The sequence below is a fragment of the Moraxella sp. I5G genome, from assembly GCF_055193055.1.
The window spans coordinates 1-57,671 of record NZ_JBUXLH010000007.1 but is presented as its reverse complement, the minus strand read 5'-3'; the positions used below and the strand labels follow the sequence as shown (position 1 = coordinate 57,671).

The following is a 57,671-nucleotide window of genomic DNA, read 5'->3' as shown; positions in this document are numbered from 1 at the left end:
TTACCAAAAAATTAATTTAACTTATAATAAATTATTTTATTTATTTTTATTTATTTTTTTATTATGACTCATACAACTGTTATTTTAATTATTACTATTTTAGTAAGTTTAATGGCTTGGCAAATGCCAAATTTATTAAGACGGTTGGTTTTTAATGCTACGCTTGTTCAAAAAGGTGAAATTGACCGTTTTATTACTTATGGTTTTGTTCATAAAGACGGTTGGCATTTATTGTTTAATATGTTTAATTTTTTCTTTTTTGGACAAGCAATAGAAAAACTATATATTTATAAATTTGGATTTTTAGGTTTTTTATTATTTTATATTAGCGCGATTGCTGTCTCAGCCATTCCTGATTTTATAAAATATAAAAATAACCCTAATTACATTACACTGGGCGCATCAGGAGGCGTAACGGCTGTTATATTTGCTTTTGTATTATTATATCCTTGGAATTTAATTTATTTTTTTGGAATTCTTCCAATTCCAGCTATTTTATTTGCTATTATTTATATGGCTTATAGCATTTACGCTAATAAACAAAATAATAGCCATGTTAATCATTTAGCTCATTTAACAGGGGCATTATTTGGCACTGTTGCCACAATCATCATTGAACCCAAAGTACTCATTCATTTTTTGTATGCCCTTTTACATCCAAAATTTTGATAAATAAAAAAAAGAGCTTAAATAAATTAAGCTCTTTTTTAGATAATAATTTAGCAATGATAAATTCATCAGCCACGCACTGACGCTAACGCCTGTATCACTGATTTTTCAAAACGACTCACCATTTCTTCACAGTCTTTCTGGCTGATATTGACCGCACACAGTACGCGTACAACGTTACCGCCACGTCCACCGCGTTCTAGCAGTAATTTATTGTTAAAACATGCTTTTTGGATTGCCGCAGCAAGCTCGCCATCTTCTGGGTATGAGCCGATTTGATTGGCAGATTGACGCTCATCAACAATCTCAATTCCCATCATCAAGCCTTTACCACGCACATGACCGATACAAGGATACTTTTTGGACAGTTCTTGCAAAGCGGTCATCAAATATTCACCGCGCTCTTTAGCATTTTGAGCAAGGTTTTCTTCACGCATGATTTTAAGAGCGGTAAAGCCTGCCGCCATTGACAGCTGACTGCCACGAAACGTGCCTGTGTGCCCAGCAGGCTGCCAAGCATCAAATTGTTTTTTGATGGCAAGTACCGCAAGAGGTAGACTGCCACCAATTGCCTTACTCATCACCACGATGTCAGGTAAAATGCCAGCGTGTTCAAAGGCAAACATTTTGCCGCTACGACAAAATCCAGCTTGCACTTCATCAACAATCATTAAAATACCATGTTTTTGCGTAACTTCACGGATTTTTTGTAAAAATTCAATTGGTGCTGGTACAACACCGCCCTCCCCTTGAATCGCTTCTAAAATTACCGCTGCAGGCTTAACCACGCCACTTTCTACATCTTCAATAAAATTTTCAAAGTAATACGTTAAAGCTTTTGCGCCTTGTTCACCGCCAATTCCTAAAGGGCAACGATATTCGTGTGGGTATGGTAAAAATTGCACACCCGCCATTAAGTTTTGCACGTTATTTTTGGCATTTAGGTTGCCCGTCAAGGACAATGCTCCATGCGTCATGCCATGAAAACCACCAGAAAAAGCGATTACATTGCCGCGTCCTGTATAGGTTTTGGCAAGTTTAATTGCTGCTTCATTAGCATCAGCTCCCGATGGACCTGTAAACTGCAATACATACTCATCTTTTGGAAAAAACGACAACAATTCAGCACTGAACGCATCTTTCATCGGAGTTGTCAAATCCAATGTATGTAATGGCAAGCCACTATCCAGCACTTCTTTTATTGCTGAAATAATTTGGGGATGGTTGTGCCCTAAAGCTAGGGTGCCAGCGCCCGCTAAAAAGTCAAGGTACTCGTTGCCTTCAACATCGGTTACCCAAGAACCTTTAGCCTTAGCAATGGCTAGGGGAAGCTTACGGGGATAACTACGAACATTAGATTCCATTTTATTTTGACGGTCTAAATAATATTTGTTGGTGGCATGGGAAATTGGATTTACAGGTGTAACGCTCATATCAGATTACCATCTCAGATAGGGGTTAAAAGAAAAAACCCATAAAACTTAAATCATTCAGTTTTAAGGTTCAGTGATATTGGTAAAATACCAATCTAGATTTAACAAGAGCAAATATCAAACCTGCCATCTATATATTGGCAAATTTTGATGATTCAACCGCTTGTACGGCAATATTTTAATTGTGCTTTTAAAACCAATGATTTTAAAAAAGCGGTAAATTATACCACATTCATTTTTGTTGTCCATTCTACTTTACAAAAAAATAAAAAAAAATACCACCATCATAAGACAGTGGTATTTTTTTATTTGGGTGTGATTAGGTCAATTGAGCTACGTTGATTTTATATGACTTTTCAGTGTAATCAGTCATTTTATCAAAGTTTAAATAATTATAAACTTCGGCTTCCATAGATTGCAGCTTACCAGCATAGTTCATGTATTCATCCACTGTTGGCAATTTACCAAGTACAGACGCCACAGAAGCTAATTCTGCTGATGCTAGATACACATTCGCCCCTTGACCTAAACGGTTCGGGAAGTTACGAGTAGACGTCGAAACCGCTGTGCTATTAGGAGCAATACGAGCTTGGTTACCCATACATAGTGAACAGCCAGGCATTTCAGTACGGGCGCCAGCTTGAGCATACGTATTGTAATAACCCTCATCCATCAATTGACGTTCGTCCATTTTAGTTGGTGGAGCAATCCATAAACGAGTGGTTAGGCTGCCTGCTGGTACGCCAGAAAGCAATTTACCTGCTGCGCGGAAATGACCAATGTTGGTCATACAAGAACCAATAAACACTTCATCGATCTTATCACCAGCTACTTCTGATAATAATTTAGCATCATCAGGGTCGTTTGGACAGCATAGGATTGGTTCTTTAATTTCAGATAAATCAATCTCATACACTTTTGCGTATTCAGCATCTGCATCAGCTTTTAATAGACTTGGATTATCCAACCATTTTTGCATGTTTTCAGCACGGCGCGCCAAAGTACGAGCATCACCATAACCTTCAGCAATCATCCATTTTAACATGACAATATTTGAACGAAGATATTCGGCAACTTTATCTTCTGACACCGTAATCGCACAGCCTGCGGCAGAACGTTCAGCCGATGCATCTGACAACTCAAACGCTTGTTCAACGGTTAAGTCATTTTCCATTTCAGTTAGGTCAATTTCTAAAATACGACCTGAGAAAATGTTTTTCTTACCTTTTTTCTCAACCGTCAAATCGCCAGCTTGGATTGCATAATAAGGGATGGCATGCACCAAATCACGCAGCGTAATACCAGGCTGCATTTTTCCTTTGAATTTTACCAACACTGATTCTGGCATATCAAGCGGCATCACGCCTGTTGCTGCTGCGAACGCCACCAATCCAGAACCTGCCGGGAAAGAAATACCAATTGGGAAACGAGTATGACTGTCGCCACCTGTGCCTACGGTATCTGGTAGTAGCATACGGTTTAACCATGAATGAATTACACCATCACCTGGGCGAAGTGAAACGCCGCCACGATTCATAATAAAATCAGGTAGCGTATGATGTGTAACTACATCAATGGGTTTTGGATAGGCTGCGGTATGACAGAATGATTGCATCACCAAATCCGCTGAAAAACCAAGGCACGCCAAATCTTTTAATTCATCGCGTGTCATTGGACCTGTTGTGTCTTGCGAACCAACAGTGGTCATTTTTGGCTCACAATAAGTGCCTGGACGGATGCCCTTGCCTTCTGGTAAGCCGCAAGCACGTCCAACCATTTTTTGGGCAAGCGTATATCCTTTGCCAGTATCAACTGGTTGTTCTGGGGCACGGAATAAGGTTGAAGGCTCAAGCCCTAAAGCTTCGCGAGCTTTAGCAGTTAAACTGCGCCCAATGATTAAATTGATACGGCCACCTGCGCGAACTTCATCAAGCAATACAGGTGTTTTTAGGGTAGATTGAGCAATTTGCTCACCATTTTTAAAGGCAGAAACGGTTGCATTTGCATGGTCAATTTTTAGAGTAACTTCATCACCCATGTTCATGCTGGTAACATCAATTTCGATCGGCAGTGCGCCTGCATCTTCCATAGTGTTAAAAAAGATAGGCGCAATTTTACCGCCCAAACAAACACCGCCATCTTTTTTATTTGGAATGTGAGGCAATTCGTTACCAAAGAACCAAAGTACTGAGTTGGTTGCTGATTTACGGCTTGAACCTGTACCAACAACATCACCCACATAAGCCACTTGATTACCTTTGGCAATCAGTTCTTTAATTTGACTTAAAGGACCAACCTCACCTGGTTTTTCAGGATTGATGCCGTCTCGGGTATTTTTAAGCATGGCATTGGCATGTAGTGGAATATCGGGACGACTCCACGCATCTTGAGCAGGCGATAAATCATCAGTGTTGGTTTCACCAGTTACTTTAAATACAGTAATCTTAATCTCTTGTGGTACGTCAGGACGACTGGTAAACCATTCAGCATTTGCCCAAGATTCAAGCACTGCTTTAGCGTGAGCATTACCCGCCTTGGCTTTTTCTTCTACGTCATGAAACGCATCAAATACTAGCAAAGTCTTTTTTAAAGCATCTGCTGCCAAGCCGCCAAGTTCAGCGTTATCCAAAAGCTCAATCAATGGTGCAACATTGTAACCGCCCAACATTGTTCCCAATAAATACACTGCATGTTCTTTACTAACTAAAGGTGAAACAGTTTCACCTTTGGCAACAGCATTTAAAAAAGCAGCTTTAACATAAGCAGCTTGGTCAACACCTGCTGGCACACGGTTTTCTAATAAATCCACCAAATAAGCTTCTTCACCCGCTGGTGGGTTTTTTAATAAAGCAACCAAATCAGCGGTTTGTGCATCGGTTAAAGGTTGTGGCGGAACGCCTAAAGCTGCACGTTCTTCCACGTGTTTTCTGTATTCAGCAAGCATTGACATAGATGGTTCCTTTTCAAGTTTTTGAGTGCTTGATTTTAAAAATCAAGTGCCTAGTCAAAATTATGGGAAAGCCCATAAATTTTCTTGTTATCATACCCCAAAACGTTGATAAATTCAAAAAATCGCTAATTAATACCCAACATTTTTTTAAAAAATAATGGGTATATTGCATCAGTATTTGATTTCAATTAACTCAATCCAGTAACCATCAGGGTCTTTAATAAATGCAATGTCTTTCATGCCGCCTTCTTCAGGGCGTTTTTGAAAGATGACTTCATTTTTATCAAACCATGCTACAGCTTCTTCTAAACTAGGAACACTAAAACAAATATGCCCAAAACCACGTGGTTCGCTATTACCATTATGGTAAGAAAAATCGGCATCGTTTTCACTGCCATAGTTATGAGTTAATTCCAAAATTGCTCGCTGACGTGAAACATAAGCGGCTAAATCCACAACCTCTGGTAAATTTTCTCGCTCTTCTTGGGTTAATTTTGCCAAAAAATACAAATCAAATTTTGCATCAGGATACTGACTGTGGCGCAATAGCGTCATACCCAAAATTCCTGTATAAAATTCAAGCGATTTGACTGGGTCTTTTACTCGCAACATGGTGTGATTATAAACAAAACCTTCCGATACTAAAGGAATGTTTTGCACTCCTTTAATCTGTAAAGAATTTTTAGGTTGAGAAATGGTTTTCATAGTTTACTCTCAATTATTTTGATTGATTTTTATTCAATAAAATTAACTTTGCCTGTGGTTACATCGTATTCAGCGCCAACAATCATCAATTGTCCACTGTTTACTAAATCTTCCAAAATCCGTGAGCCATGTTTTAACTGACTCACCGACATACGCACATTAGCGCGTACCGCACGACTCATAAACTCTGCCATATCTGCGGTTTTGTCGCCTGCAGTCATAATTTCGTGTAAATTATAAACACTGGGGCGAATTCTATCGACAATGGATTGCAGATTTGGAGAATAATACTGTTCTGGATTAATCAAAGTGTCCACACAAGCACTGACTGCCCCACAGTTACTATGCCCTAAAACCACCACCAAATGCGTACCAAATTTTTCAGCAGCAAATTCAATAGAGCCAATTTGACTAGGAGCAACAATATTTCCTGCCACCCGAATCACGAACAAATCACCCAAACTTTGGTCAAAAATCAGTTCAACAGGTACACGTGCATCCGAACAACCCAAAATAATGGCTTTAGGCTTTTGCTTATCAACCAATTCTGGAGGTGGAATTTTTAACATGTCAGTACTGGCAAGATTGGCAATATAACGCTCATTACCCGCCTTTAAATCTGCCAAAACAGTTTTTGCATCTACATTTTCTATCATGATTTATCCATTAATCTGAACCGGGCGTGCTTGGCGTATTAGTCATTGGCACGGCAACGGGTTCCTTTGGTTTATGCTCAGGTTTTGGTCTGTTTTCAGTACGCGATTCTGTTTTATTATCCGTTCGAGTTTCAGCTCTATGCTCAGGTCTGGATTTGTGTTCAACTTTTTGACTGTGTTCTTTTTTAGTGGTATATTCAACTTTACCATGAGCTTTATATTCTACAGTATCATCAGCTTGATTTTCGCGCACCGTTTCTCTTTGCGGTTTTGGTTTTGGTTTTTGCTGGACAGGTGCATTGTTATTTTGACGGTTTTCATTCACGCGATTACTACGCTGTTCAGTGTTGGCATTTGAGCGAGAGCCTGTATTGCCATAAGACACCTCACCTTGTTCGGTAGATTTTGCTCCAGATGTTGTATTTTGTGGTTTCATATGCTGAGCAGGCGGTGGAGTGCTTGGCTTACTGACTTCTTTAGGTGTGGCAGGTGGCACTTGAGATTTAGTTGCTTGCAGGCGAATTTTTCTTGGTGCGTTGGGCGCTAAATCAACAATATCATCATTGCGCTCATAAGTATCAATCATACTTAAATAACGTTCCATTTTTTCTGGTACAGCAGCCACTGTTGACGGCAAACCCAAATCAGTAGCTTTGGCTAAATTGGTTGCATCTTGGCTGGATTTTGCCAAACCATAAGTTAAAATATAACGCGACTCACCTGCTTTGTTTTTATAACGAAAATAGGCGAACTTATCACGGTCATTTCTCCCTTTTAGATAACCAGTGATGATGTCATGCTCGGCAACATCCATTACCTGCATAGTCCAACTACGTTTGTGTTTTTCAAAATATTTTTTATCCTTAAATTCGGCAGGATAATTACGTAAATCACGAATCAAGGTAGATGATACATCTAGGACAGGAACCTCTTTAGAAAATTGGGTGAAATTTTCTATTTTTTTTGGCAAAGGCAAATCCTGGCTGGTGATATCTGCTGTTTTGCTTGTTTGAGTTGCTTTAGGCGGTGTTGCTGTCATCCATGTTCCAAGCCAAATAACACAAAATACCCCAGCAGTTATCAGCCAACCGATAAAACTTGAATTTTTATTTGCAACTGCCATCTTATTCTCCCACAACCATATATTCATCAATGCTGTGCAGCACTTTAGTTAATTTAGCCATATCAAAATCCGCTGTTACAAAGGCTTTGCCTAATTTTTGCAGTAAAATCAAACGCAGTTTGCCTTTTTGCACTTTTTTGTCATGTCCCATCAAATCAAGTGCCGTTGCCACATCAATCACTGGTGGTTTGACTGGTAAATTAAACGTTTGTAATAAGTTTACCACACGCAAAACGTCGGGTTTGTGCAAAAGACCCATTTGGCACGATAACGCCAGCGCCTGAACCATGCCTGCTGACACCGCCTCGCCATGAAGCCATTGACCATACCCTTCATGCGTTTCAATCACATGACCAAAAGTATGACCAAAATTGAGTAAAGCGCGATTGCCTGATTCACGCTCATCGGCTGCCACAATTTTGGCTTTATAATCACAGCATTGATACACCATCTGACTTAAAGTTTCGCCATCTTGAGCTAAAATTTTTTGACTGTTTTGTTCCAACCAATCCAAAAAAGATTCATCAAAAATCAGTGCGTATTTCACCACTTCAGCAAGTCCTGCACAAAATTCTCGTTTTGGCAAGGTTTTAAAAGTTGCCATATCCGCCAAGACGCAAACGGGTTGCCAAAACGCACCAATCATATTTTTACCAAGAGGATGATTAATGCCTGTTTTTCCGCCAACTGATGAATCAACTTGGGCTAGTAGCGTTGTTGGTACTTGGATAAAATTCACTCCACGCATATAACTAGCGGCAGCAAATCCAGTCATATCGCCAATAACCCCACCACCCAAAGCAATCAAGGTGCAATCTCTAGCAAAGTGATGAGTCATCAGTGCGTCATAAATAGCATTGATGCTTTGCTGGTTTTTATGATGCTCACCATCGGGCAAAATACAGCTTTGTACGTCAAAACCTGCTTTTTGTAATTGTGTTTGTAAATTTTCCAAATACAGTGGGGCAACTACATCGTTGCTAACAATCATCACCTGCTTACCAAAAATAAATGGCAGGATTGGTGTTGCCAAATCAAGATATTGAGAACTTGCCTTGATAAAAATGGGATACTGGTGGCTTTGGGCATGTACAGTTAATGTATGAGCTGTTGTAGTCATTATGTTGGTCTTTTATTCTAATTAAGGTTTTAAATCGGACAAGGTTTGATTGTATAAACTTTGACTGTATCGAGTCAAAACATCAAGTAAATCCAGCACCATTTGTTTAGGAAAAAGTCTGCCTGTTGGCATAACAATGGTAGCAACTTCTTGATATAATGGATTGCGTCTTTTATATAATGCCTCTAAAACCGCTTTGGGATTATCATTTTGTAAGAGCGGTCTGCCTTTGTCTTTTTTTGTGCGAATTAGCTGGGTTTCTACACTGGCATCCAAATAAATTACCAGACCTTGTTTTAGTAGTTCACGATTTTCGGCACGCTCTACCGCCCCGCCACCTGTTGCCATAACGATATTGGGCAAATGGACCAGTTCTTTGAGAGCTTGAGTTTCTCGTTTGCGAAAACCTGCCTCCCCTTCTTTTTCAAAAATCCATACAATATCTGCGCCCGTTTGGTCTGCAATATACCAATCACAATCGATAAACTCTCGCCCTAAATGCTTGGCGAGCAGTTTTCCGATGGTGGTTTTTCCAGCACCCATTGGTCCTACTAGAAAAATTGCAGGTAATTGATTGGATAAGGCAACTTTAGGTTTTTCTATCACCACATCTTCAATAATTGCCGAATCTTCTTCGTGCATAATTTATCACTATCGTTTTATAACATAACTAAAAAGTGGTTTATGATACAAGGTTTGTCAATATCTTTCTAGTGTATTTTTGCAATTTATTCATCACAAAAAAGACAGACTAAAGCCTGTCTTTTTTTATTTTGTTTAAAAACCATTAATTAATGCGGCTAATGCCATCATTAACCAAACGTGGCGTGATAAAAATCAGCAGTTCTTGCTTTTCATTCAGTTTATTATCGTATTTAAACAAACGTCCAACCCCAGGAATACTTCCTAAAAATGGTACTTTATTTTGACCATTTGAAATGGAATTACGGAACACACCACCAAGCACCACAGTTTGACCATCTTCTAAAACAACGTTGGTATCAATACTGTCTTGTCGAATTACTGGAACACCAGCAACGTATTCACTGGTTGTATCGCCATTTTTAATACTTAATTGCAACGAAATTTTGCCATCTGGAGTGATGTTAGGTGTTGCTTCTAATGTAAGTGATGCTTCTTTAAAGCTGACTGAAGTTGCGCCACTGGCTGAAGCTTCTTGATAAGGAATCTGCTTACCAGATGAGATTTTGGCTTTTTGTTTATCAGCAGTTAAAATTTTTGGTGCAGAGATCACTTCGCCACGACGTTCGGTTTGCATGGCTGACAAAGTCAAATCCAACAGCATATCACTAATACTTAGCAAGCCAATTTGAAATGCTGCGGATGTACCAGCTGCCGAACCTAAATTTACCGCCAAATTGGTTGGACTGCTTGTTTTGGTAGAGAATGGATTGGTAGATGAACCTTTAGTTGAACCCCATTTCACACCAATTTCTTTAGAAAAATTTTCGTTAGCATTAACAATGCGCGCCTCAATCATCACCTGTTTAACAGGAATGTCAATCTTGTCTATCAAAGCACGGATATTTTGAATACCCTCAGAACTGTCCTTAATAATGATGGTATTGGTACGCGGATCGGAGGTTACCACACCATCTGGATGGTCAAGTAGTGCCGTTTTGCTTATTCCTTCACCGCGATTACCTCTATTTGCATCATCAATCAACTTCATCACTTCAGCGGCTTTAGCGTAGTTTAAACGCACGTATTCTGCGCGCAGTGGCAAGAATTTTTTACGCTCTGCTTGTTTTTTGAGAACATCGTCTTCAGCTTTTTCCAATTCATCAATTGGAGCAACCAAAATCACATTACCATTTTGGCGTTTGCCCAAATTTTTACTTTTTAAAATAATGTCTAAAGCTTGATCCCAAGGTACATTAATTAAACGTAAAGTAATATTACCAGTTACGTTATCAGCAGCAACAATATTATTATTGGTGAATTGACCAAGAACGTCCAGCACAGTACGCACCGAAACATCTTGGAATTCCATGGATAAAGGCTCGCCAGTATAGGTTTTTTCTTCTATGGTTGGCTCACGCATAGGTTTTGGTGGTAAAACAGAGATATGTAAACTTGCGCCAGATTGATAAGCTTGGTATTCATAATCACTTGACATGCTAATGGTGATAACACCACTTTGACCCTGATTGACTGCATCAATACTAGACACCAAACCACCAGCATTAATACGGCGCAGCAAATGACGTGGGATGGTAGTGCCTTGAGTGCGAATAACAATTTTATTGCCTTGGCGTTGTACATCCACCGGAATAGCTTCGTTGGCAAGTGCAACAGTGATGTTGCCGCCCTTGCCCTTACCTGAATAATTAATGGATGAAATGCCATTGTAATTATTAGATAAAGAGCTTGAACTTGGCGCTAGCAGTGGGTTCACCGAAACACCAATTTGACCCTGCTGCACAGCTGGCTGTACTGGACGTGATGAGGTTGGCTGAGCAACAGGACTATTCATCATTGGAGCAGCTACTGAAGAAGCAGCGTTGCTCATTACGTTAATCAAAAGCTGATTGCCTTCAACCGCACTGGTATAACTTGCTGCGCCATTTAATCCCACCATCAAACGTGTTAAAGAACCACTATTTAAAGCAGTAACAGTATTCACCACACCACGGTTAATCGGCATAGTGCGTGGTAAACCGCTGCTGGTAGTTTGGTTAAAATCAAGCATCAACTGATTTGAGCCAGCTTGCTGATGGGCAACAGGAGTAACAGGCTGTCCGTCAAAACTAATGCGAAGCTGGGTAGTATTGTTAGAAATTTGGTTTGCTGAAAGTCCTGAAATGGCGGCAGCATGAGCTTCAACCATCATACTAACGGCTAAAGCTGTATAAGCAAAAATGGATTTTTTGGCTAGATTTTTCATTTTTTTATCCTCAAATTATTCGGGTAATGTCAGTTTGGTGAAACCAAATTGGCAGATTTTTCTACATAACCAAGTCGGGTATCTTCTACAATCTCAATCAAATTGATTTGTGTGGAAGTAATCTCAACGATACGTCCATAGTTTTTACCCATATAATCACCCACTTGCACATCGCGTACCAACCCATCAGGTGTTTGCACCAAACCATACTGTTGACCATTGGGGGCAATGACTTTGCCACGATACACAAGTTCAGTCAATTCATATGCCTCAAGTGGCTGTTTAGGACGATTGGTATCTGGTTTAACGCTTGGCATATTAGCAACACGTGCCTGCAGTTCAAGCAAACTTTGTGGGATAAACGGATTTCTTACATTGCTAGCTGCGTACTGAAAATCCTCAATTTTTTGTGGCTGTGGTGGCGGCTGAATTGGCTGCGCAGGTTGGGAGCGAATTTTTTGCATTTCTGCTTCCACAAGACTAACACGATCGCCACAACCAACCAATAATGTACTCAATGCCACCGCTAAAAAAGCCAATTTTGCAGGGTATTTTTTATGATGCAACATTATTTACTTCCTCCTGCATTTGCTTGATTTGCTTGAGCACCGTTTTGAGTATTAGCATTAGCTGGTGCGGATAAATCCACCTGTTTAGCACGATAGGTTTTGGTTTGTAGTACAAGTTGCAGCTCTGGCATTCTATCTAAACTTGGCTGAGGGTTTTTAACCTCAAAATCATGCATGGTAATGATACGTGGCAATGCCGCAATACCGCTCACAAATGAACCAAACTGATGGTAGTTACCCAATGCAATAATTTGGATAGGCTGCTCAATAAAGAATTCTTGCTCAACTTCAGGCTCAACAGAAATATCCTGAAACTTAACACCACTACCACTGCCAACCATGTTAATTCCATCCACAAGTTCAGGAACACGGGTGTCTTTAGGCAATTGGTTAAGTAGTTCAGTAAAATCAGTACGCATTTGGGCAACTTGCTGCTCATAAGCTTCTAAATGGCGTGCCTTAGATTCTTGTTGTTTGTATTGCTCAAGCAAAGCGGTTTGTTGAGATTCAGCAGCTTTGATTTCATCTAACTTTTTAGAAATAAGCAAAAACCACGCCAATACCAAAATCAGTATAAACAACATTGTCAACACAAATACTTTTACTGCAATGGGTGCACTGCCGTAATTTTGAGCATTTAATGAATTGACTTCCGCCATAAACTTTTTAAAGTTAAAGGCTTCTTTTTTCTTTGCCGATAAATTCTTTTTGCTTTTTGCTTTGCTAAGTTTGCCAGCTTTTGATTTGGAAGTCTTTGCAAACAAACCAGATAAAGGATTGCCAGCTTTTGGTTTTGATTGACTAGCGTCTTGGGCTTCTGATGCTTGAGTTACTTCACTGTTTTTTGGTTTTTTTAGACTAAATTTCATTACTGTCCTCCCGCTGGTGCTGTCGTGCCTTGAACTGGTGGCGGGTTATTTGCTGCTGGTGCTGGACTTGGCGCAGGTTGAGCTGGCTGTGCAGGCTGAGCGGCTGCATTAGGGTCAGCTGGTGCGTTTGTCGCTGGAGCAGCGCCATTAACTGCTGGAGCATTATCCACACCAATTGGTGCAGCAAGTGACGGGTCAAATCCTGATGGCGATGATGGGTCGGCTGGTGTTGTACCAGGCATCATAACTGCTTGTTCGCCTGTAGCATCATTTTGTTGTTCTTGTGGGTTTTGCACTTGGGTTGTTACCACAAATTCCACATAATTATCTTCAGGATACATTGGACGCGATGGTTCACCATTGGGATTTTGAGAGTTGGCTTGAGTATTTTGAGCAGTTTGTGGTTCTTGATAAGCCTGTAATTTGCTTTTAATACTTACCACGGCTGAGCCATCCAGCCATTGACTGCTATTTAGATTACGAACCAAGGCAGCAACCACGTTGGCATTATCTGCTTGTCCTGTGATGGTGATTAAATCATTTTCACGTTTAATTGATGTCAAATACATTGCACTAGGTACAGCACGCGCCATATCATCCCATACACGCACAGGAATGGAGCGTCGGCCTTGCAAATCTTGAATTACTTTCATTTGTGAAAGCATTTGTTCTCTTTGAGCTTCCAATTCTTTGATGGTGTTTAGCTTTGCCTCTAATTGTGCGTTTGCATCTTCTACACGTTTATTAGCATCTCTTTGATTGTTTAACGTATTATTTAAAACTGAGTAACCAATAAAAGTACAAATCGCCGCTAGCACAATCGTACCAACAATCAAAATATTAAATTCATTATTTCTTTTTTCGCGTTGCTCTTGACGCCATGGTAATAAGTTAATACGAGCCATCAGTCAAAACTCCTTAAAGCCAATCCACACGCCGCCAAAAGACTTGGGGCATCTTTTTGTAAAGCTGTGGTATCAATGCGATTACTGATAGACACTCCTTCAAAAGGATTAGCAATAGATACCAGTCCCCCCATGCGCTCTTGAACCATTTCCACAAGACCAGGTAAATTTGCTGTACCACCACATAGAACGATATGGTCAACGCTGTTGTATTCGCTGGATGAAAAATAAAACTGCAATGAACGGCTGATTTGTTGCACCACATTTTCAATAAATGGCATTAACACATTTTCACGATAATCAGGAGCCAATGTGTACTCATGTTTGCCAATGGTTGCATCATGGTAAGGCATGCCATAATGATTTTGGATGGCCTCAGTTAATTGTTCACCACCAAAACTTTGCTCACGGTTATAAATAAATTCACCATCTTTGGCAATGTATAACGTGGTTTGTTTATGACCAATATCAATCAGTGCAACTACTTTTGGGTTGTGTGGTAAATTATCCAACATCATCAAAGAAAACGTACGTTCAATGGCATAAGACTCAATATCCATTACTTTTGTCGTCAAACCACCAATTGCTAACGTCTCAACGCGTTGGTCCACATTTTCAGAACGAGAAGCCGCCAGTAGCACACGTACCAGACCATTTTGGGTTGATGGTCCTAATACTTCAAAATCCATATTAACTTCAGATAATGGATAAGGAATGTACTGTTCAGCGTCTAGACGAATTTGAGCTTCACGGTCAGCTTCGGATAAATCCGCTTCCATATCAATTACTTTGGTGATGACTGCCGAACCTGAAACCGCCGTTGCCGCTTCTTTACTACCGGCACCGCTTCTACGCACAACACGGGCAATCGCTTCACCAACTTCTTCAACATTGATGATATTTTTATCAACCACCCAACCTGGCTCAAGTGGTTCAACCCCATAAGACTTTAAATGAAGTCTGCCTTGCTGTCTTTGTAGTTCAACAAGTTTAACGGAAGTGGTGCTGACATCTAAACCGATAAGATGTCGCCCACCTTTGGTAGAAAATAGTCTCACAGACCTTATTCCTTATATTTTTAAATTACAGATATGATTACAATATGTAATAATTTAGTTAAAATAACTTTTATAAAAACACTTCGCGTTACAGTTATGATATATTTACAGCAAATTTTCGCTTCTATTTGCATAAATCTACATTTTTTGTAACGCAATCTTTACACAAAGAGTATAATACAACATTTAATAAGATTTTTAACTACCCCCAATTGCTATGTCTCAAACAAATTATGCCGTTCGTCTGATTTCTTGTCTTTTAAAGATAATTTTTGGAATTATTGCTTTATTTTTAATCATTACTATGGTGCTTCCAGTAGGTTTTTACGGTTTAGCAATGTATCTTGAACCAAGTTTACCGAATGTAAAAGAATTAAAAACCATGCAGTTACAAATGCCCTTACAAATTTATACAGCTGATAACAAATTAATTGGGCAATATGGCAATAAGTACTCTTTACCCATTACTCGCGAGGAATTACCCAAAAAACAAGTTCAAGCGTTTTTAGCCGCCGAAGATGATACGTTTTATGAACATACTGGCGTCAGCGTCAAAGGGTTAGGACGCGCCATTACTGAAGTCATTACTGATGATGAATCACAAACAGGTGGCTCAACCATCACCATGCAGGTCGCCAAAAACTATTTTTTAAGTTCTGAACGTACCCTGGAACGAAAAATCACCGAAATTTTTATTGCACGTAAAATTGAAAACAATTTAACCAAAGATGAAATTTTGACCTTATATGTCAATAAAATCTATCTTGGTGAAGGCGCTTACGGCATTCGGGCAGCAGCAAAACGGTATTTTAGTAAATCCCTTGAACATTTGACCTTGGCTGAGATGGCAATGCTAGCAGGACTGCCTAAAGCGCCATCAGCATTCAACCCCGTCAATAACCCCAAACGCGCCAAAGAAAGGCGAGACTGGATTATTGGGCGTATGTTAGATAAAGGCTACATCACTCAAGCTGAATATGACGTTGCAATAAACGCACCAATTGGATTGCATTTATACCGTGAAAAATTAGATTTAAACATGCCACATTTGGCAGAAATGGCAAGAAATTCACTGGTGGAAAAATACGGCGAACAGGTGATGGACAGCGGCTGGCGCGTACAATTAACTGTAGACAGTAAAGACCAAATTAACGCTGAAACCGCAGTAATTGCTGGCTTAAAAGGCTATGACCATGGTGGATATCGGGGCGTAGAAGCGCTATCTGGGGATTTAAAAAACTTTAAACCTTTTGATAATATGTTACCTGCTAAAATCACTCGAGTGCTTAGTGGCGGTATGTATGAGGCAGAACTGCAATCAGGCGAAAAAGTGCGAGTTTCGGGTCCAGGTACAGGTTGGGCGAAAAAGCATTTTGGTTATAACCGAGTTGATGGCAAAAAAGAAGAAACACCACGTTCAATTTCCGTAGGCAACATCGTTCGCGTAATTGAAAACAATGGTAGCTGGCGCATTACACAACCCACTCGTATACAAGGAGCGTTGGTTTCACTCAATCCTTCTAATGGTGCATTGATTGCAGCGGTGGGTGGTTTTAACTTTTACCACAGTAAATTTAACCGCGCCACGCAAGGTTATCGTCAGCCAGGTTCTATCATCAAACCTTTGATTTATGCTGCCGCTTTAGAAACTAAAAAATACACGCCAGACAGCATGATTTCAAACGCACCTTTACGAATTGGCAGCTGGCGACCTAAAAACGCAGGTGGTGGGTTTGGTGGTGTAGTGTCAATGCGTAATGCGTTGGCATTTTCTAGAAACTTGCCTTCCATTCGTATCATGCAAGGCGTAGGTATTGAAAAAACGCATAATATGCTGTCGCAATTTGGCTTAGAAAAAAACCGTCTACCGCCAACATATGCTTTAGCACTGGGTGCAACCGAAGCCACACCGTTACAAATGGCAACCGCTTACACCGCCTTTGTTAATGGTGGTCATAGAGTACAGCCATACTTCATCGAACGCATTTATGATTTTAACAATGAGACCATTTATCAAGCCAACCCTGAACGTGCGTGTGCGTTGTGTTTTAACAAAGAATTGGATAAGCTAAACGCCAAAATGGAAGAGGATTTTGGTAAAACACCAGAAGAACTTGCCAAAGAAGCCAGCGAAAAAGCTGCAGCTGAAGAAAAAGCTGATAAAAAATCAGCCAAAAAAGACAGTAAAAAAACCAAAGGGTCAGAAAAATCCGAAGAAAAAATCGACGAAAAGGATAAAAAAGGCGACGAAAAAGCAAAAACAGAAGAAACTGTTCCTGAGCTTGATGCAGCACCAATATTTGACCGCCTAAAACCAAAACAGCCCATTCACTACGCCAAAGCCGAACAGGCGCCACGCATCTTAGAACCAAAAACCGCCTATCAAATGGCAGGCATGTTAAGAAGTGTTGTGCTTGGCGGTACCGCTAAAAAAGCTCAAGCCTTAGGTCGTTCGGATATTGGTGGTAAAACAGGTACAACCAACCAAGCAAAAGATGTTTGGTTTGCAGGGGTCAATCCACGCAACGTTGCTGTGGTGTGGATGGGTTATGATGATCCTGCACCTTTGGGGGCTCATGCCTTTGGTGGTACGCTTGCCTTGCCAATTTGGGTGCGATTCATGAAAACGCAGCTTTCAGGCACGCCTGTACAGTGGGTCGTTGAAGAAAATATCGCCAAATCCAAAAAAGCTGACCAAAAAGTCATTGACATTACCGATGATGGCGCTGTTACCAATGAAGAAGAAGCCAAAGCCAAAGAAGCTGAAACCTCCAAAAAACAAAAAGAAGTTGACAGCATCAAAAGCGATACTGTACACGATGCTGGTGGCGTTATCGCAGAAGGCGATGGTGAAGATATTCCCGAAGAATAATCATAAAACGGCTTGCTTGCAAGTCGTTTTTTCAATTGTTTTGATGGATTTTCATAGATTATTAAACTGGTTGATTAAAAAATGATGACACAAAAATATCCACTACCTGATATTATTTATCCGATTCAAGGCATTAAAATTGGCATCGCACAAGCCAAAGTGCGTTATGAAAATCGCGATGATTTAACTATTTTTGAATTAAACTCAAACGCAAATACTGCCTTGGTCACCACTCAAAGCACCTTTGCTGCAGCTCCTGTGCAACTTGCCAAAGATTATATAACAAAAAATAATCCTCGTTATTTACTGATTAACACAGGCAACGCCAATGCGGCTACTGGCATTGATGGTATTGAGCGCGCCAAAAATACCTGTCAAAGTTTAGCTAATCTAACAAAAGTCAGCGTTGAGCAAGTTTTGCCTTTTTCTACAGGAGTAATTGGCGAAACTTTACCTGATAACAACATCATCAAAGCCCTACCAAATGCTCTTAATAATTTGAATGAGAATCATTGGGAGAAAGCATCTAGCGCCATCATGACCACTGATACTACTAAAAAAATTGCCAGCCAAGCTATAAAATTGGAGTATCATGGTCAAAAAATCCACTACCACGCCACAGGTATTGCCAAGGGTGCAGGTATGATTCGCCCTAACATGGCAACCATGCTCGCCTTTGTAGCAACTGATGCCCATATCGAACAAGCGCTACTACAAGCGATGTTAAAAAAACTGACTGACAAATCATTTAACCGCATCACCATTGATGGTGATACCTCAACCAATGATTGTTGCATTTTAATTGCTACAGGAAAATCCGACAACGCGCCATTAATTTCCGATGAACAACACCCACATTATTTACCTTTATATCAAATGCTTGAACAAATTTTTGTCAATTTAGCACAAATGATTGTCAAAGATGGTGAAGGTGCGACAAAATTTATCACTGTTACTGTTAAAGGTGGTAAAACCAGTGAAGATTGCGCAAAAGTTGCTTATAGTGTTGCTCATTCCCCACTGGTCAAAACCGCATTTTTTGCATCTGACCCAAATTGGGGTAGAATTTTAGCTGCTGTAGGTAAAGCTGGCGTAACGTTGTCAAAAGACAAAGTCAATGTATATCTAGATGAAGTGATGATTTGTCAGCGTGGTGGATTAGCTGATGGTTACACAGAAGATAAGGGACAAGCTATCATGAAGCGCCCACAAATTACCATCACCATTGATTTAGGGCAAGGCAAGGCATCCGACACGGTTTACACCTGCGATTTATCTTACGATTACGTTAAAATCAACGCTGATTATCGCAGTTAATTGTAACTCAGAATTTTAGTGAAAATAACAAAAATAAACTTCGCTAAAAACGAAGTTTATTTTCTAGGTGATAAAAATTAATCATCTTTGTCATCATCATCCCATTTAGCGTAGCTTGCTGCAGGGTCAATACCGCGTGATTTCATATAAGCGACCTGCTCTTCTAAAGTGCGCTTTTTTTCAGCACTGTGCATTTTTTCAGTTAATTCATTAAGTTCTTGTTTTAAATCCGTAGTATTTTGATTGCTCATAACAGTTCCTGCTCAGATTGATTAATAATAGCTCTGGCGCTTGGGGTTAATTCCCAAAATACATTGCTGCCTTGGGTGTGTACAGGTGTGATATGTCCTGCTAAATGCAGCTCATCTTGTATCCAAAAAACATCCGTCTTCACTACTTGATAGCGGCTTACCGCATGAACGTTGGGGCATTTGGCTTTGATAAAAGCATTGACTTTTTGTTTGTCAATTTGCTCGTTAAGACAGCGCGCAAAAGCTTGATTGGAAAATGGGCTTGCTACATTCATAAGTGCAGTAATAATTTGCCGCCAAGTCATTTCAAATGAAAAGGTAACATCGTTTAACGCCCCACCCTCAAAAGCATGAGCGGTACAATCCACGAAAAACTCACTATCCATCGCTAAAGCTGGTTTTAAGCTGCCACCTACTTCATCACGATGAGCAAATTTATGTGTGCGAATTTCATTCAAATGTTCGGTTTTTGTGTGGGCAGTAATGGTTGGTTTGTCTGATAATGTTGCAGATTGCGTTATTTGTACTTGATTATCTACCACAAAACGTTCATTGTCTTTTTGTTCAATAAATTTTCCAACCGTCGCCTCCAAAATAAAAAATATATTTTTGCTTTCGTCAAAATAATGTATATTCTCACTTGCTTGAGATTCAAGCATCCGCATAAAATCCAGCAAATGACGGTCTTGGCTTTCTTTAACGTCATAATGCGCTAAAATCACCAGTGGTTTTTTGGTAGCTCGAGCATTACTATAGCTTAGATGCAGCTGGCTTACCCCTGCTGGGTTGGGCTGACCATAAGAGCTACCAATCAATAAAATTACAACATCACAAGCGCTGATACACCGCCAACTGTAATTAGCAGAACGGCTGCATGCTATCCGCAAATCGGTCGTTAATGCCAAACGATTTTCGGCAAAGATGGCAATATCATCTTGGATTGCCTGCAACAAAGGGTCGCTAGCGATACACGCTAGATGTGCATGATAACGAAGTTGGGACACGGTTTTCTTGTTTCTCTGTTAAATTCAAATAGGTTAAAACTAAACCACAGATTACCTAAATAAAGATACTATTCATCATAATCATCACTTAAAACAATGACTTGATATTAAATAATTAAGATGGTACTTTAGTTAATTTTAAATTAACTTTTTTTGATAACTATGATTATTGTATGCTGATTATTATAATAATACAAGATTTCATACACAAAAAATCAGACGGTATTATAATTATTTTTTTAAAAAAATAAAGTATGATTTGGTAAATTTTTAAAAGAACAATAAATGAAAATTTTTAACAAAATCAATTATAAGCTTAAAATGTTTTCATCTTGGCTGAAAATAGGAATGATGGTTTGCTGATTGGTTAATGTTTTAACAATCATTAAAAGCTCATCGGTTAATTGGGTAGCATAAAGTTGTAACGGTGGATTTTGCGTTAAATTAGGTATTTCTTGACTGGCAATGTTAAAAATTTTTAATAACGATTGTACTCTTTGAGCAATTGCAAAACCTGAATCCACTAAAGTGATGGCAAGATTTTTTTTATTAATTTCATCTTGTAAAAAAGATTTAAAAAATGGATAATGCGTACATCCAAGCACGACTACATCTACGCCTGCTTTTGCCCATAAATGCGTCTGGTAAATCAATAAATTAGCAACCTGACTATCAATTGGCATACCCTGCTCAACCCAAGGCACAAGGCTGGGTTCAAAATGCTTAAATACTGTAACACCATTTGGTATCGCCACCTCGTTAATCACCTCATTAAGCAAATAGCCATTTAGTGTCGCTTTGGTGGCAAGTACAGCAATCTTTTTGGTTTGGGTGAGTTTACAAGCAGGTTTAACAGCTGGTACAAGTCCCACCACAGGTACACTGCATCTTTGTCTAATCGCTGTTAAGGCATAAGCAGATGCGCTGTTGCAGGCAATCACAATCAGTTTGCAGCCACGTTTACAAAGTCTTGCCACTGCTTGCAAAGTTAATAATAAAATCTCATCACCTGATTTATCACCATAAGGAACATTTTTGGTATCTGCATAATAAATAAACCGTTCATTGGGTAATAATTGACGTAAATGCTGATATACCGACAGTCCTCCAACGCCAGAATCAAATACTCCAATTGGAGCTTCATTTGGATTATTTATAAAATCTGGGTGCTGATTAATCATAAAACTGCCTTAATTTTCATCAACAATCTTAATTTATGCCACAATTACTATTTAGTTACATATATTGTTATTGTCAATTCAATCATCTGAATTTAACTATTAATACAATTTAGCAATTTTGCCCAAAATTAACCAAAAAAGCAAACGGATTATTTCTATTATCTTTTTTAATAGTATAAATATACTGAAATTAACTTGCCTAATTGTTTTATCCATTGGTAAAATATAAGTTTATTTCTCTTTTAGCCAATATTGGTGGATAATCATGCAAATTACACGTGAGTCTATGGAATTTGATGTGGTGGTAGTTGGTGGTGGTGTCGCTGGCTTATCAGCAGCCATTCGTCTAAAACAACTTGCCATAGATGCAGGGCTTGATGAATTTATGGTATGTGTCCTGGAAAAAGGCTCAGAATTTGGCGCTCATATCCTATCAGGTGCAATTATGGAAACTCGTGCGCTTGACGAACTAATTCCAGACTGGCAACAAAAAGGAGCACCCATCACCGTCAAAGCCAAAGAAGACCGCGTCTATATGTTACCCAATGAAAAAAGAGCTGTTAAATTTCCAAGCTCTGTTGTGCCAAGCAGCATGCACAACGAAGGTAATTATATTGTCTCTTTAGGCAATGTGGTTCGGTGGCTTGCAAAACAAGCTGAAGAAATGGACATTATGATGTTTGCAGGTTTTGCTGCCAGTGAAATTTTATACAATGATGATGGTTCGGTAGCGGGCGTACGTACCGGCGATATGGGGCTAGATGCTAATGGCAATCCCAAGGCAGGTTTTGAACCGGGCTATGATTTATTTGCTAAATATACCATTTTTGCTGAAGGCTGTCGTGGTCATTTAGGTAAGCGTCTTATCAGTCGTTTTAATCTAGATAAAGACAAAGACCCTCAACACTATGGAATTGGCTTAAAAGAACTTTGGGAAATTGACCCAGATAAACATGAAGAAGGCGTCATCATGCACGGCACCGGTTATCCACTTAATGACACGGGGGCAACAGGTGGATGGTTTTTATACTTTGCCGAAAACAATCAAGTTAGTTTTGGGTTGATTATAGATTTGGCATATGAAAACCCTTATTTATCAACGTTTGATGAACTTCAGCGTCTTAAATTACACCCTCTAATTCGTTCAATTTTAGAAGGCGGCAAACGCCTATCCTATGGAGCGCGTGCGTTAGTCAAAGGCGGTTTAAACAGTCTACCTAAACTAAGTTTTGCAGGGGGTGTTTTAGTTGGTGATGATGCAGGATTTTTAAACGCTGCTAAAATTAAAGGAACACATACCGCCATGAAATCTGGCATGCTGGCCGCCGAAAGTGTCTTTTTGGCAATTAAAGACGGTCGCAGCCATGATGACGTTAGTGAATATCAAAGTGCCTTTGAAAATTCATGGTTGTTTGATGATATGCATCAAGCACGCAATTTTACATCATCAATACACCGTTTGGGGACTTGGCTTGGTGGTTCATTTACCTTTGTAGAACAAAATCTATTGGGCGGAAAAATGCCTTTAACCATTCATGATAATACGCCCGATTTTTGTCATATGGACAAGGCAGCGCATGCCTACAAACCTGATTATCCCAAAGCAGATGGTAAGCTGATTTTTGACAAACTCTCAAGTGTGTTTATCTCCAACACCAACCATGCTGAAAATCAGCCTAGCCACATTCACCTAACCGATGATAGCGTCCCGGTTACTCGCAACTTACCTCTATACGATGAACCTGCACAGCGCTACTGTCCCGCAGGCGTCTATGAGATTGTTATGGATAAAGACGCTCCACATGGTGCAATATCCGTCATTAACGCCCAAAACTGCATTCACTGCAAAACTTGTGACATTAAAGACCCTAGCCAAAATATTACTTGGGTTGCCCCTGAAGGTGGTGGCGGACCCAATTACCCAAATATGTAATAATGGCTCTGATACAAACCAGTCTTTGGGCTGGTTTTTTATTGTTTTTTTAATAAGTTTACAAAAAAAACAAAGATTGTTTAGCTGTTGTTTACATTGTCCTTTGATATGGTATAGACTAAACTTTTATTTGAATGTTTTATCATTGATACAAGGAGAAAGGAAATGATAAAATCAGTATTGGCAGTGGCTTTGATTGTCATTAGTATGCCAGTAATGGCAAAGAGTGTGGACTGGACGCCTTATTTAAAGGGAATGCAAAATGAGTGTGATTTGAAAAGTATTAATGCAAACAGTGTAATAGGACTTTCAAAAGTTGATATCAGACAGTTTAAAAAATCAAATATGCCCAAAGCTCTCCAGCCTAGTGTTGCTAGCTATAAAGTAGTTGGGGAAGGGGTTGATATTCGTCTAAAAAATGCAGTGGCATTTGGTCAGCCCATTTATCGAATTGCTGAACGGGATGAGGGCTGGTCAAACGAATTTGTTGTTTATTTTAGTAATGCTAATTTTACAAAAATCAAACCTCAGTTTACCATGACAATTAACAATCAGAAATATCCAGTAGGCACTGAAAAATCCTGGTTTTTTACCATAAAATACAATGACGATACTGAAGAATTAACCTATGTTTATCGAAATACAAACATGACATCCGCCCAAACTCAAAAAGTTCTTAAAAAAATAAACAATGACGAAACTGGTGATTATGATGATGGGCTTGCACTGGTTAATAAAGACGGCTGGTCTTATAACAGTCCGTTGGGCGGTAGCGGACTAAGATTTGACACAAAAACTAAAAGTATTTCCTGCTAGTCTTGATCAGAGTAATACCTTAAACACAAAAAACGGCTATATAGCCGTTTTTATCAATGATTTTCTTGTTCAAACGCTTTTTTATGCTCGTCATTACAAAAAAAATATTCACTTTCCCCTTGTTTTTCTAGAATGCCCCGATAAGTTGCCAATGTATGTCCGCAATAACTGCATTTTCTAATGCTGGTATCATCACCCTCTTTGGGTAAAAAATTAGCGGGTGGTTTTGGATACATATATTTAAATAAAACTTTCATTACCAGTAAAATAATAATAATATTTAATAAAAAAGCTGCCATAAATACACCGAAAAATCCATAAATTTAACCACATACTATATCACAAAGCCCATCAATATTGTGATATACTGTCCGATTGGCGCTGCCATACTAATTGTTTTAGGATGACAATTAGCAATGATGTAATACTTTGAAATTTTTATCTTTTTTATATTTAGGATAACTAAAATGTCAAAAACCAAAACCAGTACAGTTTTTAATGAAATTCCTACAAAAGATGGTAAATTAACCATCGCTTTAATGCAGACAAATTTTTGGGTAGGAGATGTTGCAGGAAATGTGCGCAAAATGCGTGCGCTTACTCAAGATGCGAAAGTACGTGGGGCTGATATTGTTATTTTCCCCGAATTGTCTTTAATTGGTTGCCCGCCAGAAGATTTATTACTTCGACCAACTTTAAATGAACGTATCAAAGAAGCTTTACACGACCTCGCTCTGATTGATGATATCGTAATCATTTTAGGCTATCCACATGTTGACCAATCAGGCACCTTTAACTCGGTTGCCATTTTACATAATGGCAGTCAAAAAGGGTTTTATCATAAACAAAAACTTGCTAATTATGGCATTTTTGATGAACGACGCTACTTTAATGAGGGGCACAATCAAGTTTTATTTGATTTAAAAGGCACTACCATTGGGCTTTTGATTGGCGAAGATTTATGGCAAGACAAACCTATTGAAAATCTTAAAAATTCAGGGGCAGAATTAATTATTAGTCTACACGCCTGCCCATTTGAGATTGGCATTCAATCCAAGCGTAAACAGCTACTAGACAAACAAGCTAAAAAACACCATCTACCCATTGTTTATATTAATACCGCTGGCGCCCAAGACGACATCGTATTTGATGGCGGTTCTTTGGTTGTACAAGCTGATGGTAGCATTGCCCATGAAGGCAGTCGCTTTGTTAATCAGCTTATTATGGCAAATTTTGACATTACAAGTAAAACATTTGACACTCAAATTAAAGCCCCTCTTGATTTATCAGAAGAGTCAGAAATGTATCAAGCACTGGTTGTGGGGCTACGTGATTACGTTAATCGTTCTGGATTTAAAGGGGTGATTTTGGGGTTATCAGGCGGTATTGATAGCGCTTTGACTTTATGCATCGCCGTAGATGCCTTGGGCGCTGATAAAGTGTATGCGGTAATGATGCCTTATGAATACACCTCTAACATCAGCTTAGAAGATGCCGCCGCTCAAGCCTCTCGCCTAAACGTTTCTTATACTGTATGCCCAATTCATGATGCGGTAAATGGTTTTCATTCAGCTTTGTCTGGTATTTTAGATAAAGATGGCGGGGACGCGACCACCGAAAACTTACAAGCGCGGGCTCGTGGTACAATTCTGATGGCGCTGTCTAATAAATTTGGTCATATGGTCATCTCTACAGGTAATAAATCGGAAAATGCAGTTGGCTATTCAACACTATACGGAGATATGGTTGGCGGGTTTAATGTTTTAAAAGACATTTATAAAACCGATGTTTACAGACTTGCTAATTATCGCAACCGTCTAGAAGACATTCCTGTTATCCCAGAGCGTGTTATTACTCGCGCACCTTCTGCCGAACTTCGCCCTAATCAAAAAGATGCTGATAGCTTACCTGATTACGCAGTACTTGATGCGATTTTAAAAATGTATATTGATGAAGATTTGGGCTATAAAGCCATTTGCGCTGCTGGTTTTGAACCTGCGTTGGTGGAAAAAGTATTGGCAATGACTGATAAAGCTGAACACAAACGTCGTCAAGGTGCAATTGGTACAAAAATTACTCAAAAATCCTTTGGCAGAGACCGTCGCTATCCACTGGTTAATGGTTGGGCGATTAAGGGTTATGAATTGTAATTTACACCATAAGATAAGCAAAACGCCATTTATAACAAATGGCGTTTTTAATTAATCAATCAATCGTCATAATCGTAGTAATCATCATAATCATCATAATCATCGTAATCTTGATAACGATTATCGCCATAATGATAATCATAGTCGCGCTGCCCCTGATAATCTTTGACTCGGCGTTCATTTTCCTGACGTTTTTTATGTTTGTCGTACTGATGTCCTGCCAGTCCGCCCAGTGCCGCTCCGCCAACGGTTGCAGCTTTATCACCACCACCAACCACATAACCTGTCGCTGCTCCAACCATCGCCCCAGTTGCCATACGGCGTTCTTGGGTGTCCATTGTACCACACGCTGACAACGTGCAAGCCAATGTTAAAGCGGTCATTGTTTTTAGCCAAGTTTTCATAATATAATCCTTCAAACCAACCTTATATACATCAAATTATTTGCGATAACCATAACCATAATGATCAAAATCACCACGTCTCCTGCGCTCGCGATCCCTTTGCATATCTTGACGCTGCTGATGCTTATCGTATTGATGACCTGCCAATCCGCCCAGTGCTGCTCCACCAATGGTTGCAGTTTTATCGCCATCACTAATGACATATCCAGTTGCTGCTCCAACCATAGCCCCGGTTGCCATACGGCGTTCTTGGGTATCCATTGTAGTACAAGCTGAAACTGCCAATACAATCACTGCAACTGTAACTGCTTTTAAATAATTTTTCATCACTATCTCCTATTTTTAAGGGGTGTTAAAAGAGAGAGTTGTTAAACTATAACTACCTTTTAGTATAATAATTTTATTAATTAAATCAAGGAAATGGACAAAACATCAACAAAAATGTAATTTCATTACAACTGTTTGAATGCACGAAATAAATCTTCAAATTTTGAAATATTTTGTAACATTTTAATGAATTATCCAGAAAAAACGCATCCAATCCAAAGATGCGTTTTTATTTTAAAAAAAAGAGAAAACATTAAAGTTTTGCAGTTAATTCAGGTAAAGCTTCAAATAAGTCTGCCTGTAAAAAGTAATCTGCCACTTGAACAATAGGTGCTTCTGGGTCAGTGTTAATAGCCACAATAACTTTAGAGTCTTTCATGCCTGCTAAATGCTGAATCGCCCCAGAAATACCCGCAGCAATGTATAATTCGGGAGCAACGATTTTTCCTGTTTGCCCAACCTGCATATCGTTTGGCACAAAACCTGCGTCTACTGCTGCTCGCGATGCTCCTACTGCTGCTGATAATTTATCTGCCAATGGGTTAATATATTGAGCGAAATTTTCAGCACTTGCTAATGCTCTACCGCCAGAAACCACAACGCGAGCAGAGGTTAATTCAGGACGTTCTGATTGTCCAAGCTCTTCAGCAACAAAACGCGATTTATCTGTGTTTTCACCAATCTCAACTGACTCAATTGTAGCAGAGCCTTCTAAAGCTGCTTGTTCAAATGCAGTAGTACGTACACTCAATAAGATTTTTTCCTCATCAATCTCAATGGTGGCAAACGCGTTACCAGCATAAATTGGACGTACAAATGTATTAGCATTAACAACGAAAACAACATCCGACGCCATATTAACATCAAGTAAAGCAGCAACTCGTGGCAAAATATTTTTGCCTGTGGTGGTTGCTGCTGTGATGATATGGCTATAATCTTTGGCAAAATCAACAAGTACAGGTGCAACATTTTCAGCAAGCTGATGGGTGAAAGCAGCATTATTTACCAAAATCACCTTGCTCACGCCAGAGATTTTTGCAGCAACTTGCGCTACTTCATCTGCCTGAAATCCTGCAACCAACACATGGACGTCAGCGCCAATTTGGGTAGCAGCAGTGACCGCGGATAATGTAGCAGATTTTAGTTCTTTATTATTGTGTTCAGCATAGACTAAGATGGTCATAATTTATCCTTTATAATTTTGCTATTCATCAAATAACTTTGGCTTCATTTTTAAGTTTATCAAGCAATTCATCAACACTATTAACCGTTACACCCGCTTTACGTTCTGTAGGTTCGGCAATTTTTACAGTTTTGATTTTTGAACTCATATCAACACCAAAATCTTCAGGAGTTTTGACATCTATGGGTTTTTTCTTGGCAGCCATAATGTTTGGTAATTTTAAAAATCTTGGCGAATTTAAACGCAAATCAGCCGTTACTACCGCAGGTAGTGGCAATTCCAAAATTTGCAATCCACCATCAATTTCGCGAGTAACGTTAATTTTACTGCCATTTGCTACAACCTCAGATGCAAATGTACCCTGCCCAACACCCATCAAAGCAGCCAACATTTGTCCTGTTTGGTTATTATCATCATCAATTGCTTGTTTGCCAAGCAGTACCAACTGAGCATTTTCAGCTTCAGCAATGTTTTTTAGAATTTTTGCCACCTGTAAAGGATAGGCTTTATCTTCTGTTTTTACCAAAATCCCTCTATCTGCACCAAGCGCTAACGCTGAACGCAATTGCTCTTGTGAAGCCTCTGTACCAATGGTAACTGCAATCACTTCACTAGCAGCGCCTTTTTCTTTTAAACGAACGGCTTCTTCAACAGCAATTTCACAAAAAGGGTTAATACTCATTTTGGCATTGGCGGTATCAATACCTGACCCATCCGATTTAATACGCACTTTGACATTGTGATCAACCACGCGTTTGACAGCAACTAAAATCTTCATAACTTCTCCGTGATTTGGTTTGAAAACTCGTCAAAATATATCATATTTACCTAATTTTCTAAAGGGGCAAATGCAGTTTTATCAAGATGTTTGACTGTGCCGTCTAATAAAATTGGCACAAAAAAACACCGCCGAAGCAGTGTTTTTATGATGCAGAAAGATTAAGAGATTACTTCAATCTCTTCAGCTTGTGGACCTTTTTTGCCATCAGTTAACACAAAAGCAACTTTTTGACCTTCTTTTAAACTCTTAAAGCCTGAACCAACAATGGCGCTATAATGAGCAAAAACATCTTGACCGCCATTTTCTTGAGCGATAAAGCCGAAACCTTTGGGGTCATTAAACCACTTTACTGTGCCTTGAACTTTGTTTGACATGAGTACATACCTATAAAAAACTAGGAAAAAAACGGAAAAACCGACTGTGATGTTGCCAAAACATGCAAAACCAACTACAAAAAACGCCATGCGTCCTAAAATGACATTCGCCCGCAAGTTTTATCAAGTTGTTTTACTCAAATTTTAATTGCACAATTAAAATAATAGTGTAAATCAACTGGTGCAAAATACCTTACCCTTAAGTATAGCAAAGTTTTAAAAAAGAAAAAACATTTTTTTACAATTTTTAACTAATTGTTAAATTAATCAAAGGATACGATTCATAAGCCATCACACAAACACACAAAAGTGTAAACGTTAAAGCAAAAGATTTACTATAAATCAAATACTTATTTGGAATAACAAAATCATCAATATTGGTGGGCAAATCCTCTTCTTTTAATAATTGTGAACTGTATATCAAACCACCCACACGATAAATAATATAGACCACAGGTATGCTAATGGCATAACGACCGAAATCTAAAAAATACAATGCTGCCATTGAAATAAAAATCCACAGTGAACAAACGATACTCATAAATTGAAAAAATCCACCATTTAACGATTTGCCCTGTTTTTTCATAATCAAATCGGCTCGTATCCAAGTAAAAATCGCCACTATCAAACTAAACAGCACATATAGAAGCGACCAACCGCCAAATAAACCGAAGAATTCAGACAAATTTAACATAGTTATCAATGTTTACTTAAATTATTTAAAACAAATGGTTATTTTAACCCAAAAATCATCTAGAAGGATATTTTTATCCTAACTGAATCATAATTTCTTTTAGCAACTCTTGTTTTTGTAATAGAAATGGGATGTTTTAGCTAAATTGTTTGATAAATTTCAAATAATTAAAAAACAACCACATAAAAATGCGGTTGTTTTTATTAAGATAACAAATTATCAAGATAACCCAAATTAGTTTTTGGTTTTGTCAATAATTTTATTACCGCCAATCCAAGGCATCATCGCGCGTAGTTTTGCCCCAGTTTTTTCAATTTCATGGTCAGCAGTTTGACGACGACGAGCAGTCATAGACGGATAATTAGCCATACCTTCAGCGATGAACATTTTAGCGTATTCACCGGATTGAATGCGTTTTAGAGCGTTACGCATGGCTTCACGAGATTTGTCATTAATCACCTCAAGACCTGTTACATATTCGCCATATTCTGCATTGTTGCTGATGGAGTAATTCATATCAGCAATACCACCTTCATACATCAAATCAACAATCAGTTTTAGTTCGTGTAAGCATTCAAAATATGCCATTTCTGGAGCATAGCCAGCCTCCACCAAAGTTTCAAAGCCCATTTTGACCAGTTCAACCGCACCGCCACAAAGAACGGCTTGTTCTCCAAATAGGTCAGTTTCAGTTTCATCTTTAAAGGTTGTTTCAATAATGCCAGAACGACCGCCACCAACGCCAGCTGCATAAGACAACGCCAATTGTTTGGCTGTGCCAGATGCATCGCGCCACACAGCGATTAAATCGGGAATACCGCCGCCTTTAACAAATTCAGAACGCACGGTGTGTCCGGGAGCTTTTGGCGCAACCATAATCACATCAAGATCGCTGCGTGGCTCAACTTGATTGTAATGGATGGCAAAACCATGGGCAAAAGCAAGTGTTGCGCCTTGTTTGATGTTCGGCTCAATCACGTCTTTATAAAGCTGACGCTGAAATTCATCGGGCGTCAAAATCATCACCACGTCTGCACCAGCCACTGCATCGGCAGTTTCAGCAACTTTTAGACCAGCATTTTCTGCTTTTTTCCAAGACGTAGAACCTGAACGCAAACCAACGGTAACATCAACGCCGCTATCTTTTAAATTTAGGGCGTGAGCATGACCCTGTGAGCCATAGCCAATAATGGCAACTTTTTTACCCTGAATCAATGATAAATCACAATCTTTATCATAATACACATTTAAACTCATAAAGTTTTCCTTTAAAAATTACCCAAAATGGGTGTGGGGTTAAAATTAAAATAATATCAATAAATTGCAAATTATGATTTTTGCGTTGCTTATTAATCATGCCTTAAATAGGTTTAAAATATTTTTATATGGATTTGTTGCAATTGGTGATTTATCAATTGAACAAACCCATCATATAGTTATCAACCCAATTTATAAGCTTAGCGTCTTTTCGCCGCGAGCAATGCCAATGACTCCACTGCGCACTACTTCTAGGATTTTATCGCGTCCAATCACTTCAATAAAACCGTCCAATTTTCCTGCATCACCCGTAATCAAAATAGTGTACAAACTGCTGGCGACATCCACAATCTGAGCTCGAAAGATGTTTGCTGTACGATAGACTTCTTCACGGTTTGAGCCTGTGGCACGTACTTTAATCAGCATAAGTTCTCTTTCAATTTGACCGCCTTGGGTCACCTCAGATAAATTTTGCACCTTGACCACTTCAATGAGCTTGTGCAACTGTTTGGTGATTTGCTCAATCTTATCATCCGTGGTAATGGTAGTTAGGGTAAGTCGTGAAATAGTCGGGTCTTCAGTTGTAGCTACGTTTAAACTATCAATATTGTAACCGCGCTGGCTAAATAAACCTACCACACGAGATAATGAACCTGCTTCATTTTCCATCAACACAGAAATCAAATGTTTTTTAGTTTGTGCTGGCATTAGGTACGCTCCCCTTTTGATAGCCACATATCGCGCATGGATTGCCCTGCAACCTGCATTGGATAAACGTGTTCAGTTCTATCAACATAAACATCAATAAACACCAGACCATCCATTTCAAGAGCAGCTTTTAATTCAGCTTCCATGGTTGCAGAATTGGTGATTTTTACGCCTTTATGTCCATAACTCTCGGCAAGTTTTACAAAATCTGGCAACGACTTCATATAAGACTGAGCATGACGAGCCTCATACAACATATCTTGCCACTGTTTTACCATTCCAAGTTGGGCATTGTTTAAATTTAAAATTTTGACAGGCAAATTGTACTGCAAACAGGTAGAAAGTTCTTGGATATTCATCTGAATTGAACCTTCACCCGTGATGCATACCACAGTTTTTTCAGGAAATGCTAATTTTGCCGCCATAGCATAAGGCAAACCCACGCCCATTGTGCCTAAGCCACCAGAATTGAGCCATTGTCGTGGCGAATCGTATTTGTAATACAAAGCGGCAAACATCTGATGCTGACCAACATCCGAAGTAATGATGGCTTTACCATTTGTTAATTTATATAAGGTTTCCACAACACGCTGGGGTTTGATGGTGTGTAATTCGCCATCCCCGTCTTGGTCATAGCAAAGCCCATGACGTTTACGCCATTCGTTAATTTGCCCCCACCAATCTGATAAAGCATGCTCATCCAAACGTTTTTGACTGCTTTGTAAAATAGCAAGCATTTCCATTAAAACGGGTTTGACATCACCAACAATTGGAATGTGAGCATTGATGGTTTTTGAGATACTAGCTGGGTCAACATCAATGTGAATGATGGTAGCGTTAGGACAGAATTTTTTAACGTTGTTGGTAACGCGGTCATCAAATCTTGCCCCTACCGCCAAAATAACATCACTGTGGTGCATGGTCATATTTGCTTCATAAGCACCATGCATCCCTAACATGCCCACAAACTGTGAATCAGACCCCGCAAAACAGCCAAGCCCCATCAATGTATTGGTAACGGGAAGATTCAACAATTTAGCAAGTTGGGTTAGCTCATTACTGGCATTGCCTAAAACTACCCCACCGCCTGCGTAAATGACTGGTCGTTTGGCAGACAGTAGTGTTTCAACCGCTTTTTTAATTTGTCCACTATGACCTTTTAACGTAGGCTGATAAGAGCGAATATTTACCGAATCTGGCATATGATAAGCAAACTTATCAGCAGGATTGGTCATATCTTTAGGAATATCAACCACTACAGGACCTGGTCTGCCCGACGATGCTACAAAAAAGGCTTTTTTAATGATTGTTGGAATTTCTTTGGGATCTCTGACTTGAAAGCTGTGTTTTACAATAGGGCGAGAAATGCCAATCATATCACATTCTTGAAACGCGTCATCACCAATTAGTCCTGATGGCACCTGACCTGCCAATACCACCATGGGAATGGAATCCATAAAGGCAGTCGCAATGGCGGTTACGGTGTTGGTAGCACCCGGTCCAGACGTTGCTAGCACCACGCCAGTTTTTCCTGTAACACGGCTATACGCATCTGCCATATGACCTGCAGCTTGCTCATGGCGAACTAAGATATGTTCAATTTTATCTTGTTTAAATAGCGCATCATAAATGTGCAAAACAGCACCGCCTGGGTAACCAAAAATATATTCAACCCCTTCATCAACTAGGGCTTGAACAAGTAAATCACCACCGGACATATGCACGGTCTCACCATTTTTTAAGGCGATTTGGTTGGCGTGAAACTGACTAAATACATCTTTTTGGGAGCTATGTCCCTGATTTTGGGCTGGTTGCTCTGTCATACCTATTTCCTTAATTTACCCAAAAAGGCAAACATACCTAAAAAATTAGCAAAATAGGCTTAACAAAACAAGAAAGGAGAAGCAAAGTTCTGATGTCTTGCTGGCTGATAAGCCTAAATGCAATGTCAAATACCGCAATACAAAGGATAATTTATACTAAGTAATTTGACAAACGCAGTATCTGATAAATAACTACGCTGACCGAAAAACAATGCTATCTTACCTTAAAATAAACCATTTGCCAAGAAGATTTCCCCAAATTTTTCAGCTAAATTTTTGATTGAGTATTTTGGTGATTGCTTTTGGCATTTGCACCGCTTCTAAGCCAATTTTGGTTTTATTAGCTAAATAATCGCCTGCCAGTGCATGAATGCTAATCATGTCCAACAGGCTTAATTGTGGCTGAGATAATTTTAATCCACCAATTAAACCTGCCAAAACATCACCCATGCCCGCTGTTGCCATGGCTGGATTGCCAAAGGCGCAAACGCCAATTTCACCCTTGTCGCATACCAAAGAGCCAGCGCCTTTTAGCACCCAAGTACCGCCAAATTTTTGAGATAATGCCTGCAGACTAAAAAGTCTATCTTGATTGATTGTTGGTGTTTTAGTATTTAGTAACCTTGCCGCTTCGCCATCATGAGGGGTTAAAATGATAAAATCTGGCAATTTTTGAGGATGTTTTGCTAAAAAATACAACGCATCGGCATCAAAAATAACGGTCTTTAGAGAGTAGCTTTGATAAATCATGGTAATCATACTTTGATAAACCTGCTTTGACCATGTATCGCGTCCAAGCCCCATGCCAAAAACCACTCCATCAATATCTAACAAATAGTCTGCAAAAGACTGCCTATCAAAAATATCATTCATGTCTTTAACCATCACATTTGGACTGTGCGCCAAGATAGCACTATGGTGATTTTTATGACACATCACCGTAACCTTGCCTACACCGCAAGCCATCGCTGTCACGCCTGCCATCAGTGCTGCACCACCCATATTTTGATGACCTCCAATGATTAAAAGATGACCAAAATCACCTTTATGAGCATGATTTGCCCTTGGAACAATATCAGGATAACACGTATCTATAGTAGCAATGCTGGTCAATTGCTCATCTTTTGGAATCAAAGGAATTAAAACCGTTTTTCCTGCGTAGGTTTTACCCTGACCTATGAGCAGCCCAAGCTTTAATCCCATCGCACACAATGTAAAATCTGCATGAATACATATTGGCATTGGGACTGCAGTATCAGGATGTAAACCACTAGGAATGTCTATAGCGATTTTTATGCCTGATTGTTGGTTAAAATTTTGAATAACTTGCTGATAAGTATCATCTAATGGTTGATTTAAACCATTACCAAACAATGCATCAATATGGACGTCAAAACCATCATTAACTGTATTATTTTGAATTGGCACACCAAGTTTTTCAGCAAAAGCCCGAGCGGTTTGACAATCTTGGCTTTTAGCGTCAAATGGTGCATAAATTTTCACCCAATGATTTTGTTGTTTTAAATAACTGGCTATCAAATAACCATCGCCGCCATTATTGCCCACACCACACCACACAAGTATTTTAGGGTTGGATAATTGTTGATGATTGATAAAATTAGTAATTTTTTCACTCATCATCATTGCTGCTTGCTGCATCAGTCCAAACGATGAATTTCCCGCCGAAAACCAACGACTTTCCCACATTTTGATTTGCTCGGCGGTATAAATTGGATATTTTTTAGGGGCATGATATAAAGTATGCATGATGGGTCTCCTTTGATTTTGGATTATTTTTCAATATTTGCAATACAACCTATTTTTTAGAGCAAAAAATAACCCGATTCTATTAAAACTTGGTGAGCTTTATCCAATAAAATCCGACCTTTGGGTGTTCTTTGGATATAACCTTGCTGAATCAGATATGGCTCAATCACATCCTCTAACGTGCCTTTGTCTTCTGCCATCGCTGCCGCTATTGCTTCTACACCAGCAGGTCTGTTAAAAAAACGTTCTTTTAACATAAATAAATAACGTCTATCCAAATCATCCAGCCCCTGCTTATCAACTGATAACATATCTAATGCAAGGCTTGCCATTTGGTCAGTAATGATACCATCGCCTTTGACTTCAGCATAATCACGCACTCGTCGCAAAAGGCGATTGGCAATGCGTGGCGTGCCACGACTTCGATGAGCAACCTCTTTGGCACCCTCTTGTTTTATGATGACGTTCATTAATTTTGATGAACGTTGAATAATGGTGGTCAAATCTTGAACATTATAAAACTCCAATCTTTGGATAATTCCAAAGCGGTCACGCAGTGGCGATGTCAAAAGTCCTGCCCGAGTTGTTGCTGCAACCAATGTAAATGGTGGTAAATCCAATTTGATAGAACGCGCGCCAACGCCTTCACCAATCATAATATCCAGCTGAAAATCTTCCATAGCGGGATACAAAATCTCCTCAATAGCTGGACTTAGTCGGTGGATTTCATCAATAAATAAGACATCATTTTCTTCTAAATTTGTCAGCAGCGCCGCCAAATCACCCGCCCGTTCTAAAACAGGTCCTGATGTCGCTTTTAAATTTGCACCCATTTCATTAGCGATAATATTGGCAAGAGTAGTTTTACCAAGTCCGGGCGGTCCAAAAATCAGTGTATGGTCTAAAGATTCGTAACGTTTTTTAGCAGCTTTAATAAAAACCTTCATCTGTTCACATACTTTTGGCTGCCCAATGTACTCGGATAAAAACTGGGGGCGAATAGCTCGGTCAAAAGCATCCTCTTTTTTGGTATTAGGGTCAATTAAGCGATTTTGCGTCATAACGTAACTAAATGATAATTTACAAGTTCGTCATTATAAAAAATTTTGGGTTTTTTGTCTTTGTGTTGGATTAAATTTAACAAATTATTTTAATGTTAATCAAATTTATCCAGATAAACCACTTTGATTAAATATTGCTATTGTGTTACTAATCGCTTGTTTTGACTACAGTATTTCTACATTTTTTTATTATTTATCAGGGATTTTTTTTGGATAAAGCAGTATGATACGTTCATTCTGTTGTATGAGGTTATTTATGATAAGTACTAAACAAATTTTATCCATTTTTTCTACAAAATGGGCAGATTTCAGCCATAAAGCTAGCAAACTTTTTGGGGTAGGTATGATTTTTGCTTATATACTCAGCAGCACCGCTTCTGCCCAAAATCCAAACTTACGTATGCCAGAAAAAATTCCAGCCAGTAAAACCAATCACTATATGCTTGCCTTAGTGCAAAATCTATCTGAAATTTGTCCGCCAATGCTCAACGCCAAACAAAAACAACAATTCAATGAAGCTTATCAAAATCAATTAAAAATCTTTATGCCAGACGTATCCGACCCAAAAGAAACATTGCGCTACCTAAATACTCAAAATGACTATAAAGAAGTCTTACAGGGAGTGCGTGCGTGGACAGCTAGTTTTCCACCAAGTGAAAATAAAGAATTGTGTCAAGAGTTTGCCCAAGCCTCGATTACCTTTTAACATTGGCGCAAAATTTGCATAAAATTTAACCTTAATTTGTACAAAATTTGTATAAATTATTTTAACTTCTGAAGTTTTTTGTTATAGTTTCCACTTTTTTCTCCTGCTTATTTTTTGGCTTATTTTTTTGGTTTATGGTTATGATGTTTGTAAAAAAACCTTTATTGTTGAGTTTATTTGTATTAGGTAATGCTTGCTTGACAAACAACGTCTGGGCAGATAATGATAATGGCATTAATCCACCCATGCAAGATAACGCAGCATACATTCTTATGGATTATGATACAGGAACAATTTTGGCTCAGCATAATGCTGACACACCATTACCGCCTGCTTCTTTAACCAAAATGATGACAAGCTATTTATTAGAACAACGTTTATCATCTGGTGAAATATCAGAAGATACGCCCATTAAAGTGGATGAAAACGCATGGTGTCGTGGCTCAAGCAGCGAATCATGTATGTACGTTCCTTTAAATGAATCAGCCAAAGCCATTGATATGTTGCGTGGAATTATTATTCAGTCTGGCAATGATGCATCAAAAGCTGTTGCTCAGCATATCGCTGGATCTGAATCGGCTTTTGCTGCTTTGATGAACGATGAAGCTGCCAAATTGGGCATGACCAACACCAAATTTGAAAACGCTACTGGTATGCCATCCGCCAATCATCGCGCCAGTGCTAAAGATTTAGCAATATTATCACGAGCAATCATCAAAAATAGTGGGCAGTATTATAAAATTTATAGTGAAAAAGAATTCACCTACAATAACATCAAGCAAGAAAATCGTAATGCCTTGTTATTTAGCGATTCAACCGTAGACGGCTTAAAAACTGGTCATACAGGTGAGTCTGGATTCTCTTTGGCAGCATCCAGCCAAAAAGATAATATGCGTCTAATTGCGGTGGTTATGGGTGCTAAAAGCATGAAGGCGCGCGCCGATGAAACACGAGAATTACTTAATTTTGGATTTGGGCATTTTCATAACATCGTTGTTGCTCCAAAAGGTCAATCAGCAGGCGATGCCACTGTTCGATATGGTGAGCACAAAACCGTTAAAACAGAAGTTGCTGAAAACCTAAAAGTTCTTGCCATCAAAACCCAAAAACCCAATATTTCTGCCGTCATTCGCCTTAATGACAACATCACCGCTCCCATCAAAAAAGGGCAAGAATTAGGGCAAGCTTTGGCAGTGATTGATGGTAAAACTATTACTAGTGTGCCTATCATTGCTACCGAAGACGTGGCTGAAGCAGGTTTTGTCAGTCGTATGTGGGAAGGTTTAGTTGATTGGGTAAAAGGATTTTTTTAATCCATTTTACCTTTATACAAATAAAACACTTATAAAAGCTGGTTATGAATAATAATCGGCTTTTATTTTGGTATTTTTTAAGATAATTTTTTGATATGATAATGATTGTCAATTCTTTAAAATGATTAAACGGAAAAAAATTATGAACTATACTTTTAATCGCACCTATCCTGCCACTCGCTTACGCCGACTTAGAGTATCAGACAGCATTCGTGATATGGTTGCTGAAACCCATCTAAAACCTTGTCATCTGATTGCGCCTGTATTTGTACTTGATGGTAAAAACCGCAAAGAAAGCATTGCAAGTATGCCTGATGTTTGGCGACTTTCCATTGATTTGCTGATTGATTATGCCAAAGAATTATCTAAGGTTGGGGTCAACATGGTGGATATTTTTCCTGTCATTCAGCCCAATCTTAAAACACCAACTGGTGAAGAGGCTTACCGTCTAAATACGTTAGCCTGTCAAGCAGTGAGCGCCTTAAAGGATGCGCTGCCTGATATGATTGTCATGACCGATGTTGCTCTTGACCCTTACACCACACACGGTCAAGATGGCATTATTGACGAAACAGGTTATGTCATAAATGACGTTACCACTGAAGCTCTCATCAAACAAACCCTTGCTCACGCCAAAGCAGGAGCTGATATTATTTCACCAAGCGACATGATGGATGGTCGCATTGGTGCGATGCGAAACGCCTTGGAAAATAACGGCTTTGTGAATACCGCTATCATGGCCTATTCTGCTAAATACGCATCGGCTTATTACGGTCCATTTCGTGATGCGGTTGGTAGCAGCGGCAATTTAAAAGGGCATAAAAAACAATATCAAATGAACCCTGCCAACCGTGCTGAAGCATTGCACGAAGTAGCTTTGGATATTAATGAAGGGGCGGATATGGTCATGGTAAAACCAGGTCAGCCCTACTTGGATGTGGTGCGTGAAGTCAAAGACGCGTTTGGTATACCAACGTTTGCCTATCAAGTATCAGGTGAATACGCCATGCATAAAGCGGCTATTAATAATGGTTGGCTTAGTCAAGAAGTGATTTTAGAGAGTTTATTAGGTTTTCGCCGGGCAGGTTGTGATGGAATCTTAAGTTATTTTGCTTTAGAAGCAGGAAAAATGCTCAATGATTTACACTGAAGATAAGACCGTAACCAGAAAAATTAACAGCACCATTGACTATATCTGTCAAACCAAAGAAATCCACTGCCAGCTTGCCATAGAAAGTGGCAGTTGGGCATGGGGATTTTTATCACAAGACAGCGATTTTGACGTGCGATTGATTTATTGCCATAATAGTGATTATTATTTATCCATTTTTGAGCAAAAAGGCACATTTGAATTTATTGACAATCAACTATTTGATGTGCCTTTTGATATTGGTGGCTGGGATATTAAAAAAGCCTTAAATTTGATGTATAAATCCAATGTGGTTATTTTTGAATGGTTAAATTCACCAATTATTTATCAAAGTAATGATAAATTGATAAAGAATTTACATGAAATACAAAACGATTATTTTAATCCTAAAGCTGTATTTTATCATTATCAAGGCATGGCAAGAAATGCAAATTCAGCATTGGATTTAACACAGCCCATCAAACTTAAAAATGGTTTTATCTTTTAAGAGCCTTGCTTGCCTGCAACTGGGTGATGCAAAAACAATGCATGCCACCTGTATCCATCACTCCAATGTTTGATTTGCTTAAACCACCAATTACCAAAGAAATCCAAGAGCTGATTATCTTAAAAGCTAATCAGGATGAAAGCTATACTCATACTTTATCAGCACGTCTTCAACAATTTATTTATGATTTATACAATAGCATCAGTCCTGATAACTTATCAGATAGACCTAAAAGCAGCATAGAATCATTAAACCAAATTTTCAAACAAGCAATTTATGACCATTGATGATTTAAAATCCCAAAATTTAATCTTGTTAGAGTGCATTTCCGGCAGTCGTGCCTATGGGCTGGATACACCGGATTCAGATTTAGACATTAAGGGCGTTTTTTATTTACCAAAATCACATTATTATCGCCTTCCAAGTACTTATATCCCGCAAATTAACAATGAAACTAATGATATTGTCTACTATGAAATTGGGCGTTTTATTGAACTTCTTTTGAAAAATAATCCCAGCATTATGGAATTATTAAATACACCAAAAGATAAAATCATTTATAAGCATCCCATCATGGATGTAATCGACCCTAAAGATTTTATTAGTAAATTATGCCAAAAAACTTTTTTAGGATTTGCTGCAAATCAAATCAAAAAATCACATGGTTTAAATAAAAGAATAGTCAATCCTATGGATAAAACCAAAAAAAGTGTTTTGGATTTTTGTTATATATTGAAAAATGGAAACACCATATTATTAAATACTTGGTTAAATCAAAATCAGCTCACTCAAAATCAACTTGGGCTTGCTCAAATCAATCATGTTGCACAACTGTACGCTGTTTATATTGATAAAGAAAATCGGTATCAATTTTCTGGAGTTGTTCAAAAATCAACCGCCAACAATCTAAGTTTAAGTAGCATTCCTAAAAATCTACCCATCAGTTCTTATCTATATTTTAATCAAATTGGCTATAGCAAATACTGTCAAGACTATCACGATTATTGGCAATGGGTAAAAAATCATAATAATCAACGCTATCAAACCACCTTAAAGCACGACCAACCCTATGATACCAAAAATATGATGCACAATTTGCGCCTGCTACATATGGCAAAAGAAATTGCCACTGACGGTCAAATCAGAGTCAAAAGACCCAATAAAGATGAACTTTTATTAATAAAATCAGGTCATTATCAATATGAAGAGCTCATTTTAATGGTGGATAACTTACAAAAAGATATTAACGATGCGTTTAGTAGAAGTGATTTGCCAGAGATGCCAAATGCTCATAATGCTATGAACGCACTCAAAAAAATTCGCTTGGCACTTTATGGCTAATTTGATATGTTTTAAAAAATGTTTTAAAAAAATACAATTGGCTGGCGATAAATCATTGTACAAATTATTACCTCAAAATAAGTCTAACCCTTTATTTTGCCGTTTACCTTGTCATTATGCCCATTCAGCCGTAAAATAGCACGTTAACAAATAACAATAAGAGTATTTTGTGAATACAACAGCCCCCTATCTTGACCCAAAATCAGTTGGCATTGTTACCCCTCAAACACTGCATTTTGATACGCCGTTGGTTTTGGAGTGTCAGCGCACTTTATCATCGTTCGATTTGGTGATTGAAACTTATGGCACGCTCAACACTAAAAAAAGTAATGCCATTTTAATTTGTCATGCCCTATCAGGCTCACACCACGCTGCAGGTTATCACAATAAAGATGACAGCAAAGCTGGTTGGTGGGACAACTTAATTGGCAAAGACAAAGCTATTGATACCACTAAATTTTTTGTGGTGTGTTTAAACAACATTGGTTCGTGTCATGGTTCAACAGGTCCAACATCCATCAACCCTGAAACGGGTGAAATCTGGGGAGCGGATTTTCCTTTAATCACCATCAAAGACTGGGTAAAAACTCAAATCATGCTTTCTGATAGGCTTGGAATTGATGTTTGGCATGCCATCGTTGGTGGCAGTATGGGTGGCATGCAAGCCCTGCAATGGTCGGTAGATTATCCAGACAGGCTAAAACGCGCAGTTATCATTGCCAGCACCCCAAAACTTACCGCTCAAAACATCGCTTTTAATGAAGTGGCGCGTCAATCCATTTTATCCGACCCTGATTTTCACAATGGTTTTTACTTAAAAAAAGGAACGTATCCACGTCGTGGGCTAATTTTAGCACGTATGGTTGGACACATTACCTATATTACCGAAGACGCCATGAAAGCTAAATTTGGACGTGATTTAAAATCAGGGAAGTTTATGTATGGTTTTGATGTGGAATTTCAAGTAGAAAGTTATCTGCGTTATCAAGGGGAACGTTTTAGTAAAAACTTTGACGCCAATACCTATCTTTTGATGACTAAAGCACTGGACTACTTTGACCCAACTCGCGATTATACTGATGAAAATTTAAGCGAAGAAGATGCTTTAAAATTAACACTCAATCGCACAAAATGCCAATTTCTGATTGTTTCTTTTGATAGCGATTGGCGATTTAGCCCAGAACGTTCAGCAGAGATTGTCAATGCACTCATGGCGAATAACAAGCCTGTAAGCTTTGTTAATGTCCAAGCCCCACATGGTCATGATTCGTTTTTGTTTGATATACCCAGATACGTAAATGCAGTAAAAGGGTTTTTGTCAGCACCATTTTTGACGCCCCAAGTTTGTGATGAAGACATTGACCCCATTATGCTATCAAAACTAGCACGTCAATAATTTTACCCAAAATAAATTAGCAATAAAGAGAAAAATATGAATATTGACCATCAGCTTGCTGAAAAATGGATTAAAAAAAATGCTAAAGTTTTGGATTTAGGTTGCGGGGATGGCACACTTTTGGCACATTTACAAACCCATCTTGGCGTTTCAGGTTATGGTCTTGAAATTGATGAACATAAAATCAACGAAGCCATTGCCAAAGGCTTGAATATCATTGAACAAGATTTAAATGACGGCTTGGCAAAATTTGCAGATAATAGCTTTGATACGGTTGTTATGGCACGAGCTTTGCAAGCAGTAAAAAATCCCAAAAACTTGCTTTTGGATATGCTTCGGGTTGCCAAAGAGGGCATTGTGACATTTCCAAATTTTGCTTACTGGCAAAACCGTGTCTATTTAGGACTAAAAGGCATCATGCCAGTTAGCGAAACCATTCCTCATGAATGGTATGATACACCAAACATACATTTGTGCACTTTTAAGGATTTTGAACGACTTTGTTATGACAATCAAATTGCTATTTTAGACAGCATCGCCATCAATGATAATCCTAAAATCGCCCCAAGATTGCTTAATAAAGTAATTAAAAAAGCACCAAATTTATTAGCAGACGTCGCAATTTATCGCATTGCCAAATATTAGTATTTATCAAAGATGTCGCATCGGGGTACAAAATGTTACGTTTTAACACGATTTTAAAATTGCAGTTTTAAGCGTAAAATGCTACCATTGAAAGGTTAATTTATTTATTTTATTGAAAAAGTTATAAAATTAAAGTTATATTTAAAACTTTACACTTAATTTTTATCACATTTTGGAGTTTTTATGAAGTTATTAAAAACCATCTTATTGTCCACCGCTCTGTTAGGTTCTGGCATCGCTTTTGCCGAACTAACTAGCAACATTCCTTTAAATGTTTCTCGTTTTGAAACGATGGACATCGCTTCTTTGACCAAACAAGCAGGTGATGGCAATCATCATGCTCAATTTTTTCTAGCCAAACGCTTGCAAAAAGGGGAAGGGGTTGCCAAAGATGCTCCAAAAGCTGTTTATTGGTATACTCGTGCTGCTGAACAAAACATTGCACCTGCTCAACTAAACCTTGGTATTATGTATCTACGTGGTGAAGGTGTTACCGCTGATATGAAACAAGGTCGTGCGTGGTTAGAAAAAGCTGCTCACCTAGGTGACAACCGCGCCAGTTATGCTCTTGCCATGATTGACGAAAAACAGCACCGTTTAGTAGATGCCTATAAATGGTACGATTTGTCTAGCCGCGATGGTATGTTAGATGACAAAATTCGTGGTAAGGCTCAAGCCAAAATCGGACAATTAGCTTTAGGTTTGTCTTCTAGTGACATTGAAAAGGCCAAAAACAGCGCCGACAGCTGGTTTCAAAATCAATGATTGATGATTAAACTTAATAAGCCCTTAATATCAAGGGCTTATTAAGCATCTGGCAAGCGTGCCATCCAAATTCCCGCTCCCAAACAAATACCGCTAACCAAAAAAGCAATCCACAACCTTTCACTTGGTAAACGATAAAATAACATCGCACTAGAAAAAAGCATCATACTCCATGCAATGTATTTAGCAAAACGTGGCATGGCACGGCGTTCTTCCCAGTCAATAATCATTTTGCCAAACATACGATGGCGTAACAGCCAACCATAAAAACGTTTGGAACTTCTCGCCCAACAAGCAGCGGCTAATAAAATAAATACTGTGGTCGGCAGTCCTGGTGTAATTACCCCTAAAATTCCCAGCCCTAAAAATAAAAACCCCAATATTAAAAACATTAGGCGAATTAAAAAATTATTATGAACTTGGTGTTTGGGTTGATGATTGGGTTTATCTTGTGGTATGGACATACTCTTTATGCCTGTCAGGTGATGACATTTTTATAAAACAGGGTCAAACTAAACAAAGTAAATTGGACAAAAATTAGATTGACAAAGATACCATACTCAAAGGTAATTTGTAAATAAGATTTATTATTATTTATTCTGCTTTTGGGGTTTACAAAATATTAAAAATATTGTAATTTAGTTGCGCTTTTTTTAATTTATAGGTGATTTTATGACCGAAAAAACCTTAACTGAAGCTCTAAAAGAGCATTCCAGAGAAACGCACGACGCGGTAGATAATTTGGTAATGAGTATGCAACCATTTGTCAGTTTAGACAACTATCGCAAGTTTTTGCAGGCTCAGTATGAATTTCATCTTACCGTCAATCCCATCTATCATAACGCAGAACTTTCTAAAAACTTTGAAGGACTTGCAGAATTAGCTCGTCTTGACCGCCTAAAAAGCGATATGAAAGATTTGGAAGTAGAACCTTATGGTAAAGACGTAGAAGAACCTGTATTTACTGACGCTGAAAGTATTGGCTGGTTATACTGCGTGGAAGGTTCCAACTTAGGCGCTGCCATTTTATACAAAGAAGCTGGCAAAATTGACCTAAAAGATGATTTTGGAGCTGCTCACCTTGCCGCCCATCCTGATGGACGCATGCCACATTGGCGTGCTGTCAAAGCCAAAATTGATGCGCTACCTTTGTCTGATGAAGATAAACAAGCAGCCATGAAAGGCGCCGATGATGCGTTTGCCTACTACAAACGAGTGATTCGCAAAGTCTATGGTGTTGATGCCTAATTTTTGATATTGATTTCAAACACCAACTCAAAAAGGCTAGAGTTTTTCTTTAGCCTTTTTCGTTTTGTGATAAAAATTCATTGATTGGTTTGTATTTTATACATAATTTTGTTTGTGTTTGCGAAATTTTTTACACAAATCTCTTAAAATAGACCATTTTAGGAAAAGACCCCATGACATCAGCTCAAAAACCCATCATCACTTCTGCTCTATGGATTGGCGCTTTGCTTGCAATTATCTCCAATGTACTATTTAGCGCGTTATATATGTATGGTAAATGGCTCACCCCTTTATCAGGAACTGATGTTTTTTTGTGGCGCATGCTGATGATGTGGCTATGTCTGATGATATTTTTATTAGCTAGCGGCAAAATTCGTATTGTAATTGATGATTTGATGTTCATTCAAGGTTTGGCTGCTTGGTGTCTACTTTTGTTGCCAACACCAATTTTTGCCAGTCAGCTATGGTTATTTATGTATGCTCCTTTAAATGGCTTGGGAATACAAGTATCTATGGGTTATTTTTTATTTCCTTTAGTCATGGTTGTTGTTGGTTTTTTATTGGGAGAGTACTTATCACGCCTGCAATGGCTAGCGGTATTGGTAGCGGGTGCTGGGGTCATGGTAGAAATTTTACAAGCAAATCAGATTGGCTTAGCAACCTTTTGGGTTTGTGGCACGTATCCAATTTATTATTTTTTAAGACGCAAACAAAAAATTCGTGCTCTAACAGGTTTATTTATTGATACGTCTATCATTGCACCCATTTGTTTGTATTTACTGTTTTATCAATATGATGCATCTTTACAATTTACTAACAATCCAATATTTTGGATAAAAGTTATTGGTCTTGGTGTGATTAGTGTATTGGCACTGCAATTTAATTTAGAAGCCAATCGCCTACTACCAACCAGTTTATTTGGTGTATTAAGTTATTTAGAACCTGTTTTTTTATTTATCATTGCTGTGCTATTTTTAAATGAAACCTTTATTTCGGCTACACTGATAAGCTTTGGACTGATTTGGCTTGGTGTGGTTATGTTACTATTTGCTAATTTATCCACTCAAAAAACACGTAAATACACATAACCATGACTTAAAATAATAAACCTAAAACTGGTCAAAGTTTTGTTATAATAAAAATTTCGCACCCATAAATATGTTTACACCCACCCAAGAACAATTGTCTGCTTTAGCCATGGCGCAATCTGGAGTCAGTTTTAAAATCATGGCATATGCTGGCGCTGGAAAAACCAGCACCTTAAAACTCATCAGTGAAAATTTACACGGTCGAGGACTTTATTTGGCATTTAATAAAGCAATTGCAACTGAAGCCCAAGATAAATTTCCCGCTCACGTTCGTTGTCAAACCTTTCATTCGTTGGCTTATCGGCATGTAGATAGAATGATTACTCAAAAAATTGGAAAGCCCATCATGCCTGCGGTGCGTTTAGGTGAAATATTCAAATTACCCTCTTTGAAGGTCAGACACATCAATGGATTATTAACCGTAACATTAACAGCAACGACACTTGCCAACTACATCAAAAATGCCATTACTAATTTTTGCACCACATCCAGCAACTATCCTGCGCCGCGACACATTAAACTGCCCGAATGGATGAATCAAAAAGATGCTGATGAACTGCGTGATATGCTTTATCCTGCAGTGGAAAATTTATGGTTGCAATCAATTGACCCTAGACACAGTGAAGGCATTGGTCATCATATTTATCTAAAATTATGGGCGTTATCCAACCCCAGCATTCCTGCTGATTTTATTTTATTTGATGAAGCTCAAGACGCTGACCCTTTGATGATGGGTATATTATTCAAACAGCCTAGTCAGGTTGTTTATGTTGGCGACCCCCATCAGCAAATTTATGAATGGCGTGGTGCAATCAACGCGATGGAGCGACTGCCCTATCCTGAATCTAGACTGACCCAATCTTTTCGTTTTGGTGAAAAAATAGCCGATGCTGCCAATATCTTACTAAAAACCTTACAAGAAAAAATCCCATTAACAGGCAATCCTATGCAAAAATCCATGATTGGAACATTGGACAGCGCTCAAAAAAATGTGATTTTGTGCCGAACCAATGTCAATGCGTTAGAGCATTTATTAGAAGGTCAAAAAATTGGTAAAAGACCTATTCTAAATGCAGATAGTAACAGTATCTTACAATTTTGCGAAGGTGCTGAAAAACTCAAAAGCAACCAATCAGCTCACAATGTATCTGCCTTGATGCATTTTAAAAATTGGCAGGAAGTACAAGAATTTAGTGAACAAGAGGAAGGTAGTTATCTAAAACCTTGGGTACGAGTTATTGACCGTTATGGTACTCATGCCATCAGTTTGGCTATCAAAAAACAAGCGAACGAGCAAAACCCCCATTATAGTATTTGTACAGCACACAAAGCCAAAGGACTGGAATGGAAAAATGTTGAGATTAGCGATGATTTCATCTATCAAGACAAAAAAACTAGTCTTAGTATCGCCAAAGAAGAATTAAGGCTTTTATATGTAGCGTGTACTCGCGCTCAAGAAATTTTAGATATCAGTAGCATTGGTCCGTTATTTAGTGCACTTAAAAGCAAAAAAGTCATTTTCTCTGACATTAAATCCACCTAAATTTAAAAATTCATCAAAAAAAAGAAAACCATGCATTACTTTCAGCACATTTTATTTCAAAAAGACCACCCCAACTTTACTGACAAACAAGCGGTTCATTTACTAACAAATCACCGGTTTGGGGCGTGGTCGCAAAAACTAGCTAATAACAGAATAGACATCTTAGAGTACGGTAAAGATAATGAGTTTATTTTGCCAGTTACAAAAGACAAAATAAATCAGGATTATCATCATCTCACTCAAGACTTTCACAAGCCCATTCCCAACGCTTGTGTTTTACTACTCATCACTGATGAAAATCACCCAAAAATCTTATTAACTCGCCGTGCAAGCTCCTTATCCAGCCATGGTGGCGAGGTGTCTTTGGTGGGTGGCAAAAAAGATGATAATGACTATTCTTCCTATCAAGTTGCCTTAAGAGAGGCAAATGAAGAGATTGCTCTACCAAAAGATGCCACACAACTTATTGGATTCTTGCCAATGCAGTTTTCTAAAAAAGGTTTGCTTGTGCGTCCTATCGTTGCATGCATCAATCCTGATGTTGGTCGGTCATTGTTTGGTAATCCTGATGAAATTGCTAAAATCTTTTGGGTGGATTTGGGTTTTTTACAAAACAATCCACCACAAAATCATGTCTTAAAACGCACGGTCAATCGTCAATCCATTGATATGCATACGCCTGCTTGGAGCATTCAAGATAACAATGAATCAGAAATTATTTGGGGATTAACAGGGCGAATTTTAGGTAATTTTTTACATATCGTTGCAGGCATGCCGCAAATCAGTTGGTATTTTCGCAAAAATTGATTGTGCTAATTTATTACGCCACACCCCAGCGTTTTGCCCACCAGTAACCATCAAGCAATTTGACGGGGAGTTCATCTGGCGTTGCCCCAATCACTAGCGCGCCTGACTCTTTGCCTAAACGAGCGTTTAATTGTTTTTGCTCATCAAGATACGATTGTACACTATGATAAGTTAATGCTTCATCCAACGTATCAGGGAGTGTTTTTAGGTAAGCCTGCAAATCTTTTTCATACAAATTTACCAAAATTACACGATGTTTTTGAGTTAATAACTGCAAAGCCGCAAAAATCTCATCGGTATTGGCGCTGCGAATGTTGGTGATGATAATAATTAAACTGCGGCGCTTTTGCAGTACCAACGCCTCTCTTGCTACTGCCATATAATCAGGTGCTTTAATGGATGCAGTTAAATCAAAACTTTGATTAAGCAAATAGCTGATAATATTTGCACCCTTTTTGGGTGGTACAGTTTTGTCTTTTTCGCCTGCAAAACTGATAAAACCAACTGAATCAGATTGCTCATTAGCAACTTTAGCAAGCAGCAACATTGCATTGAGCGCCATATCTAAGTGGCTGATGTGTTCGTCTTCCTCAGCACTCATAACGTGATTTACAGCAACTTCATCAACAAATCGTAAATGACGCATATGTTGCCCACAGTCGAGCAAAAATAAAATTTCTTGGTCAGCCTCATCTTGATATTCTTTGGTCATTAAACGCTGATAACGGGCGGTTGCCTTCCAATCAATTTGACGAATGCTATCGCCTTCAACGTAGCTGCGGATTTGATGAAAATCTTGCCCTTGACCTTTTCTACGTCTTTTGACAAAACCACCCGATGCAGAATGTTTACTCATAGTTACTAAATGACCTTGTAACACATCTTTAAAATTCGCTAAAATTCGTACCTCTTGTACATCTTGCACCTGATTTTTTGGCGTATGGTGAAACTTACAAAATAAACCTAGTGGTGTATTAAATAACCAATCCACACCACCAAAACTGCCACGCCCACGTTCTTTGGCATAGAGTGAATAAGTCAATACAACAACATTGGTGGTTTCATGACTATTGTTTATGAAATCTTGAGCAAAAAAAGAAAGTGGTAAATCATGAGTTTGAGTTTGAATTGGATAATAATCCATCAAACTAATTTGTAAACGCTGACAAATGACTGGTAGATGGTCGTGAAAAATACGTAACGTTACTTGAGAATGTTCATGGACAGGTAAATTTTTATCCAAAGCACGAGAGATGGAAATATCTTTGATAGCAAAAACTGCCCAAATCAGCCAAATTGCATCTAGCACAAACACGCAAACCAATACCAATCCAAGTATTTTTAGCAGTTGAATAACTGATAGTGGAAATGCAAAATTAGGCAATAAAGACGCAAATTGACAAAACATCATCAACGTTGTCCAAATCAGTGCCACATAAACCGCACGTTTTGTAGCGCGCAAGGATATGATATTTAGCATTGAACGAGCAAACATTTTCATGACAGATTAGCTTCTTGGGGCGTTAATGGCTGATAATAATTGTTCAATCACTTGGTTAATTTGATAACCATCAATGGTAAAATCAGCTGTCAGACTAATCCGATGGCGCAGTACATCTTTGGCGACATAACGTACATCGTCTGGCACAGTATAATCACGATTGTTCATCAAAGCACAAGCTTTGGCGGCTCGAAGCAGCGCCATACCTGCACGCACGCCTGCCCCCATATCAATCCCTGAAAACTCACGACTTTTTCGCACAATATCCAGCGCGTATTGCACCACCCTATCATCTACCGTGATATGAGCTGTAATCAGCTGAAGCTGCGCTAAACGCTCAGGAGACATCACCGGATTGACTTTAGATAAATCCAATTTATCACCTACTCGCCCAACAATCAATTCAGATAACAGGCGTTTCTCTTCTTCGGCAGTTGGATAATCCATAAACAAATTCATTAAAAAACGGTCTAGTTGAGCTTCAGGCAGTGGATAAGTGCCTTCTTGTTCTACGGGGTTTTGAGTGGCAACACAAATAAATGGTTTTGGCAAAACATGAGTTTGCCCCTCAATAGTAACTTGACCTTCTTGCATTGCTTCTAACAACGCTGATTGTGTTTTTGCAGGCGCGCGGTTAATTTCATCTGCTAACAATAAATGACAAAAAACCGCTCCTTTTCGAGTTTTCCATTGCCCTGTCTGCATATCATACAATGTGTGCCCTGTAACATCCGAAGGCATGAGGTCAGGAGTAAATTGAATCCGCCCAAAATTACCCGTTAAAGCTTGCGCTAACGCCTTAACCATTAAAGTTTTGCCAAGCCCTGGTACGCCCTCTAGTAACACATGACCACCCGCTAAAAGACTGATGATAAGTTTTTTGATAATATCTGTCTGTCCAATCACTGCTTTTTGAATTTCATCAATCAGTTTGGTAATTTCTTGATGAGCATCAGGAACAAATTGAGAAATATTTTTTTGTGCCATAATTTTTCCTAATTATTGAAATCATTTGAGTATACTGTCAGCCAGATGATTACGAATGATTGTTGTCAGCGATAAACTCACTAGTTATAAAACTGCACTAATCTAGCAAAATTACGACTAATGTATAAAAACTCTTCATCATTCTGCCAAGAATCGTATAAAGCATTTTGAATCAAATGCGTTGATAATGCGGTTTTCACATTTAAAATCTCAATGATTTTAGCAGGCGCGGCATCAACCAATTGTTCTTTGGCAATAACTGTTCGAATAAATGATTCGCGATTTGTTTGCAAAATTCCATGAGCGCCATCACTTACCCAAAGATATTGACCAACGTGTCCAAAAAAACCAAAAATATTTTGACTAATGTCAGTTTGATAGGTTTTGAGCCGTCCAAAACGTTTTGGAAGGGCGAGCAGTGCCAAAATAATGGTTAAAATCAAACCAACCATTGTCAAACGCATGTTTTCCCAAAGCAATGTCAAAAGACTGACTGATTGAATATCTGGCAAGAAGTACACATCACGCATGCCTGTTAAGATTTTTAAAAAATAGGCATGGTCTGCATTAACAATACCACCTTGATAATCGTGCATTTTTGAATCTGTGGTTTCAGTTAAAATTTGCCAAGTTCTGCTTGGCATCACTTTGGACGTGTTGGCTATTTCTGGTGACTCAAGCTGATCATCTTGATTGATATTTTGGTAAAAATTTGGGTTTACAAACATATTCTGATTAGCTAATACCGTAATCCGACCTTGCCCAAATGACATATCCACTAATGCTCTATCAGGTGAGAAATTATGACCTTTATTGGCAACTGTCCATATTTTTTGTGATTCACTTTCACTCATGCCTGTATCAATTGGTGATATGTAATTTAAAGTCATATCATTTGCATTTTGGTAAAACCAAGCATAATTATACAATTTTACATCAGGGTATTTTTGCAAAAGCTCACTGGTATCAAATATCCCCCAATCAGCCTCAACCAATAATGTTTGCCCATCTGCCAAACGCAAAGGAGTTATTTGTTTGCTTATTGAGGTATTTTTATCCAATTGCGTAGCTGAATAATTATAATCCAAAAATTTATAAGTAATGCCCAGCGTTAACAATAATGGATTTTGTCTTTCTTGATAACTATCCAAATCATCATATAAAGTTACTTGACTGGCGGTAATTAAATGACCGCCTCGAGATACCCATGCTAAAATTTTTTCATGGTCGCTGCTCTTTTGGCTGCTAAAATCATAAATCATTAATGCGTGATTTTGAGCAAACTCTGCATCTTCATCAAGCAGTTCTTCCACTTTTTGACTGTCTTGATTGCCACGCAAAATATAAGCGCGCTCACCCAGCATTTCTTTGGCAGCAAAATAACGGTTTTTTTTAACAACCGTTTTTGGAGTATACACAGTAACAGTATCAAAATTTTGTTGGTCAATATGATATTTTTGGAATAAAACATAAGCTAAAAACAGCAATACAGCTACCATTGCCAGCCAAATAATTTTGCGCCCAGATACCCGACTTTGGTCTGATTTGATACGATGAGAAATTGCCATTAACGACCTCTTTGACCATAAATCAATGACCAAGCTGACATCAAACGTAAAATTACTGAATAATCGCCCTTCGCTACAGAATCAGGGACTTTTTTACCGTAAGCGGACACACGCCATAACGTAACTAATTCTTCAAAATATTGTTTTTCTTGAGAATTTTGTTTTTTAGCATGATAAAGTAACCACAAACATTCTTCTTCGGTCTGATGATTATCAATTGGTAACTCATGAACCTGCGCCATTTCTCTTAATGTGCCTTGATATAAAAGCCCTAACGCCAAAAGCCATTGTTGGCTTTTAAGTAGATTTTGCAGCGTTGATAAAAATTCATGTTTTGGTGGTAAAGACTGCCATAATGCTTGATAATCACGTTGTTCTGTTACGATTGTCATTTTTGCAGATGAGTGAGTTTGGATATGAATACGGGAAAAAACCTTTAACCATACATGGCGTTTTTGATATAAAATCCATGCCAACAGTGCTAATAGTAAAATTGCTACAACTTTACCCAAAATCCCCACTGTTTGACTGATTGCTTTACCAAAATTCGCCAATTTATTAAGCAGCTTTGCAAGCCAAGATAAATCCAAAGGTTTTTCAGGGGCTTTTTTGGGAATTTGAACAGTCTTTTTATCACTATAAACATCACTGGTTAATAATGAGTCTAATTCATCTGCGGTTTTTTCGCGAGCATTTGTTTGGGTTGTAATTGATTGGTCATGACCATCTGATGGCTGAGCAAATGCCTGTAAATGAACCAAATGAACACATAAATATAATAAAAATCCAGCGATGCATTTTAATGTTTTCATTGGTGCATGCCTCGATTGGAACCATCTTTTAAGGCTAAATACCGATGGCGCAATTTATAAAACATCAATTCGATATCCCAACCTTCAAGCAAACTTCGTTTGCATAAATACACCGAAAAACCACTTGCCACATAAAATGGTGCTAAAATACTGCCAATCATACCATAACACAAAACCCAAAAAGCAGACAACCAGCGTCCATCGGCATCCACTGAAAACAGCCAATCAGAAAATAATGTATTATCCAAAAACCATTCGTGAAACAACTGCCGACAAGCAAATAGTGTAACCATTTCACCAACAAAAAACAGTAAAACGTACAAACTAATAGCACTGTTTTGTTTGCGGGTTAATACGTTGATGCGTGTTGTCGCATTTTTAGCAGTTTGTCCTTCCAGTAAGCGCACTGACATCGCAATAATTCTTAAAAATCCTAAACGCCAAATTAAAAAATAAAAAACTGATGGCATTTTTTTAGCATCCATGGCAACTTGGCTTCTATTATAATGTTCATCAAACAGTTTTCGACTCAGATAAATCAGCATGGGTTTTTCATAAATAGGCTTTAACCACCAAAATAAAACAGCCGCTACCCACCAAGTTTCTTCTTGGTCTGCCATAAAAAAAGCCAACGCTAACGCTAATATTAAAACAAAAACTGCATGTTTGCACCAAATCTTCCAAAGTGGTACGTACCACGCTCGCGCTATGGCAATTCCCAAATCAATCGCTTGATACGCAGATAAGGGCTTGATATTGACAGTTAATTTATCTAAATTCACCCAATCACCTTACTGTTTGGCTCTGCCTGTTAAAGTTAAATAAACAATCACCAGCCCCCAAAGTATGGCAGCAACCATATATTTGACTTCATAACTAATCATACTAGATGATGACCAAAAAGCTTCTATAAATGCTGCAATAAACGTCATCAAACCTGCCCCCAAAAGCAGTTCAATACTTTCTTTTCCAGCAACCACCAATGCGTCTTTTCTAGTATAAGGTGCAGGAGCAATCACCCCCAAACCTAAACGAAGTCCCGCCATGCCAGCAATCACTGCAGCGGTTAATTCAAAAGAACCATGCCCTACCACAAATTGCCAAAATGTTTCACCAAAACCCAAACCCGTCAAATGACCAGCAACCGCCCCAATGACAACACCATTGTACAATAGCGCTAAAATCGTCCCAACACCTGCAAAAATACCAGAACCATACATCGTAAAATCAATGCTAATATTATTTTTGATATAATGTCCAAACATCATTAAATCTGTATCACTAGCTCGGCTGCTTTCACGTCCAACATGACGATTGGCGGGGTCATACATCGATTGCATGTTAGCAACTTCAAAATCGCTCATCACACTATAAATCAATTCATCATTAAAATAACAAGCAATTCCCATTAAAATGCACGGCAAATAAAAAATCGCAAACGCTATCCAAAATAGTTTTTGATATTGACGCAGCCGTACAGGAAAGGTATAAAAAATAAACTCGATCAAGCCGCCTTGAGTGCTTTTTTTATGCTTATAAATCAGCTCATGCCCTATCATTACCCGCTGATGCAGTGCTAATACCAGCGCTGGACTGTAATGACGTTGTTTGGCTAATGCATAATGCTCACAAATTTGTCGGTACAAAGCAACTAACGGATAATTATCTGATTTTAAATTGGATTTTTTTTGTTCTGAATTGGTGGTTTTGTCATCATGACCATGAATTTGCTCTAGTTCTACGCCGTTTTCCAAACACAATTCATCAAATTTTTTCCACACTTCATCATAGCGCTTGATGAATGTACTTTGTTTAACAGTTTGTACATCACTCATGCTCACCCCCGCCCAATAATACCATTTGCAATGCCAAGCAGTGTTTTTTGTCCTTGTTGTTCAGAATTGGTTTTAGTGATGGGCGATAAAATTTGTACAAGTTCTGCTCGTCTTTGTTCAGGAATGTCATTTAAACGTTCAGCATACGCTAAAATTGCTTGTTGCTCATCAAACAATAATGGCACATCACAAATCACAGGGTTTGCTTTTGGAATATCCATTCGATTTTCTGGTTCTGGAAGATAAACCACCATAGTGCCAGCAACCATATCACCCAAACGTTTACTTTGATGACTAAACAACATACAAAATAGTGCTGATACAAACAAAAATGGAAAATCTGCTATTCGTAAAATATTTCGAGTCATTGATGCTTGTAGACCAATTGCCATACCATTATCTTGACAAACTCGGATACCAAATCGTTTTTTGCCAATGGTTTGACCGTTTTTATAAACTTCAAAAAATACTGCATAAAACCAATCAAGCAAGAAATATAAAATAAAAAACAGCCCTATTCCCGCCTTATCAAACGACATTGCTACAAACAAACAAACCAGCAATAAAACTCCACGAATCAGTAAATCCACAATCCATGCCCAAAATCTTGGTACAATGCCTGCGGGTATCAATGTTAGTGTTGTGCCTTCTGGTGTGTAGTGGTAGATGACATTATCAATCATGGTGTTATTCAATCAATTTGTAAATCAAAAATACATTCTTTGAGCACTGGTTAAAGTGGTGATGATTGTTGCAATCAGTGCCATCAATAAAATCACCATTCCATATTATCAATACTGGCAAATTTGGCGGGCATACCATAGTCATTAATGCCATCAGTACCCTTAACAAATATAAATCATGGAAAAAGTAACAATATCGATGACCATCCTGTACGGTTTAAATCATCTAATTGGCGAATTGTTGGGATAAAATTGCATAATTTATCATGGTAAGTTGCAAAATCGGCTGTAAAATTCAAAGTCTATACCGCGATTTAAATGCCTTTTCAGTATGGATATTAATACTGTAAACATAATAGTTAGAACCAAATAGACACCATTAGATACCATACACCAAATAACGCATAAGCCAAATACGCTCAAAAGGTATAAATGGCTGATGTTATACTCGTTGCCCTGTTCATCTATTAAAGCGTGTGCTTTGATAGGGGTTATATTCTTCTTAGTATTTCATTAACATTTTCTTGAATAGCCAAAACTTCCATCCAAATCAAGGTAATGTGCAAACATGTGTTTTTGTCGTGCGATGTGCTACAACATCAATAAATTTAATACCAATAAAAACAGTACACCACTATAGCATTTTTTTATTTTACTGCCTAGCAAGCGTATACCAAAATACCACATAAATCCTATAAATGGCAAAAACCCCTACTGGTTTTCACCAATAGAGGTTTTAGGACTAATTAGGAACTAGTCTTTTACGCTAGCAACAACGCCCGCGCCAACGGTACGACCGCCTTCACGGATTGCGAAGCGAAGACCTTTATCCATCGCGATTGGGTGGATTAGCTCAACACTCATTTCAACGTTATCACCTGGCATAACCATTTCAGTGCCTTCTTGTAGGGTGATAGCACCTGTTACG

53 protein-coding genes and 1 pseudogene are annotated in these 57,671 nt (G+C 38.5%); 18 read left to right on the top strand and 36 right to left on the bottom strand.

Annotated elements, in window-relative coordinates; genetic code table 11:
• Positions 1-63: 63 nt before the first annotated feature.
• Positions 64-669, top strand: a complete 606-nt coding sequence (locus ACZBKJ_RS05265) for a rhomboid family intramembrane serine protease (protein ID WP_463199890.1) — start codon at positions 64-66, stop codon at positions 667-669.
• Between the two features lie 68 nt (positions 670-737).
• On the opposite strand, the gene ACZBKJ_RS05260 is transcribed toward ACZBKJ_RS05265, so the two are convergent.
• The 12 genes from ACZBKJ_RS05260 to ACZBKJ_RS05205 form a co-directional block, all read right to left on the bottom strand.
• Complete coding sequence (locus ACZBKJ_RS05260) at positions 738-2,102, bottom strand: diaminobutyrate--2-oxoglutarate transaminase (RefSeq protein ID WP_463199889.1); 1,365 nt, start codon at positions 2,100-2,102, stop codon at positions 738-740.
• A gap of 319 nt (positions 2,103-2,421) precedes the next feature.
• Entirely contained in the window at positions 2,422-5,046 is a 2,625-nt protein-coding gene (locus tag ACZBKJ_RS05255; RefSeq protein ID WP_463199956.1) for a bifunctional aconitate hydratase 2/2-methylisocitrate dehydratase, read from the bottom strand.
• 177 nt (positions 5,047-5,223) lie between these two features.
• Positions 5,224-5,757, bottom strand: a complete 534-nt coding sequence (gloA, locus tag ACZBKJ_RS05250) for a lactoylglutathione lyase (protein WP_463199888.1) — start codon at positions 5,755-5,757, stop codon at positions 5,224-5,226.
• Positions 5,758-5,786: 29 nt separating this feature from the next.
• Positions 5,787-6,413 carry a carbonic anhydrase gene (locus tag ACZBKJ_RS05245; RefSeq protein ID WP_463199887.1) on the bottom strand — a complete coding sequence of 209 codons (627 nt, stop codon included), beginning with the start codon at positions 6,411-6,413 and terminating at the stop codon, positions 5,787-5,789.
• Between the two features lie 10 nt (positions 6,414-6,423).
• Positions 6,424-7,536: a hypothetical protein gene (locus ACZBKJ_RS05240; protein WP_463199886.1), complete on the bottom strand. Its 1,113-nt coding sequence runs from the start codon at positions 7,534-7,536 to the stop codon at positions 6,424-6,426.
• A 1-nt stretch (position 7,537) separates the two neighbouring features.
• A complete protein-coding gene (gene aroB / locus ACZBKJ_RS05235) occupies positions 7,538-8,656 on the bottom strand; it encodes a 3-dehydroquinate synthase (protein WP_463199885.1) in 1,119 nt (372 codons plus the stop codon).
• Between the two features lie 21 nt (positions 8,657-8,677).
• Positions 8,678-9,298, bottom strand: a complete 621-nt coding sequence (locus ACZBKJ_RS05230) for a shikimate kinase (RefSeq protein ID WP_463199884.1) — start codon at positions 9,296-9,298, stop codon at positions 8,678-8,680.
• A gap of 145 nt (positions 9,299-9,443) precedes the next feature.
• Positions 9,444-11,564: a type IV pilus secretin PilQ gene (locus ACZBKJ_RS05225; protein WP_463199883.1), complete on the bottom strand. Its 2,121-nt coding sequence runs from the start codon at positions 11,562-11,564 to the stop codon at positions 9,444-9,446.
• A gap of 29 nt (positions 11,565-11,593) precedes the next feature.
• A complete protein-coding gene (locus ACZBKJ_RS05220) occupies positions 11,594-12,133 on the bottom strand; it encodes a pilus assembly protein PilP (RefSeq protein ID WP_463199882.1) in 540 nt (179 codons plus the stop codon).
• Positions 12,133-13,002, bottom strand: a complete 870-nt coding sequence (locus ACZBKJ_RS05215) for a type IV pilus inner membrane component PilO (protein WP_463199881.1) — start codon at positions 13,000-13,002, stop codon at positions 12,133-12,135. The genes ACZBKJ_RS05220 and ACZBKJ_RS05215 overlap by 1 nt, the downstream gene beginning before the upstream one ends.
• A complete protein-coding gene (locus ACZBKJ_RS05210) occupies positions 13,002-13,907 on the bottom strand; it encodes a PilN domain-containing protein (protein WP_463199880.1) in 906 nt (301 codons plus the stop codon). Before ACZBKJ_RS05210 ends, ACZBKJ_RS05215 begins: the two co-directional genes overlap by 1 nt.
• Positions 13,907-14,965 carry a pilus assembly protein PilM gene (locus tag ACZBKJ_RS05205; protein ID WP_463199879.1) on the bottom strand — a complete coding sequence of 353 codons (1,059 nt, stop codon included), beginning with the start codon at positions 14,963-14,965 and terminating at the stop codon, positions 13,907-13,909. Before ACZBKJ_RS05205 ends, ACZBKJ_RS05210 begins: the two co-directional genes overlap by 1 nt.
• A gap of 217 nt (positions 14,966-15,182) precedes the next feature.
• On the opposite strand from ACZBKJ_RS05205, the gene ACZBKJ_RS05200 reads away from it, so the two are divergent.
• Positions 15,183-17,837, top strand: coding sequence for a penicillin-binding protein 1A (locus tag ACZBKJ_RS05200; protein WP_463199878.1), 2,655 nt, complete (start codon positions 15,183-15,185; stop codon positions 17,835-17,837).
• A gap of 84 nt (positions 17,838-17,921) precedes the next feature.
• Complete coding sequence (argJ, locus tag ACZBKJ_RS05195; protein WP_463199955.1) at positions 17,922-19,154, top strand: bifunctional glutamate N-acetyltransferase/amino-acid acetyltransferase ArgJ; 1,233 nt, start codon at positions 17,922-17,924, stop codon at positions 19,152-19,154.
• Between the two features lie 77 nt (positions 19,155-19,231).
• Here the strand turns inward: argJ and ACZBKJ_RS05190 are convergent, their stop codons facing one another.
• From ACZBKJ_RS05190 to murI, 3 genes are all read right to left on the bottom strand, one after another.
• Complete coding sequence (locus ACZBKJ_RS05190) at positions 19,232-19,405, bottom strand: hypothetical protein (protein WP_463199877.1); 174 nt, start codon at positions 19,403-19,405, stop codon at positions 19,232-19,234.
• Complete coding sequence (locus ACZBKJ_RS05185) at positions 19,402-20,409, bottom strand: DUF4062 domain-containing protein (protein ID WP_463199875.1); 1,008 nt, start codon at positions 20,407-20,409, stop codon at positions 19,402-19,404. Before ACZBKJ_RS05185 ends, ACZBKJ_RS05190 begins: the two co-directional genes overlap by 4 nt.
• Positions 20,410-20,717: 308 nt before the next feature.
• On the bottom strand, positions 20,718-21,590 hold the full coding sequence (gene murI, locus ACZBKJ_RS05180) for a glutamate racemase (protein WP_463199874.1): 873 nt from the start codon (positions 21,588-21,590) through the stop codon (positions 20,718-20,720).
• A gap of 265 nt (positions 21,591-21,855) precedes the next feature.
• On the opposite strand from murI, the gene ACZBKJ_RS05175 reads away from it, so the two are divergent.
• Together ACZBKJ_RS05175 and ACZBKJ_RS05170 are read left to right on the top strand one after the other, a co-directional pair.
• The gene (locus tag ACZBKJ_RS05175; RefSeq protein WP_463199873.1) at positions 21,856-23,523 is read left to right on the top strand and encodes an electron transfer flavoprotein-ubiquinone oxidoreductase; all 1,668 of its coding nucleotides are present in this window, start codon (positions 21,856-21,858) and stop codon (positions 23,521-23,523) included.
• A 165-nt stretch (positions 23,524-23,688) separates the two neighbouring features.
• Entirely contained in the window at positions 23,689-24,339 is a 651-nt protein-coding gene (locus ACZBKJ_RS05170; RefSeq protein WP_463199871.1) for a hypothetical protein, read from the top strand.
• Between the two features lie 53 nt (positions 24,340-24,392).
• On the opposite strand, the gene ACZBKJ_RS05165 is transcribed toward ACZBKJ_RS05170, so the two are convergent.
• The gene (locus ACZBKJ_RS05165; protein ID WP_463199870.1) at positions 24,393-24,638 is read right to left on the bottom strand and encodes a hypothetical protein; all 246 of its coding nucleotides are present in this window, start codon (positions 24,636-24,638) and stop codon (positions 24,393-24,395) included.
• Between the two features lie 168 nt (positions 24,639-24,806).
• Here ACZBKJ_RS05165 and ACZBKJ_RS05160 point away from each other — a divergent pair, with 168 nt between their 5' ends.
• Positions 24,807-26,489, top strand: a complete 1,683-nt coding sequence (locus ACZBKJ_RS05160) for an NAD+ synthase (protein ID WP_463199869.1) — start codon at positions 24,807-24,809, stop codon at positions 26,487-26,489.
• Between the two features lie 59 nt (positions 26,490-26,548).
• On the opposite strand, the gene ACZBKJ_RS05155 is transcribed toward ACZBKJ_RS05160, so the two are convergent.
• From ACZBKJ_RS05155 to ruvB, 11 genes are all read right to left on the bottom strand, one after another.
• Positions 26,549-26,893 carry a glycine zipper domain-containing protein gene (locus tag ACZBKJ_RS05155; protein ID WP_463199868.1) on the bottom strand — a complete coding sequence of 115 codons (345 nt, stop codon included), beginning with the start codon at positions 26,891-26,893 and terminating at the stop codon, positions 26,549-26,551.
• 36 nt (positions 26,894-26,929) lie between these two features.
• Entirely contained in the window at positions 26,930-27,220 is a 291-nt protein-coding gene (locus ACZBKJ_RS05150; RefSeq protein ID WP_463199867.1) for a YMGG-like glycine zipper-containing protein, read from the bottom strand.
• 253 nt (positions 27,221-27,473) lie between these two features.
• The gene (locus tag ACZBKJ_RS05145; protein ID WP_463199866.1) at positions 27,474-28,403 is read right to left on the bottom strand and encodes an electron transfer flavoprotein subunit alpha/FixB family protein; all 930 of its coding nucleotides are present in this window, start codon (positions 28,401-28,403) and stop codon (positions 27,474-27,476) included.
• A 28-nt stretch (positions 28,404-28,431) separates the two neighbouring features.
• Positions 28,432-29,181: an electron transfer flavoprotein subunit beta/FixA family protein gene (locus ACZBKJ_RS05140; RefSeq protein WP_463199864.1), complete on the bottom strand. Its 750-nt coding sequence runs from the start codon at positions 29,179-29,181 to the stop codon at positions 28,432-28,434.
• Positions 29,182-29,342: 161 nt separating this feature from the next.
• On the bottom strand, positions 29,343-29,558 hold the full coding sequence (locus tag ACZBKJ_RS05135; protein ID WP_463199863.1) for a cold-shock protein: 216 nt from the start codon (positions 29,556-29,558) through the stop codon (positions 29,343-29,345).
• A 247-nt stretch (positions 29,559-29,805) separates the two neighbouring features.
• A complete protein-coding gene (locus tag ACZBKJ_RS05130; protein WP_463199862.1) occupies positions 29,806-30,252 on the bottom strand; it encodes a hypothetical protein in 447 nt (148 codons plus the stop codon).
• Positions 30,253-30,486: 234 nt separating this feature from the next.
• Positions 30,487-31,509: a ketol-acid reductoisomerase gene (gene ilvC / locus ACZBKJ_RS05125; protein ID WP_463199861.1), complete on the bottom strand. Its 1,023-nt coding sequence runs from the start codon at positions 31,507-31,509 to the stop codon at positions 30,487-30,489.
• Between the two features lie 192 nt (positions 31,510-31,701).
• Positions 31,702-32,217, bottom strand: a complete 516-nt coding sequence (gene ilvN / locus ACZBKJ_RS05120) for an acetolactate synthase small subunit (protein WP_463199860.1) — start codon at positions 32,215-32,217, stop codon at positions 31,702-31,704.
• The gene (locus ACZBKJ_RS05115; RefSeq protein WP_463199954.1) at positions 32,217-33,935 is read right to left on the bottom strand and encodes an acetolactate synthase 3 large subunit; all 1,719 of its coding nucleotides are present in this window, start codon (positions 33,933-33,935) and stop codon (positions 32,217-32,219) included. Before ACZBKJ_RS05115 ends, ilvN begins: the two co-directional genes overlap by 1 nt.
• A gap of 369 nt (positions 33,936-34,304) precedes the next feature.
• A complete protein-coding gene (locus ACZBKJ_RS05110; RefSeq protein ID WP_463199859.1) occupies positions 34,305-35,807 on the bottom strand; it encodes an NAD(P)H-hydrate dehydratase in 1,503 nt (500 codons plus the stop codon).
• Positions 35,808-35,863: 56 nt separating this feature from the next.
• Positions 35,864-36,868: a Holliday junction branch migration DNA helicase RuvB gene (ruvB, locus tag ACZBKJ_RS05105; RefSeq protein WP_463199858.1), complete on the bottom strand. Its 1,005-nt coding sequence runs from the start codon at positions 36,866-36,868 to the stop codon at positions 35,864-35,866.
• A 256-nt stretch (positions 36,869-37,124) separates the two neighbouring features.
• Between ruvB and ACZBKJ_RS05100 the strand changes: the two genes are divergently transcribed.
• The 8 genes and pseudogenes from ACZBKJ_RS05100 (at position 37,125) to ACZBKJ_RS05065 (ending at position 44,671) form a co-directional block, all read left to right on the top strand.
• Entirely contained in the window at positions 37,125-37,574 is a 450-nt protein-coding gene (locus tag ACZBKJ_RS05100; protein WP_463199857.1) for an MCR_0457 family protein, read from the top strand.
• 140 nt (positions 37,575-37,714) lie between these two features.
• On the top strand, positions 37,715-38,887 hold the full coding sequence (locus tag ACZBKJ_RS05095; RefSeq protein WP_463199856.1) for a D-alanyl-D-alanine carboxypeptidase family protein: 1,173 nt from the start codon (positions 37,715-37,717) through the stop codon (positions 38,885-38,887).
• Positions 38,888-39,029: 142 nt separating this feature from the next.
• Complete coding sequence (gene hemB, locus ACZBKJ_RS05090) at positions 39,030-40,037, top strand: porphobilinogen synthase (protein ID WP_463199855.1); 1,008 nt, start codon at positions 39,030-39,032, stop codon at positions 40,035-40,037.
• Positions 40,024-40,811, top strand: a pseudogene (locus ACZBKJ_RS05085) (nucleotidyltransferase domain-containing protein). Before hemB ends, ACZBKJ_RS05085 begins: the two are co-directional and overlap by 14 nt.
• Positions 40,801-41,865, top strand: coding sequence for a nucleotidyltransferase domain-containing protein (locus ACZBKJ_RS05080; RefSeq protein ID WP_463199854.1), 1,065 nt, complete (start codon positions 40,801-40,803; stop codon positions 41,863-41,865). Before ACZBKJ_RS05085 ends, ACZBKJ_RS05080 begins: the two are co-directional and overlap by 11 nt.
• A gap of 169 nt (positions 41,866-42,034) precedes the next feature.
• Positions 42,035-43,261, top strand: coding sequence for a homoserine O-succinyltransferase MetX (gene metX, locus ACZBKJ_RS05075; RefSeq protein ID WP_463199853.1), 1,227 nt, complete (start codon positions 42,035-42,037; stop codon positions 43,259-43,261).
• A gap of 36 nt (positions 43,262-43,297) precedes the next feature.
• The gene (gene metW / locus ACZBKJ_RS05070) at positions 43,298-43,906 is read left to right on the top strand and encodes a methionine biosynthesis protein MetW (protein ID WP_463199852.1); all 609 of its coding nucleotides are present in this window, start codon (positions 43,298-43,300) and stop codon (positions 43,904-43,906) included.
• Between the two features lie 183 nt (positions 43,907-44,089).
• Positions 44,090-44,671, top strand: coding sequence for a tetratricopeptide repeat protein (locus ACZBKJ_RS05065; protein ID WP_463199851.1), 582 nt, complete (start codon positions 44,090-44,092; stop codon positions 44,669-44,671).
• A 41-nt stretch (positions 44,672-44,712) separates the two neighbouring features.
• Here the strand turns inward: ACZBKJ_RS05065 and ACZBKJ_RS05060 are convergent, their stop codons facing one another.
• Positions 44,713-45,135 (bottom strand): YbaN family protein, encoded by a 423-nt coding sequence (locus tag ACZBKJ_RS05060; protein ID WP_463199850.1) that lies wholly within the window; start codon positions 45,133-45,135, stop codon positions 44,713-44,715.
• 208 nt (positions 45,136-45,343) lie between these two features.
• Between ACZBKJ_RS05060 and ACZBKJ_RS05055 the strand changes: the two genes are divergently transcribed.
• The 4 genes from ACZBKJ_RS05055 to ACZBKJ_RS05040 all read left to right on the top strand — a co-directional run bounded on the left by ACZBKJ_RS05055 (position 45,344) and on the right by ACZBKJ_RS05040 (position 49,357).
• Positions 45,344-45,919, top strand: a complete 576-nt coding sequence (locus ACZBKJ_RS05055; protein WP_463199849.1) for a biliverdin-producing heme oxygenase — start codon at positions 45,344-45,346, stop codon at positions 45,917-45,919.
• 173 nt (positions 45,920-46,092) lie between these two features.
• The gene (locus ACZBKJ_RS05050; protein WP_463199848.1) at positions 46,093-47,007 is read left to right on the top strand and encodes an EamA family transporter; all 915 of its coding nucleotides are present in this window, start codon (positions 46,093-46,095) and stop codon (positions 47,005-47,007) included.
• A gap of 70 nt (positions 47,008-47,077) precedes the next feature.
• Positions 47,078-48,550: a 3'-5' exonuclease gene (locus tag ACZBKJ_RS05045; RefSeq protein ID WP_463199847.1), complete on the top strand. Its 1,473-nt coding sequence runs from the start codon at positions 47,078-47,080 to the stop codon at positions 48,548-48,550.
• 30 nt (positions 48,551-48,580) lie between these two features.
• Positions 48,581-49,357, top strand: a complete 777-nt coding sequence (locus tag ACZBKJ_RS05040; RefSeq protein WP_463199845.1) for an NUDIX hydrolase — start codon at positions 48,581-48,583, stop codon at positions 49,355-49,357.
• 13 nt (positions 49,358-49,370) lie between these two features.
• On the opposite strand, the gene ACZBKJ_RS05035 is transcribed toward ACZBKJ_RS05040, so the two are convergent.
• The 8 genes from ACZBKJ_RS05035 to ACZBKJ_RS05000 form a co-directional block, all read right to left on the bottom strand.
• On the bottom strand, positions 49,371-50,858 hold the full coding sequence (locus ACZBKJ_RS05035; RefSeq protein ID WP_463199844.1) for a DUF58 domain-containing protein: 1,488 nt from the start codon (positions 50,856-50,858) through the stop codon (positions 49,371-49,373).
• A 6-nt stretch (positions 50,859-50,864) separates the two neighbouring features.
• Positions 50,865-51,845, bottom strand: coding sequence for an AAA family ATPase (locus tag ACZBKJ_RS05030; protein ID WP_463199843.1), 981 nt, complete (start codon positions 51,843-51,845; stop codon positions 50,865-50,867).
• Positions 51,846-51,925: 80 nt separating this feature from the next.
• Positions 51,926-53,413 carry a hypothetical protein gene (locus ACZBKJ_RS05025; RefSeq protein ID WP_463199842.1) on the bottom strand — a complete coding sequence of 496 codons (1,488 nt, stop codon included), beginning with the start codon at positions 53,411-53,413 and terminating at the stop codon, positions 51,926-51,928.
• Positions 53,413-54,225: a hypothetical protein gene (locus ACZBKJ_RS05020; protein ID WP_463199841.1), complete on the bottom strand. Its 813-nt coding sequence runs from the start codon at positions 54,223-54,225 to the stop codon at positions 53,413-53,415. Before ACZBKJ_RS05020 ends, ACZBKJ_RS05025 begins: the two co-directional genes overlap by 1 nt.
• Positions 54,222-55,007: a hypothetical protein gene (locus ACZBKJ_RS05015; protein WP_463199840.1), complete on the bottom strand. Its 786-nt coding sequence runs from the start codon at positions 55,005-55,007 to the stop codon at positions 54,222-54,224. The genes ACZBKJ_RS05020 and ACZBKJ_RS05015 overlap by 4 nt, the downstream gene beginning before the upstream one ends.
• 9 nt (positions 55,008-55,016) lie before the next feature.
• Positions 55,017-56,060, bottom strand: a complete 1,044-nt coding sequence (locus ACZBKJ_RS05010; RefSeq protein ID WP_463199839.1) for a stage II sporulation protein M — start codon at positions 56,058-56,060, stop codon at positions 55,017-55,019.
• A 2-nt stretch (positions 56,061-56,062) separates the two neighbouring features.
• Entirely contained in the window at positions 56,063-56,743 is a 681-nt protein-coding gene (locus ACZBKJ_RS05005) for an RDD family protein (RefSeq protein WP_463199838.1), read from the bottom strand.
• Between the two features lie 753 nt (positions 56,744-57,496).
• Positions 57,497-57,671, bottom strand: a 175-nt coding sequence (locus ACZBKJ_RS05000) for an EF-Tu C-terminal domain-related protein (RefSeq protein ID WP_463199953.1), incomplete at its 5' end; no start/stop codon positions are given.

Excerpts from the sequence above, each read along its gene's own strand:
- ACZBKJ_RS05215 (WP_463199881.1), bottom strand. The coding sequence starts at position 13,002 with ATGAAATTTAGTCTAAAAAAACCAAAAAACAGTGAAGTAACTCAAGCA.
- ACZBKJ_RS05165 (WP_463199870.1), bottom strand. The coding sequence starts at position 24,638 with ATGGCAGCTTTTTTATTAAATATTATTATTATTTTACTGGTAATGAAA.
- argJ (WP_463199955.1), top strand. The coding sequence starts at position 17,922 with ATGACACAAAAATATCCACTACCTGATATTATTTATCCGATTCAAGGC.
- ACZBKJ_RS05200 (WP_463199878.1), top strand. The coding sequence starts at position 15,183 with ATGTCTCAAACAAATTATGCCGTTCGTCTGATTTCTTGTCTTTTAAAG.
- ACZBKJ_RS05080 (WP_463199854.1), top strand. The coding sequence starts at position 40,801 with ATGACCATTGATGATTTAAAATCCCAAAATTTAATCTTGTTAGAGTGC.
- aroB (WP_463199885.1), bottom strand. The coding sequence starts at position 8,656 with ATGACTACAACAGCTCATACATTAACTGTACATGCCCAAAGCCACCAG.
- ACZBKJ_RS05020 (WP_463199841.1), bottom strand. The coding sequence starts at position 54,225 with ATGAAAACATTAAAATGCATCGCTGGATTTTTATTATATTTATGTGTT.
- ilvC (WP_463199861.1), bottom strand. The coding sequence starts at position 31,509 with ATGAGTTTAAATGTGTATTATGATAAAGATTGTGATTTATCATTGATT.
- ACZBKJ_RS05245 (WP_463199887.1), bottom strand. The coding sequence starts at position 6,413 with ATGATAGAAAATGTAGATGCAAAAACTGTTTTGGCAGATTTAAAGGCG.
- ACZBKJ_RS05115 (WP_463199954.1), bottom strand. The coding sequence starts at position 33,935 with ATGTCCGGTGGTGATTTACTTGTTCAAGCCCTAGTTGATGAAGGGGTT.
- ACZBKJ_RS05095 (WP_463199856.1), top strand. The coding sequence starts at position 37,715 with ATGATGTTTGTAAAAAAACCTTTATTGTTGAGTTTATTTGTATTAGGT.
- ACZBKJ_RS05230 (WP_463199884.1), bottom strand. The coding sequence starts at position 9,298 with ATGCACGAAGAAGATTCGGCAATTATTGAAGATGTGGTGATAGAAAAA.
- ACZBKJ_RS05210 (WP_463199880.1), bottom strand. The coding sequence starts at position 13,907 with ATGGCTCGTATTAACTTATTACCATGGCGTCAAGAGCAACGCGAAAAA.
- ACZBKJ_RS05055 (WP_463199849.1), top strand. The coding sequence starts at position 45,344 with ATGACCGAAAAAACCTTAACTGAAGCTCTAAAAGAGCATTCCAGAGAA.
- hemB (WP_463199855.1), top strand. The coding sequence starts at position 39,030 with ATGAACTATACTTTTAATCGCACCTATCCTGCCACTCGCTTACGCCGA.
- metW (WP_463199852.1), top strand. The coding sequence starts at position 43,298 with ATGAATATTGACCATCAGCTTGCTGAAAAATGGATTAAAAAAAATGCT.
- ACZBKJ_RS05170 (WP_463199871.1), top strand. The coding sequence starts at position 23,689 with ATGATAAAATCAGTATTGGCAGTGGCTTTGATTGTCATTAGTATGCCA.
- ACZBKJ_RS05135 (WP_463199863.1), bottom strand. The coding sequence starts at position 29,558 with ATGTCAAACAAAGTTCAAGGCACAGTAAAGTGGTTTAATGACCCCAAA.
- ACZBKJ_RS05145 (WP_463199866.1), bottom strand. The coding sequence starts at position 28,403 with ATGACCATCTTAGTCTATGCTGAACACAATAATAAAGAACTAAAATCT.
- ilvN (WP_463199860.1), bottom strand. The coding sequence starts at position 32,217 with ATGCCAGCACAAACTAAAAAACATTTGATTTCTGTGTTGATGGAAAAT.
- ACZBKJ_RS05030 (WP_463199843.1), bottom strand. The coding sequence starts at position 51,845 with ATGGCACAAAAAAATATTTCTCAATTTGTTCCTGATGCTCATCAAGAA.
- ACZBKJ_RS05040 (WP_463199845.1), top strand. The coding sequence starts at position 48,581 with ATGCATTACTTTCAGCACATTTTATTTCAAAAAGACCACCCCAACTTT.
- ACZBKJ_RS05150 (WP_463199867.1), bottom strand. The coding sequence starts at position 27,220 with ATGAAAAATTATTTAAAAGCAGTTACAGTTGCAGTGATTGTATTGGCA.
- ACZBKJ_RS05260 (WP_463199889.1), bottom strand. The coding sequence starts at position 2,102 with ATGAGCGTTACACCTGTAAATCCAATTTCCCATGCCACCAACAAATAT.
- ACZBKJ_RS05190 (WP_463199877.1), bottom strand. The coding sequence starts at position 19,405 with ATGAGCAATCAAAATACTACGGATTTAAAACAAGAACTTAATGAATTA.
- ACZBKJ_RS05010 (WP_463199839.1), bottom strand. The coding sequence starts at position 56,060 with ATGAGTGATGTACAAACTGTTAAACAAAGTACATTCATCAAGCGCTAT.
- ACZBKJ_RS05240 (WP_463199886.1), bottom strand. The coding sequence starts at position 7,536 with ATGGCAGTTGCAAATAAAAATTCAAGTTTTATCGGTTGGCTGATAACT.
- ACZBKJ_RS05005 (WP_463199838.1), bottom strand. The coding sequence starts at position 56,743 with ATGATTGATAATGTCATCTACCACTACACACCAGAAGGCACAACACTA.
- ACZBKJ_RS05265 (WP_463199890.1), top strand. The coding sequence starts at position 64 with ATGACTCATACAACTGTTATTTTAATTATTACTATTTTAGTAAGTTTA.
- ACZBKJ_RS05255 (WP_463199956.1), bottom strand. The coding sequence starts at position 5,046 with ATGCTTGCTGAATACAGAAAACACGTGGAAGAACGTGCAGCTTTAGGC.
- ACZBKJ_RS05160 (WP_463199869.1), top strand. The coding sequence starts at position 24,807 with ATGTCAAAAACCAAAACCAGTACAGTTTTTAATGAAATTCCTACAAAA.
- ACZBKJ_RS05045 (WP_463199847.1), top strand. The coding sequence starts at position 47,078 with ATGTTTACACCCACCCAAGAACAATTGTCTGCTTTAGCCATGGCGCAA.
- ACZBKJ_RS05025 (WP_463199842.1), bottom strand. The coding sequence starts at position 53,413 with ATGGCAATTTCTCATCGTATCAAATCAGACCAAAGTCGGGTATCTGGG.
- ACZBKJ_RS05155 (WP_463199868.1), bottom strand. The coding sequence starts at position 26,893 with ATGAAAACTTGGCTAAAAACAATGACCGCTTTAACATTGGCTTGCACG.
- ACZBKJ_RS05130 (WP_463199862.1), bottom strand. The coding sequence starts at position 30,252 with ATGTTAAATTTGTCTGAATTCTTCGGTTTATTTGGCGGTTGGTCGCTT.
- gloA (WP_463199888.1), bottom strand. The coding sequence starts at position 5,757 with ATGAAAACCATTTCTCAACCTAAAAATTCTTTACAGATTAAAGGAGTG.
- ACZBKJ_RS05100 (WP_463199857.1), top strand. The coding sequence starts at position 37,125 with ATGATAAGTACTAAACAAATTTTATCCATTTTTTCTACAAAATGGGCA.
- ACZBKJ_RS05065 (WP_463199851.1), top strand. The coding sequence starts at position 44,090 with ATGAAGTTATTAAAAACCATCTTATTGTCCACCGCTCTGTTAGGTTCT.
- ACZBKJ_RS05140 (WP_463199864.1), bottom strand. The coding sequence starts at position 29,181 with ATGAAGATTTTAGTTGCTGTCAAACGCGTGGTTGATCACAATGTCAAA.
- ruvB (WP_463199858.1), bottom strand. The coding sequence starts at position 36,868 with ATGACGCAAAATCGCTTAATTGACCCTAATACCAAAAAAGAGGATGCT.
- ACZBKJ_RS05110 (WP_463199859.1), bottom strand. The coding sequence starts at position 35,807 with ATGCATACTTTATATCATGCCCCTAAAAAATATCCAATTTATACCGCC.
- ACZBKJ_RS05225 (WP_463199883.1), bottom strand. The coding sequence starts at position 11,564 with ATGAAAAATCTAGCCAAAAAATCCATTTTTGCTTATACAGCTTTAGCC.
- ACZBKJ_RS05220 (WP_463199882.1), bottom strand. The coding sequence starts at position 12,133 with ATGTTGCATCATAAAAAATACCCTGCAAAATTGGCTTTTTTAGCGGTG.
- ACZBKJ_RS05035 (WP_463199844.1), bottom strand. The coding sequence starts at position 50,858 with ATGAAAATGTTTGCTCGTTCAATGCTAAATATCATATCCTTGCGCGCT.
- ACZBKJ_RS05050 (WP_463199848.1), top strand. The coding sequence starts at position 46,093 with ATGACATCAGCTCAAAAACCCATCATCACTTCTGCTCTATGGATTGGC.
- ACZBKJ_RS05175 (WP_463199873.1), top strand. The coding sequence starts at position 21,856 with ATGCAAATTACACGTGAGTCTATGGAATTTGATGTGGTGGTAGTTGGT.
- murI (WP_463199874.1), bottom strand. The coding sequence starts at position 21,590 with ATGATTAATCAGCACCCAGATTTTATAAATAATCCAAATGAAGCTCCA.
- ACZBKJ_RS05060 (WP_463199850.1), bottom strand. The coding sequence starts at position 45,135 with ATGTCCATACCACAAGATAAACCCAATCATCAACCCAAACACCAAGTT.